Source organism: Bacteroides muris (ex Fokt et al. 2023) (genome assembly GCF_024704895.1).
Taxonomy (GTDB): Bacteria; Bacteroidota; Bacteroidia; order Bacteroidales; family Bacteroidaceae; genus Bacteroides; species Bacteroides muris.
This window is the reverse complement of record NZ_JAMZEE010000016.1, coordinates 1-57671: the sequence shown is the minus strand read 5'-3', so window position 1 is coordinate 57671 and position 57671 is coordinate 1. Positions and strand designations below refer to the sequence as shown.

General features: G+C 45.7%; 51 protein-coding genes and 4 pseudogenes (1 of these 55 running past the window's edge). 17 read left to right on the top strand and 38 right to left on the bottom strand.

From position 1 onward, the window contains the following. Positions 1–186 carry the 5' portion of a Na(+)-translocating NADH-quinone reductase subunit A gene (locus M1B78_RS08630; RefSeq protein ID WP_257940430.1) on the bottom strand. It extends 1164 nt beyond the left edge of the window, so 186 of the gene's 1350 nt are visible here — the first part of the coding sequence; the start codon lies at positions 184–186; its stop codon lies off the left edge, out of view. Between the two features lie 209 nt (positions 187–395). After that, complete coding sequence (locus tag M1B78_RS08625) at positions 396–1796, bottom strand: C1 family peptidase (protein WP_136010517.1); 1401 nt, start codon at positions 1794–1796, stop codon at positions 396–398. A gap of 163 nt (positions 1797–1959) precedes the next feature. On the opposite strand from M1B78_RS08625, the gene M1B78_RS08620 reads away from it, so the two are divergent. Then, positions 1960–3162, top strand: coding sequence for an outer membrane protein assembly factor (locus tag M1B78_RS08620; RefSeq protein ID WP_257940429.1), 1203 nt, complete (start codon positions 1960–1962; stop codon positions 3160–3162). A 447-nt stretch (positions 3163–3609) separates the two neighbouring features. On the opposite strand, the gene M1B78_RS08615 is transcribed toward M1B78_RS08620, so the two are convergent. Then, on the bottom strand, positions 3610–5385 hold the full coding sequence (locus M1B78_RS08615) for a biotin/lipoyl-binding protein (protein ID WP_136010538.1): 1776 nt from the start codon (positions 5383–5385) through the stop codon (positions 3610–3612). 147 nt (positions 5386–5532) lie between these two features. Continuing rightward, a complete protein-coding gene (locus tag M1B78_RS08610) occupies positions 5533–6036 on the bottom strand; it encodes an RNA polymerase sigma factor (protein ID WP_257931926.1) in 504 nt (167 codons plus the stop codon). A 271-nt stretch (positions 6037–6307) separates the two neighbouring features. Between M1B78_RS08610 and M1B78_RS08605 the strand changes: the two genes are divergently transcribed. Then, positions 6308–9211 (top strand): M16 family metallopeptidase, encoded by a 2904-nt coding sequence (locus M1B78_RS08605; protein ID WP_257940428.1) that lies wholly within the window; start codon positions 6308–6310, stop codon positions 9209–9211. 188 nt (positions 9212–9399) lie between these two features. On the opposite strand, the gene M1B78_RS08600 is transcribed toward M1B78_RS08605, so the two are convergent. Then, on the bottom strand, positions 9400–10026 hold the full coding sequence (locus M1B78_RS08600) for a trimeric intracellular cation channel family protein (protein WP_257931924.1): 627 nt from the start codon (positions 10024–10026) through the stop codon (positions 9400–9402). Positions 10027–10214: 188 nt separating this feature from the next. Here M1B78_RS08600 and wecB point away from each other — a divergent pair, with 188 nt between their 5' ends. The 3 genes from wecB to M1B78_RS08585 all read left to right on the top strand — a co-directional run bounded on the left by wecB (position 10215) and on the right by M1B78_RS08585 (position 15477). Continuing rightward, positions 10215–11309 carry a non-hydrolyzing UDP-N-acetylglucosamine 2-epimerase gene (wecB, locus tag M1B78_RS08595; RefSeq protein ID WP_257940427.1) on the top strand — a complete coding sequence of 365 codons (1095 nt, stop codon included), beginning with the start codon at positions 10215–10217 and terminating at the stop codon, positions 11307–11309. Between the two features lie 298 nt (positions 11310–11607). Continuing rightward, complete coding sequence (locus M1B78_RS08590) at positions 11608–14193, top strand: DUF5686 and carboxypeptidase-like regulatory domain-containing protein (protein ID WP_257940426.1); 2586 nt, start codon at positions 11608–11610, stop codon at positions 14191–14193. 15 nt (positions 14194–14208) lie between these two features. Then, a complete protein-coding gene (locus M1B78_RS08585; RefSeq protein ID WP_176469107.1) occupies positions 14209–15477 on the top strand; it encodes a replication-associated recombination protein A in 1269 nt (422 codons plus the stop codon). Here the strand turns inward: M1B78_RS08585 and M1B78_RS08580 are convergent. The 3 genes from M1B78_RS08580 to M1B78_RS08570 form a co-directional block, all read right to left on the bottom strand. Continuing rightward, positions 15474–16100 (bottom strand): hypothetical protein, encoded by a 627-nt coding sequence (locus tag M1B78_RS08580; RefSeq protein WP_257940425.1) that lies wholly within the window; start codon positions 16098–16100, stop codon positions 15474–15476. The two genes, M1B78_RS08585 and M1B78_RS08580, sit on opposite strands and share 4 nt — an antisense overlap. A 309-nt stretch (positions 16101–16409) precedes the next feature. Continuing rightward, on the bottom strand, positions 16410–16628 hold the full coding sequence (locus tag M1B78_RS08575) for a DUF5034 domain-containing protein (RefSeq protein ID WP_136010526.1): 219 nt from the start codon (positions 16626–16628) through the stop codon (positions 16410–16412). Continuing rightward, positions 16625–16822 carry a hypothetical protein gene (locus M1B78_RS08570; protein ID WP_136010527.1) on the bottom strand — a complete coding sequence of 66 codons (198 nt, stop codon included), beginning with the start codon at positions 16820–16822 and terminating at the stop codon, positions 16625–16627. Before M1B78_RS08570 ends, M1B78_RS08575 begins: the two co-directional genes overlap by 4 nt. Before the next feature lie 98 nt (positions 16823–16920). On the opposite strand from M1B78_RS08570, the gene M1B78_RS08565 reads away from it, so the two are divergent. From M1B78_RS08565 to M1B78_RS08555, 3 genes and pseudogenes are all read left to right on the top strand, one after another. After that, the gene (locus M1B78_RS08565) at positions 16921–17886 is read left to right on the top strand and encodes a D-2-hydroxyacid dehydrogenase (protein WP_257940424.1); all 966 of its coding nucleotides are present in this window, start codon (positions 16921–16923) and stop codon (positions 17884–17886) included. Between the two features lie 71 nt (positions 17887–17957). Continuing rightward, entirely contained in the window at positions 17958–18110 is a 153-nt protein-coding gene (locus M1B78_RS08560) for a hypothetical protein (protein WP_257940423.1), read from the top strand. Beyond that, positions 18076–18227, top strand: a pseudogene (locus tag M1B78_RS08555) (endonuclease/exonuclease/phosphatase family protein); the annotation flags it as partial. The gene M1B78_RS08560 and the pseudogene M1B78_RS08555, both read left to right, overlap by 35 nt. On the opposite strand, the gene M1B78_RS08550 reads toward M1B78_RS08555, so the two are convergent. From M1B78_RS08550 to M1B78_RS08430, 25 genes and pseudogenes are all read right to left on the bottom strand, one after another. Next, positions 18222–19121, bottom strand: coding sequence for a PD-(D/E)XK nuclease family transposase (locus M1B78_RS08550; protein ID WP_257940422.1), 900 nt, complete (start codon positions 19119–19121; stop codon positions 18222–18224). The pseudogene M1B78_RS08555 and the gene M1B78_RS08550 overlap by 6 nt on opposite strands. A gap of 182 nt (positions 19122–19303) precedes the next feature. Then, positions 19304–20623 (bottom strand): Na+/H+ antiporter NhaA, encoded by a 1320-nt coding sequence (gene nhaA, locus M1B78_RS08545; RefSeq protein WP_257932458.1) that lies wholly within the window; start codon positions 20621–20623, stop codon positions 19304–19306. Positions 20624–20664: 41 nt separating this feature from the next. Then, complete coding sequence (lepA, locus tag M1B78_RS08540) at positions 20665–22446, bottom strand: translation elongation factor 4 (protein ID WP_257940421.1); 1782 nt, start codon at positions 22444–22446, stop codon at positions 20665–20667. A gap of 124 nt (positions 22447–22570) precedes the next feature. Further along, on the bottom strand, positions 22571–22771 hold the full coding sequence (locus M1B78_RS08535; RefSeq protein ID WP_136010532.1) for a winged helix-turn-helix domain-containing protein: 201 nt from the start codon (positions 22769–22771) through the stop codon (positions 22571–22573). Positions 22772–22920: 149 nt separating this feature from the next. Then, positions 22921–23391 (bottom strand): C-GCAxxG-C-C family protein, encoded by a 471-nt coding sequence (locus tag M1B78_RS08530; protein WP_257940420.1) that lies wholly within the window; start codon positions 23389–23391, stop codon positions 22921–22923. Beyond that, the gene (locus tag M1B78_RS08525) at positions 23388–24152 is read right to left on the bottom strand and encodes an exodeoxyribonuclease III (RefSeq protein ID WP_176469101.1); all 765 of its coding nucleotides are present in this window, start codon (positions 24150–24152) and stop codon (positions 23388–23390) included. The genes M1B78_RS08530 and M1B78_RS08525 overlap by 4 nt, the downstream gene beginning before the upstream one ends. Positions 24153–24193: 41 nt before the next feature. Beyond that, positions 24194–25447, bottom strand: a complete 1254-nt coding sequence (locus M1B78_RS08520; protein WP_257940441.1) for an Nramp family divalent metal transporter — start codon at positions 25445–25447, stop codon at positions 24194–24196. A gap of 126 nt (positions 25448–25573) precedes the next feature. Then, on the bottom strand, positions 25574–25819 hold the full coding sequence (locus M1B78_RS08515) for a TIGR03905 family TSCPD domain-containing protein (protein WP_257932461.1): 246 nt from the start codon (positions 25817–25819) through the stop codon (positions 25574–25576). Beyond that, positions 25819–26556, bottom strand: a complete 738-nt coding sequence (locus M1B78_RS08510) for a YebC/PmpR family DNA-binding transcriptional regulator (protein WP_136010536.1) — start codon at positions 26554–26556, stop codon at positions 25819–25821. The genes M1B78_RS08515 and M1B78_RS08510 overlap by 1 nt, the downstream gene beginning before the upstream one ends. A 45-nt stretch (positions 26557–26601) precedes the next feature. Further along, positions 26602–29064 carry a phenylalanine--tRNA ligase subunit beta gene (pheT, locus tag M1B78_RS08505; RefSeq protein WP_257932462.1) on the bottom strand — a complete coding sequence of 821 codons (2463 nt, stop codon included), beginning with the start codon at positions 29062–29064 and terminating at the stop codon, positions 26602–26604. A gap of 151 nt (positions 29065–29215) precedes the next feature. Beyond that, positions 29216–29311: a smalltalk protein gene (locus M1B78_RS08500; RefSeq protein WP_176469098.1), complete on the bottom strand. Its 96-nt coding sequence runs from the start codon at positions 29309–29311 to the stop codon at positions 29216–29218. A 94-nt stretch (positions 29312–29405) separates the two neighbouring features. Continuing rightward, a pseudogene (locus tag M1B78_RS08495) lies at positions 29406–29588 on the bottom strand (HU family DNA-binding protein); the annotation flags it as partial. Between the two features lie 206 nt (positions 29589–29794). Beyond that, a complete protein-coding gene (locus tag M1B78_RS08490; protein WP_257940419.1) occupies positions 29795–30745 on the bottom strand; it encodes an MraY family glycosyltransferase in 951 nt (316 codons plus the stop codon). A 407-nt stretch (positions 30746–31152) separates the two neighbouring features. Further along, positions 31153–32175, bottom strand: coding sequence for an NAD-dependent epimerase/dehydratase family protein (locus M1B78_RS08485; protein ID WP_257940418.1), 1023 nt, complete (start codon positions 32173–32175; stop codon positions 31153–31155). 76 nt (positions 32176–32251) lie between these two features. Next, on the bottom strand, positions 32252–33490 hold the full coding sequence (locus tag M1B78_RS08480) for a protoporphyrinogen/coproporphyrinogen oxidase (protein WP_257940417.1): 1239 nt from the start codon (positions 33488–33490) through the stop codon (positions 32252–32254). 2 nt (positions 33491–33492) lie between these two features. Beyond that, a complete protein-coding gene (locus tag M1B78_RS08475; RefSeq protein WP_346015110.1) occupies positions 33493–34251 on the bottom strand; it encodes a glycosyltransferase family 2 protein in 759 nt (252 codons plus the stop codon). Positions 34252–34261: 10 nt separating this feature from the next. Further along, positions 34262–35353, bottom strand: coding sequence for an EpsG family protein (locus M1B78_RS08470; RefSeq protein WP_257940416.1), 1092 nt, complete (start codon positions 35351–35353; stop codon positions 34262–34264). A gap of 46 nt (positions 35354–35399) precedes the next feature. Further along, on the bottom strand, positions 35400–36434 hold the full coding sequence (locus M1B78_RS08465) for a hypothetical protein (protein WP_257940415.1): 1035 nt from the start codon (positions 36432–36434) through the stop codon (positions 35400–35402). After that, a complete protein-coding gene (locus M1B78_RS08460) occupies positions 36424–37620 on the bottom strand; it encodes a glycosyltransferase family 4 protein (protein ID WP_257940414.1) in 1197 nt (398 codons plus the stop codon). The genes M1B78_RS08465 and M1B78_RS08460 overlap by 11 nt, the downstream gene beginning before the upstream one ends. Before the next feature lie 2 nt (positions 37621–37622). Then, positions 37623–38846 carry an oligosaccharide flippase family protein gene (locus tag M1B78_RS08455; RefSeq protein WP_257940413.1) on the bottom strand — a complete coding sequence of 408 codons (1224 nt, stop codon included), beginning with the start codon at positions 38844–38846 and terminating at the stop codon, positions 37623–37625. Then, a complete protein-coding gene (locus M1B78_RS08450; protein ID WP_257940412.1) occupies positions 38840–39304 on the bottom strand; it encodes a KdsC family phosphatase in 465 nt (154 codons plus the stop codon). The genes M1B78_RS08455 and M1B78_RS08450 overlap by 7 nt, the downstream gene beginning before the upstream one ends. A 1-nt stretch (position 39305) precedes the next feature. After that, positions 39306–40346 (bottom strand): N-acetylneuraminate synthase family protein, encoded by a 1041-nt coding sequence (locus tag M1B78_RS08445; RefSeq protein ID WP_257940411.1) that lies wholly within the window; start codon positions 40344–40346, stop codon positions 39306–39308. Next, complete coding sequence (locus M1B78_RS08440; RefSeq protein ID WP_257940410.1) at positions 40346–41098, bottom strand: cytidylyltransferase domain-containing protein; 753 nt, start codon at positions 41096–41098, stop codon at positions 40346–40348. Before M1B78_RS08440 ends, M1B78_RS08445 begins: the two co-directional genes overlap by 1 nt. Before the next feature lie 218 nt (positions 41099–41316). Beyond that, positions 41317–41841 (bottom strand): UpxY family transcription antiterminator, encoded by a 525-nt coding sequence (locus tag M1B78_RS08435; protein ID WP_257932198.1) that lies wholly within the window; start codon positions 41839–41841, stop codon positions 41317–41319. Positions 41842–42166: 325 nt separating this feature from the next. Further along, positions 42167–43726, bottom strand: a complete 1560-nt coding sequence (locus tag M1B78_RS08430) for an ATP-binding protein (RefSeq protein WP_257940408.1) — start codon at positions 43724–43726, stop codon at positions 42167–42169. 429 nt (positions 43727–44155) lie between these two features. On the opposite strand from M1B78_RS08430, the gene M1B78_RS08425 reads away from it, so the two are divergent. Next, positions 44156–44479: a hypothetical protein gene (locus tag M1B78_RS08425; RefSeq protein ID WP_016273680.1), complete on the top strand. Its 324-nt coding sequence runs from the start codon at positions 44156–44158 to the stop codon at positions 44477–44479. Positions 44480–44601: 122 nt separating this feature from the next. Beyond that, entirely contained in the window at positions 44602–46734 is a 2133-nt protein-coding gene (locus tag M1B78_RS08420; RefSeq protein ID WP_257940407.1) for a VapE domain-containing protein, read from the top strand. Positions 46735–46863: 129 nt separating this feature from the next. Here M1B78_RS08420 and M1B78_RS08415 read toward each other — a convergent pair whose 3' ends face one another. Continuing rightward, complete coding sequence (locus M1B78_RS08415; protein WP_005829216.1) at positions 46864–47124, bottom strand: DUF4248 domain-containing protein; 261 nt, start codon at positions 47122–47124, stop codon at positions 46864–46866. Between the two features lie 275 nt (positions 47125–47399). On the opposite strand from M1B78_RS08415, the gene M1B78_RS08410 reads away from it, so the two are divergent. After that, complete coding sequence (locus M1B78_RS08410) at positions 47400–47909, top strand: HU family DNA-binding protein (RefSeq protein ID WP_016273677.1); 510 nt, start codon at positions 47400–47402, stop codon at positions 47907–47909. Positions 47910–47963: 54 nt separating this feature from the next. Next, on the top strand, positions 47964–48065 hold the full coding sequence (locus M1B78_RS08405; RefSeq protein WP_005829220.1) for a smalltalk protein: 102 nt from the start codon (positions 47964–47966) through the stop codon (positions 48063–48065). 261 nt (positions 48066–48326) lie between these two features. On the opposite strand, the gene proS is transcribed toward M1B78_RS08405, so the two are convergent. After that, positions 48327–49820, bottom strand: a complete 1494-nt coding sequence (proS, locus tag M1B78_RS08400) for a proline--tRNA ligase (RefSeq protein WP_257940406.1) — start codon at positions 49818–49820, stop codon at positions 48327–48329. A gap of 324 nt (positions 49821–50144) precedes the next feature. Between proS and M1B78_RS08395 the strand changes: the two are divergent. After that, a pseudogene (locus M1B78_RS08395) lies at positions 50145–50357 on the top strand (helix-turn-helix domain-containing protein); the annotation flags it as partial. An 8-nt stretch (positions 50358–50365) separates the two neighbouring features. Next, on the top strand, positions 50366–51259 hold the full coding sequence (locus M1B78_RS08390) for a helix-turn-helix domain-containing protein (RefSeq protein WP_257940405.1): 894 nt from the start codon (positions 50366–50368) through the stop codon (positions 51257–51259). 787 nt (positions 51260–52046) lie between these two features. On the opposite strand, the gene M1B78_RS08385 is transcribed toward M1B78_RS08390, so the two are convergent. The 3 genes and pseudogenes from M1B78_RS08385 to M1B78_RS08375 form a co-directional block, all read right to left on the bottom strand. Further along, the gene (locus tag M1B78_RS08385) at positions 52047–52715 is read right to left on the bottom strand and encodes a bifunctional 4-hydroxy-2-oxoglutarate aldolase/2-dehydro-3-deoxy-phosphogluconate aldolase (protein WP_009038291.1); all 669 of its coding nucleotides are present in this window, start codon (positions 52713–52715) and stop codon (positions 52047–52049) included. Positions 52716–52791: 76 nt separating this feature from the next. Further along, a pseudogene (locus M1B78_RS08380) lies at positions 52792–52940 on the bottom strand (four helix bundle protein); the annotation flags it as partial. Positions 52941–52986: 46 nt separating this feature from the next. Further along, positions 52987–54012 carry a sugar kinase gene (locus M1B78_RS08375; protein ID WP_257932195.1) on the bottom strand — a complete coding sequence of 342 codons (1026 nt, stop codon included), beginning with the start codon at positions 54010–54012 and terminating at the stop codon, positions 52987–52989. A gap of 340 nt (positions 54013–54352) precedes the next feature. On the opposite strand from M1B78_RS08375, the gene M1B78_RS08370 reads away from it, so the two are divergent. From M1B78_RS08370 to M1B78_RS08360, 3 genes are all read left to right on the top strand, one after another. Further along, positions 54353–55408 (top strand): LacI family DNA-binding transcriptional regulator, encoded by a 1056-nt coding sequence (locus M1B78_RS08370; RefSeq protein WP_136010931.1) that lies wholly within the window; start codon positions 54353–54355, stop codon positions 55406–55408. Positions 55409–55531: 123 nt separating this feature from the next. Further along, complete coding sequence (locus tag M1B78_RS08365; protein ID WP_257940404.1) at positions 55532–56839, top strand: Na+/H+ antiporter NhaC family protein; 1308 nt, start codon at positions 55532–55534, stop codon at positions 56837–56839. Between the two features lie 186 nt (positions 56840–57025). Further along, a complete protein-coding gene (locus tag M1B78_RS08360; protein WP_136010929.1) occupies positions 57026–57556 on the top strand; it encodes a 30S ribosomal protein S16 in 531 nt (176 codons plus the stop codon). Positions 57557–57671: the final 115 nt, after the last annotated feature.

Here is a 57671-nt window from a genome sequence, read left to right as displayed (position 1 = left end):
GATAAACAAGGGTCCCCCGGCCATCACATATTCCTGCTCTTTGACCACCACTTTCGGAGTGATGCCTGTATAGTCATCGGGAACCAGCGAATAGAATCCCGGTTCCTTAACAGACACAAGTTCCTGTGCAGCAGCGCCTTTCAGGTTAATGTCAAGGCCTTTACGTAATTTAATTACATTTGCCATGCGTTTATTTAAAATAATGGTTTCATTAATTTGCCGCAAAAGTAGCAAAAAAGAACGTGAATAAAGAGTAAAAAAGAAAGGAATTACGGAGAAATTTCCGTAATCCCTTTCGTTAACGAACACGAGAATTAAGAATTAGGGGGTTAGGGAATTAAATATTAGCCCCCTGCGGAGTTTTAACGCAGCCCATTAGTCCCTAATCCTTATCATCACTTTTCTTCTGCAAACATCGGGTCCCATGCCGGCAGGCGGATAGGTTTTTGTTTGAACAATTCCATCACTTTGGCAGGAACATACTTTGTCTCCACCACCAAGCGGAACATGTATTCGTTGAACCACTCATCGGTCATGATGAGATGTCCCTGATAACCGGAGGCGGCTCCCCAACTGTTCTCTACCATCCATTTCAAGGGTTTCCCGTCCTTGTCCAGGTCAACGGCCATCAGGGTCATGGCGTGGGAAGAGCCGCTGGAGAAGGTCTGGATACGTTGCTTCTTGTCCATCCCGAAGGTGGTGCCCATCAGTGACTCGTAGTCATAGTTTTTCACATCAAGCAGGCCGCGCTCGGAATTCAGGAACTTGCCCACATCGCAAGAGAAGTACATCATGGTGCTGTCCTTCAAGGAAGCGATGGCCATCTCTTTGATGTCCTCTACGGGCAGGTTGACATAAGTCCAGTTCTTACCATCGTAACGATGACGGTCGTAGTCTATTTCATAACACTTGTAATATTCGCGGCTGGGGTCGTTCATCAACATTACGTAGTTGGTCAGCAGTTGCTTGTCTCCATATTTCTCAAGGAAGGACATAGGAGTGTGATGCTCTGTCTCCACGGGATTCCCCTTGGCATCGTGACGGACATAGTCGAACTCCGTGGGAGGTACACCGAGATTCAGCACCAGCATGCGGTAGATGGTTCCGAGCATCGTGGTTTTCTCCTTCTCCAAAGTTGCTGGCTTGGCACCGGCAGCAGCCATATCACGCAGTTGCAGGCCATACTCTTTCAATTTCAGAGAGATTAGATTAGCCATGCGGGAGGTGTTTTCACTGCTGTTTGTTTCGGGCATGGCATCTTTAGGCACAAGGCCGTATTTAGAGACGATATCAGCCACACCGGTGAAGGTGCCTCCGTCGCTTAACGGATGCTGGAAGAGCCATTCTACAGTCTTGTCGGCCAAGGGACTCTTGGCTGTGTCGATAACGCCCTGCAGGAAAAGATTGGACTTCTCCAGCTGGTCCCAAAAGAAGGGATAGATTTCGGAAAACTCGAAAGACTGGAAACCGTATTTGGCAAGGGTCTTGGCACGCATCACGTTGAGCCCGGTGAACAGCCAGCAACGGCCGGACGACTTCTGGTCGGTGATGCCTCTGGACTCTACCTTGACGGAGAAGTGGGTATTCATACCCTGCATGTTCTCCTGGTTGAGTGCCAGTCTGCGGATATCGTTACTGCCTATGGCATTGCGGAGAGCCTTGTCGGCAGCCGTGCCTTGATAACTTTGCTTGATTTGTCCAAGCATTTCGGGGCTGATGCCGCCTTTTCCTTCCTGTGCCTGCACAGAGAGCAGTGCGGCACCCAGAACAATTACAGATAAAAACCGTTTCTTCATTCAGATTATGTGTTTTTAGTTATTGATGTCTTGCTTCGTGGAGCAGCAGACAAAAGTAATGCCTTTTTTTGATAAATTTAGCGACATCTTTAGATTTATTATCTATTACCGTGAAAACTATTCGAGATAAAATAGTTTCCTTTGCACCCACATTTCGTACGACATGAAAAGATATATACCAAGCATTATCGCACTGGTGCTGTTTGCCACCACCTTTTATACCCTGGAACTGACTGCGGCCACCACGAACGACAGCGTTCCTGCACTAAGCCCCAAAGAGCTACGCAAGCAAAAGGTAGCACGCCGGAACCTGCATTACAATATTCTGGGCGGGCCCAGCTACACTCCCGACTTCGGTGCCGTGCTGGGAGGAAGTGCCTTGATGACCTTCCGCATGAATCCCAGCGACACCACGCAGCTACGCTCCGTAGTGCCCATGGCCATCGCCTTCATGTTCAACGGCGGTATCAACCTTTTCTCCAAACCTCAACTCTTCTTCAAGGGCGACCGTTTCCGCATCTTCGGAAAATTCAGCTACAAGAATACGGAAGAAAACTTTTACGGCATCGGCTATAATACCAATAAAGATTACGTACGAAGCGACAGTACCAGCAAATACCGGTACAGCGGTGTGCAAATAAATCCTTGGTTCCTCTTCCGACTGGGCAACAGCAACATCTTTGCCGGACCTCAAATAGACATCAATTACGACCACTTGACAGAGCCCGGCAAATTTCTGGCAGACGAACCTTCGTACAAAGAGGCAGGCGGTACGGCCAACGGCTACAACAACTTCAACTCCGGTCTCGGCTTCCTGCTGACATACGACAGCCGCGACGTCCCCGCCAACGCCTACCACGGCATGTATCTGGATTTCCGAGGCATGATGTACGCCAAATTCATCGGCAGCGACCAGACCTTCTACCGCCTGGAGATAGACTACCGCCAATACAAGTCACTGGGCAAGCGCAGAGTGCTTGCGTGGACGGCACAGACAAAGAACGTGTTCGGCAACGTCCCACTGACGCAATATGCCCTCACCGGAACGCCTTTTGACCTGCGCGGCTACTACATGGGGCAATATCGCGACAAGTCCTCGCACGTGGTCATGGCAGAGTACCGGCAGATGCTCAATACTGACCGAAGCACCTGGCTAAAGCGGATGCTCAATCACATCGGGTTTGTAGCTTGGACTGGCTGCGGCTTCATGGGCCCCACTCCCGGCAAGATAGAAGGCGTACTGCCCAACTATGGTGTAGGACTTCGCATTGAAGTACAGCCACGCATGAACGTACGCCTGGATTTGGGCAAAAACACAGTAAACAACCAAATGCTGTTTTACTTCAATATGACAGAAGCGTTTTGAGTAACGCCTTGCCCCGCCGTATCCACCCGTCTCCCTCCTATGGGAAATGATGATTAAAAGGCTTTTAATTACATCTCACTCACAAGATTATTCAACCTCACCTCTATTAGAATCCTGCTTCCTTATTACATCGGCATGCCTTGAAGCACAAACATTACATCCTGAGACACGAATATTCTGTTTTTCCTTTCTTTTTCTTGCGCATCGGCAAAAGATTATCCATGCTTTTGGCAATCACGTTCCTTTTTCCTCAAAAAAACAGCAAACAAGAAAAAGGCATGAGCAAAATCTTGCCTGAGGCTGGACTATCCTGCCGACAAGCTACGGCATCCTCCGGGTGACCGACGACAGCAACAGACGCAGCCATCGTAAGCTGGAACTCGAAGAAAATATGCCAGACACACCGATATACTATGTACAGAGAATTCCACTTTGTCAGGTTCTCATTTATGCAAAAATATCACTCCGCTGGATATAAGCTATCACATCGCCCTTATTGACCACATCCCCTTGCTTGGCACAGACGTCTACCACACGTCCAGTAAATCCGGTCCATATCTTCTCGTATTCGCCCCACGGCGTAGAGATGTAGCAGAACACCTCATCATGCTGGTACTTGCGTCCGATGAAAGGAGCAGAAGAAGGACCTTCGACGGAAACCTCCCAAAGCACTTGCCCTTTGGAAGGTGCGATTATCGGGTCTGCCTTGGCACGCTTCAACTTTTTGATTTCCTCCTCCGAATATCCGCTCTTGACCATAGCTGCATCCTTAGCACGCTGCAAATCATCTTCAAAACGCTTTTTGGCTACACCGGACTTATAATCTCGATACTGACGGTCGTGCATGGCGAGTTCAAATAGTTCCTCGTCATCGTCACCATATTCCCAACCGCTTTCGTCCATCTCCTTCCGGTATGCATCCAAGGCATCCGGATAGTTCAGCTGCGGGTCTGTATCCACGAACTCAAAGCCCTTGGACTTGGCCAGTTCCACTATCTCGGGCGCCAGAGTACCGGGCAGACGTCCGCTCTTGCCCAGAATCATGTCCCATGTATGGTTGTCTATCATCGTCCAGCGTTCCTCCCCCTTCACCTGCTGCATGAGGTTCATCAGAGCCACATTCTTCACATACTGGCTGAAAGGAGTCACCAAAGGAGGATACCCCAGCTTGGGCCATACATATTCCACTTCATCGAACAGCATGACGAGCAGGTCGTCCAGACTGAGCTCCGGCTCGTTCTTGCCACGCAGTATCATGTTGATGCCGGAATGCACTCCCTTCAAGTCGGCCATCATGGAGCCCATCATGCCGCCCGGCAGACCGCACTTCAGCAATAGCGAGGACATATGCTTGTTGGTGGGGTCCATGAAGTAACCCAAGAAATCGTCGATGAACTCCTGCGTCATGGCACGGGCTTTCATGTAGGCCTTCATGTTTATGTCGGGCACCTGGAAGCCCAAGTCTTTCAGCATGGCCTGCACGGAGATGATGTCCGGATGAACCTTACCCCACGACATGGGCTCCATCGCCACATCAATGATATCGGCACCGTTCTCGCAGACTTCGAGAATGGAAGCCATGGAAAGTCCGGGACCGCTATGCCCGTGATATTGTATCAACACATCGGGGTACTTCTCCTTTATGGTTCTGACAAGCTGCCCCAGCATACCCGGACGTCCGATGCCTGCCATGTCCTTCAAGCAAATCTCGGGTGCTCCGGCTTCAATCAGCTGGTCGGCAATGCCGACATAATATTCCACCGTATGGACGGGAGAATACGTGATACAGAGCGTGGCCTGCGGTATCATGCCCGCTTCCAGGGCATACTTGATGGAAGGAATTATGTTCCGTGTCTCGTTCAGTCCGCAGAAGATGCGAGTAATGTCCACACCTTGGGCATGCTTCACCTTGTACATCAGTCGGCGCACATCTGCCGGAACAGGATACATACGTAGGGCATTCAGCCCGCGGTCGAGCATATGCGTCTGTATGCCTGCCTCCCTGAAAGGCGCGGTAAAAGCCCGTACAGCCTTATTGGGATTTTCACCATACAGAAGGTTTACCTGCTCAAAAGCTCCTCCATTTGTTTCGACGCGTGCAAAACAGCCCATTTCAACAATCAACGGAGCAATGCGTACCAACTGGTCTACCCGAGGTTGATACTTACCGGATGACTGCCACATGTCCCGGTAAACAAGACTGAATTTAATTTCCTTTTTCATCATAGTCAATAATAAGAGATTTTTTTTCTTTGGTTAACTTAACATATACAAATATAAAGGATTATTCTGACATATAGTCGTAGAAAACCCTTAAAAAATCAGCGACAATAATATGTTATATATCATATTGCTACGATCCAATTATTATCAGATGAAATCTTTCAGTTCATGCTGCAACTTCTGGCGCGTAAAGAAGATGCGGCTTTTCACCGTTCCAAGCGGAAGGCCGAGACGTTCGGCAATCTCGCGGTACTTGAAACCGGACACGTGCATGGAGAAAGGAACTTTATAGTCGCGTGGAAGGGCGTTGACGATACGGTACATTTCTTTCAGGTCGTAGGCACCTTCGGTACTGGCAAAACCGGAATCCTGGGGCATGCTGAGGTGATACTGGTTGTCCGTTTGATCTACAAAAATCTGTTCCCGAACTATTTTACGATAATTATTGATAAAGATGTTACGCATAATGGTATACATCCAACCTCTGAAATTGGTACCGGTTTCAAATTTGCCTTCGTTATCCAAAGCCTTGAGAGACGTCTCTTGCAACAAATCATTGGCTTCTTCCCGGTCAGCTGTCAACTTGTATGCAAAGCGGAGCAGTTCTTCTTGCAATGCAAGCAAATCTTTTCTAAAACTGTAAGTATTCATACTTTGCTCAATTTTTAAATAGTTAATAATAGTTTAGTTAATACGTTTGCAAGTATAAGGAAGATTTGAAGCTCCAGAGGACGGAATATGGTTTTTCTTGGGGATAAAAACTATCATTTGACAGTTTTCACCCCCTTTCTGATAGTTTACAGGTGATATTATATACTGAAAACCATCATTTTTCCGAAAATTTCGTAAATGTTACGTGATTTTTTTATAGCTTTGCCTACATATAGGAAAACACTTTTATTACATAAAAACACTTTATTTTATGAAATCATTTCAATTCAAGTCATTTCTTCTGCTGGCTGCCCTCGTCATTTCCCTGCCCTCCTTCGGACAAGGACTGAAGGCCTTCAAGCTGAAGAACGGTCTTTCCATATATATATGGGAAGACGAATCCAAATCGGACGTATTCGGACTGGTAGGCGTACGTGCCGGTTCCATCAATGACCCTGAAGAGTACACGGGACTTGCACACTACCTGGAACACGTCATGTTTAAAGGAACGGACAAGATAGGCGCGCTGAACTGGACGGAAGAAGAACCGATTTACAAGGAAATCATCGCCAAGTACGACCAGATGGCCGAAGAATCCGATCCGGCAAAAAAGGAAAACATCAGCAAGGAAATCAACGAGCTGACCGTCAAAGCCGGAAAATTGGGGCTTCCCAACGAATACTCCAACCTGATGGAAAGCATGGGTGCCAAAGAAGTGAATGCAGGAACCTACTATGACTGGACTTTCTATCACAGCTCCTTCCCTGCCTATCAGATAAACAAATGGCTGGAAATCTCCTCACAACGTTTCCTGCATCCCGTATTCCGTTCCTTCCAGTCAGAGCTGGAAAATGTGTACGAAGAATACAACCGTTCACAAGACGACCAAGGACGTGCGCAGAACCAGTTCGTGATGGAGAAAGCCTTTGAAGGACATCCCTACTCCCGTTCCATCATCGGCCTGCCCGAACATCTGAAAAATCCCCGCCTGAGCAGGCTGATTGACTTCTACGAACAATGGTATGTACCCGAAAACATGGTACTGGTGCTCGTAGGAAATATCAAAGCCCAACAAATCAGCGGACGCATCAATGCCACCTTCGGACGTCTGGCCGCTAAACCCGCACCCGAACGCAAGGCCTACCAGAACCTCGAAATAAAGGGCCGCAAACAGTACTCGGCCAAGATAGGATTCTATCCGCAAGTGACAATGGTATTCAACGGGGTGCCTGCCGGACATCCCGACGAAGATGCTCTGAACATCGCCCTGGCACTGCTGAACAACAACAGCCAGACCGGAACTATGGACAAGCTGGTACTGGACGGTGAGCTGACCAGCGCCGGAGCCTACGCCCGCACTTTCCGTGAACAAGGACGCGCCATCGTAGCAGCCATTCCGCTCTACGACGAAAATCAGCGCCGTTTCGAGTCTACCAAGAGCGCCGAAAAGAAAGCCTTGAAAGCCATCCAGCAAATCGCTACCGGAGAATTCGAGGACTGGAAAATTGATGCCATCAAAGCCGAGAAGTGCCGCCAGTTCGACCTGGAGATGGAATCGAACGAGGACAAGGCTATGATACTGATGAATGCTTTCTACAACGAGCAGGATTTAGGCGACATACTCAATTACAAGGACAAGATTATGGCCATCACCACTGACGACATCAAGCGGGTAGCCAAGAAATATCTGTCGGACAATTACTTGGCCCTATATATCGAAAAAGGAAAACCTGACAAGAACGCCAAGATTGAGAAGCCGGGATACAAACCCGTAGAACCTCCGGTAGGAAAAGAATCGCTCTATGCAACACAATTCAAGAACCTGCCCATCGGACAGATGGAGGAGAAATTCGCAAACTATGGTGAAGTGCAAATCAAGCAGCTGAATGAGCGTTCCAAGATGTACTACACACCCAACAAGGAGAACAACGTATTCCAGCTGATTGTACAATACGGAGTCGGTGAACGCGAATTCCCGAAACTCGGCTATGCCGCCCAGCTGATGAACAACGCAGGCATCATGGGAGCCTACGAACCGCAAGAGCTGAAAGAAGAACTCAGCAAACTGAACGCAACCTGCCACGTGACAGCCGATGACGACAATCTCTACATCATCATGGAGGGTTACGAGGCCACCTTGCCGCAAGTCTGCCAACTACTTTCACGCCAGATTCTGATGCCAAAACTGGACGAAAAGCAACTGGCACGTCTGAAAGGTTCGGCAATGGGTATGCGCCAGCAGCGCAAAGACAACGTCAGCATCCTGAATGAAGCGCTACGCCAATACATGCTCTACGGAGAGAAATCAGACTACATCAAGGAACTGACCGACAAGGAGATTTACGAATTACAGATTTCAGAACTGACGGGAGACATCAACCGTGCCTCCAACTACGAGGCAAAGGTATTCTTCACCGGAACACTCCCCTTCGAGCAAGTATACGACATCCTGAGCAAGAACCTCCCGTTGGTGGCCAACGAACGCCCCTCCAACTCCCCGCAGGCAAAGGAGATGATGCCGGTGACCGAAAACACCGTCTACTTCCTTCCTAACAACGATGCAGAACAAGCCCAAATCCACCTCTACATCCCGATGCAGAAGACTGACAAGAAGGACGACGTGCTGCGTAGCGCATTCAACCAGTACTTCGGCCTTGACTTCACCGGTATCGTTCTGAACGAAATCCGCGAAAAACGCTCCATGGCCTATACAGCCTACGCATTCGTCGGCACGCAAGGCATAGCCGGAAAGGCAAGCTATCTGCGCGGCTACATCGGTACCCAGAACGACAAGGCAAATGATGCACTGGACGTACTGATGGGTCTCGTCAACGACATGCCGAAAAATCCGGAACGTATCGACAACATCAAAAGCTATCTCCGCCAAGCCATGCTGACCAGTCACCCCAGCTTCCGCAACAAAGCCATGGAACTGGTAGGCTTGGGCCACAGAGGCTACACGGACGACCCGGCCAAGGAAAATCTGCCGAAAATAGATGTACTGACCTTTGAAGACATCGTGAAGTTCTACGAAGAGAACATCAAAGGCAAACCATACTGCATTTCCATCATGGGCAATCCAAAGAACATTGACCTGAAGCGGCTGGAAAAATTCGGCAAGGTAGTGAAACTGAATGAACGAAAACTCTTCAACACGAAGGATGCATTGTTCTAACCCTGTCTTATCCCTTTAACAATCCTATCCTCGTTCCCCCTCATCAGGGGAACGTGGAGTATAAAAGATTCCCCGACATTTCGGTTGCAAATGCCGGGGAATCTTATTTTCAATATCTGAAGTTCCTTTGCACAATGCCCGGAGTTTCACCGGAAAATACCTAAGGTTCTCGGACGGCAGACAACAGACTACATTTCCTGCTCCTCTTCATTGCCCGAAAGGATAGGCAGACAAATCCTATACTTCACCGCCAGTATGCGGGTGACGAACACCGTCACACCACCCACAATCTGGCACACGAAAGCCTCCATCCCCAAAAGGTGGCATATCCAGTAGAAAGTCCCTCCCACCACACATGCCATCGCATAAATCTCCTTTCGGAATATCAGTGGAATTTCATTAATGAATACATCACGTATCACACCACCCGCAGCCCCGGTAATGCTGCCCATGATAATGGCTACCCAGAAAGGATAGCCCAGAGCGATGCTCTTGCCCACACCGACCACCGTGAACAGCGCCAGGCCGATACTGTCGAATATGAAGAATGTATTGTTCAGATGGATGAGGTGCTTGCCAAAGAGAATGACCCACAACAAGGCCAGTCCGGTACAAATCAAGTAAATGGGATCCGTCATCCAGCCCGGGGTGACGTCCAGTAGCAGGTCGCGTATCGTACCTCCTCCGATGGCCGTCACAAAACCCACTACATACGCACCGAACCAGTCGAACCGTTTGGCCGAAGCCAGACGTATGCCACTGATGGCAAAAGCAAACGTACCGATAAAATCGAGTATCTGAACAAATGTTGGCATTATCATTTTGAAAATAAAAATTATAAATTAAACAACCACTTCGCATATCCGAAATTAAATCCAAGTATCCAAAATTGAAAAAGAAAGCAGGCATTTTCAACAGACATCCTGAAAATAATAGGCAAAGTAACAAATAATTTCCCTAAGAAAACGTATTTTTGTCGTATCATTTTTCACCAACTACGACAATGAAAATAACAATCGTATCGGGCGCACGCCCCAACTTCATGAAAATAGCCCCCATCTGCCGTGCCATCGACACTGCCAGAGAGGCCGGAAAGAACATCTCCTACCGCATCGTCTACACCGGTCCGCAGGATGACACCAGCCTGGATGCCTCGCTCTTCTCCGACCTCTCCATGAGGAAACCGGATGCCTGCCTCGGCGTCACCGGACACGACCACTCACAGGTGGCAGCTTCCATCATGCTTGCTTTCGAGAAAGAGTTGGACCAACATCCCGCCCAAATAGTACTGGTAGTAGACGACATGACCGCCACCATGAGCTGTTCCATCGTTGCCAAGAAACGTGGGCTGAAGGTGGCACACGTCATAGCCGGCACACGCTCCTTCGACATGAACATGCCCCGCGAGGTGAACCGCACCATCGTGGATGCCATCTCCGACTATCTCTTCACCGCCGGAATGATTGCCAACCGCAACCTCAACCAGGAAGGCATGATACCCGACTATATCCACTACGTGGGCAACATACTGATTGATACCATCCGCTTCAACCGACACCGTCTGGTGCAGCCCTTATGGTTCTCCAGCCTCGGCCTGCGGAAAGGAAACTACCTGCTGCTCACCCTCAACCGCCGCGACCTGCTGGAAAAGAAGACCGTATTGCACTCCCTGCTCCAGACCGTCATTGAAAAGGCCGACAGCATGCCTATCGTTGCCCCGCTGCACCCCTACGTGCAAAAGGCGGTGAAGTCGCTGGAGCTGGATGCCCCCAACCTACACATCCTGCCTCCACAGCGCTACCTGCACTTCGGGTTCCTCATCAACCAAGCGCGAGGCATAATCACCGACTCAGGCAACATCGCTGAAGAAGCCACCTTTCTCGACGTCCCTTGCATCACCCTCAATACCTATGCCGAGCATCCCGAAACCTGGCGTATCGGTACCAATGAGCTGGTCGGCGAGAATTCCTTTGCCCTCTCCGCCTCACTTGACAAGTTGCTGCAAGGCGAATGGAAGCACGCCACCCTCCCCGACCGCTGGGACGGACGGACAGCGGAACGCATCGTACAGACACTACTGAACGGAAACAATTCATAATCCTTCGTGAACTCCATCCCAAGCTTGAGAACATCTGTCCCAAGCCTACGGATGCTTATCCCAAGCTTTGGTTTTTCTATCCCAAAGCTTGGGATAGAACTTTCTCTATGCGTTGTACAACTTTATCCTTTATGCCCAGTAGTTTTTCTGCAAGAATCCTTTACTTTTTTTACCTGTATCCAACAAACAAGCACAAGGCTTTCACGTTCATTTAACCTTATCTCCCGTATCTTTAGTCTATATTTGCTTCTCGGTTAACCTTAATTTGTTAACTTTGCGCCCGAATTATCTGTAACTTATGAAGCAAAGATATACAATTTACGTCCTTTTCCTGCTGTCACTGTCCGTCTCCATCAGCACATCTGCCCAGATTAAGGGGGTTATCACAGACTCTCTCACGAACGAGCCGTTGATGTACATCACCGTACAATATGAAGGGAAAGGTGTAGGCGGCATCTCCAATGCAAACGGTGAATACCAAGTCGAAAACCGTAAAGGCTGGGATGAACTGACATTCTCCGCCATAGGCTACATCACCAAGAAAGTGAAACTGAAGCCTGGCACCCGGACGCTGAACGTCAAGTTGCAACCGGACGACATCTTACTCTCCGAAGTCGTGGTGAAACCCAAGAAGGAAAAATATTCACGCAAGAACAACCCCGCCGTGGAGTTCATGAAGAAGGTCATCGAAAACAAAAAGGCGCTGAAACTGGAAGAGAACGACTACTACCAGTATCAGAAATACGAGAAAATGAAAATGTCGCTCAACGATGTCACCCCCGACAAAATGGAGAAAGGCATCTACAAAAAGTTCTCTTTCTTCAAAGACCAAGTGGAAGTATCGCCCAAGACCAGCAAGATGATTCTGCCCATCTCTATCAAAGAGACGGCCAGCAAGACTATTTTCCGCAAAAACCCCAAGAGCGAAAAGACTATTATCGAAGGTATGAATTCTACCGGCATCGAGGAGTTCTTCAACACCGGAGACATGCTGGGGACCATCCTCACGGACGTATTCTCCGACATCAACATCTACGACGACGACATCCGACTGCTGCAACGCCGCTTCGTCAGCCCCATCGGCCGCGGAGCCATCAGCTTCTACAAATACTATCTGATGGACACGCTCATGGTAGACAAGCAGGAATGCGTGCATCTCACTTTCGTTCCGCAGAACCCGCAGGACTTCGGCTTCACGGGGCACCTCTACGTGGTGAAGGACTCCACCTATGCCGTGAAGAAATGCACCATGAACCTGCCCAAGAAGACGGGTGTCAACTTCGTAGAGAACCTCGACATCGTGCAGCAGTTCGAACAGCTGCCCGACAGCAACTGGGTGCTGACCGACGACGACATGACCGTGGAACTGCACTTCGTGAAAGGCATCCAAGGGCTGGAAGTGCAGCGGACCACCAAGTACAGCGACTATCAATTCGCAGAGATAGAACCCCGCCTCTTCCGTCTGAAAGGGAACGTCATCAAGGAAGCGAACATGCTTGCCAAGAGCGACGAATATTGGGCGAAAGTACGTCAAGTGCCCCTCACCAAGAAGGAGAGCACGATGGATGTATTCATGAACCGTATCGAGCAGATTCCCGGCTTCAAGTACGTCATCTTCGGGGCGAAAGCCTTGATTGAGAACTTTGTGGAGACGGGCAGCAAGAACCATCCCAGCAAGTTCGACTTCGGCCCCATCAATACAATGATAACCAGCAACTACGTCAACGGCACGCGTTTCCGTCTGAGCGGCATGACGACCGGTAACCTCGACCCGCACTGGAGCCTGAGCGGTTACGGCGCCTACGGAACCAAAGACAAGAAATGGTTCTACTCCGGGCAAGTGGCCTACTCCTTCAACAAGCGCGAATACGTATTGTGGGAGTTCCCGAAGCACTACGTCGCTTTCAAGTACACCTACGACGTGATGTCTCCCATGGACAAGTACCTCGCCACGGACAAGGACAACTTGTTTGTCGGCTGGAAATGGACTACTGTAGACCAGATGTCCTACATGCGCGACGCCACGCTGACTTACGAGCTGGAGACCAATACCGGCTTCTCCGTCCAAGCCATGGCGCGCCACCGCAACGACCAGCCAGCGGGACAGCTGCAATACTGGAAGAACAACGGAGAGATATTGGGGCAATGGGATGAAAAAAACACGCTGGTGCACGACATCACCACCACCGAGCTGGGTGTGACCCTGCGTTATGCTCCTGGCGAAACCTTCGTCAACACCAAGCAGCGGCGCGTACCCGTGTCGCTGGATGCGCCGACCTTCACCCTCTCCCACACCGCCGGCTTCAAGGGCGTGCTGGGCGGAGAGTACGACTTCAACCTGACGGAAGCCAGCATCCGCAAGCGCTTCTGGCTCGGCTCGTGGGGCAAGCTGGACGTAACGGCACGTGCCGGTGCGCAATGGAACACCGTTCCCTTTCCCCTGCTGAACCTGCCGATGGCGAACCTTTCATACATCACGCAGAACAACGAGTCCTTCAACCTCATCAACAACATGGAGTTCCTGAACGACCGCTATGCCTCCCTCAACCTAAGCTACGACATGAACGGAAAGCTCTTCAACCGCCTCCCGCTCATCAAGAAGCTGAAGTGGCGAGAGATGTTCCGCATCCGTGGTTTGTGGGGCACGCTGACGGACAAGAACAACCCGTACAAGAGCGACAACCCCGACTTGTTCCTCTTCCCCATGCGCGACGGTGTACCCACCAGCCATGTCATGAGCAAGACTCCCTATGTGGAAGCCAGTGTAGGTATCTACAATATCTTCAAGCTGCTCCATATAGAATATGTACGCCGACTGACCTATACTGACATACCGGGAGTGAAGAAGGGGGGCATACGGTTTATGATATTAATGATATTCTAAAATCTATAACTCAACATGCAACCATTAGCGGAACGGCTTCGGCCAAGAACATTGGATGAATATATTGGCCAGAAACATCTGGTCGGTCAAGATGCGGTGTTGCGCAAGATGATTGACGCGGGACGTATCTCTTCGTTTATCCTGTGGGGACCTCCGGGAGTGGGAAAGACCACTTTGGCACAGATTATCGCCAACAAGCTGGAAACCCCTTTCTATACGCTCAGTGCCGTGACCAGTGGCGTGAAGGACGTGCGCGACGTGATAGTGCGTGCCAAGAGTAACCGTTTCTTCTCACAAGCCAGCCCCATCCTTTTCATTGACGAGATACACCGCTTCAGCAAGTCGCAGCAAGACTCGCTGCTGGGAGCCGTGGAGCAAGGCACCGTGACGCTGATAGGCGCCACTACGGAGAACCCGTCGTTCGAAGTCATCCGTCCGTTGCTGTCGCGCTGCCAGCTCTATACCCTGAAATCGCTGGAAAGGGACGACCTGCTGGAACTGTTGCAACGCGCCATCATCACGGACATCGTGCTAAAGGAACGGAAAATAGAACTGAAAGAAACTACCGCCATGCTCCGCTTCAGCGGAGGGGATGCACGCAAGCTGCTCAACATCCTCGAGCTGGTGGTAGACTCCGAAGCCGCAGACCCCGTCGTCATTACCGACGATATGGTGACCGAACGCCTGCAACAGAATCCTCTTGCCTACGACAAGGACGGGGAGATGCACTACGACATCATCTCCGCTTTCATCAAATCCATCCGTGGCAGCGACCCGGACGGAGCCATCTACTGGCTGGCACGCATGGTCGAAGGCGGTGAAGACCCTGCCTTCATAGCTCGCCGCCTCGTCATCTCCGCCTCTGAAGACATCGGACTGGCCAACCCCAACGCGCTGCTGCTTGCCAACGCCTGCTTCGACACCCTGATGAAAGTGGGATGGCCCGAAGGACGCATCCCGCTGGCAGAAGCTACCATATACCTCGCCACCAGCCCCAAGAGCAATTCGGCCTACATGGCCATCAACAACGCACTGGAAGTAGTACGCGAAACGGGTAACCTCCCCGTCCCACTGCATCTGCGCAACGCGCCCACCAAGCTGATGAAGCAGTTGGGCTACGGCGAGAAGTACAAGTACGCCCACGACTACCCCGGCAACTTCGTCAAACAGCAATTCCTGCCCGACGAACTGAAAGACCGCCGTATCTGGGAACCGCAACTCAATCCTGCCGAGCAAAAGCACAAGGAACGGATGCAGCAACTTTGGGGAAAAGAGAGGTTTTAGAACAGACGGAAACCCAGCCCCAAACTGAAATGAAACGCATCGACGTATTTATCCTCTACGCGTTGCCGCTCCCTCAATTCGAGTGTATAGAGATTATGCAGGGTATACTCCCCGTATGAAGAACCGACAGTCACTATATAAGAAACCCCGGCATAAAGACAGACCCGCTTGGGCAAATGGTAGAGCAACTGTATTCCGGGAGTGATGGAGAAAGCATTACGTTTGTCTTTCTCCATCTCCAGCACAAAGAAATCGACGTCGTTCGTTCCTTCATGCTTGAGGTAAGATGAATAACCGGTCTCAGAAAAACCGGTTATTCCGATGCCGAAGGAAGGCTGTATATCCCAGTTGCCAATGCTGCAACGATAGACGATTCCGGCACTGAAATTACCGTCAATACTTCCGAGCGACACTTCCACCTGATTGTAACCAAGCACCTTACCGTCGTACAGATACTCTTGTCCACTTCCCGGATTCAGTAACAACTGTGCTTGCACTCCCCATGATTTATGCCAGAAATATCTGCCTCCCAATGTCAAAGCGTAATTCAGCTGATGATAATCGTTCAGACACAACCACGAGGATATCCTGCGGGCAGAAGTCATATAGGCCATTCCCACCATAATCCACGCCTACTTATTCACTACAAAGATGCTTCCAGCTGTAGACGACCGTGATTCAAGATATATTGTGCACAGACGTTTGCAGTAGCCATGCAACCCAGCAGAAAGAGAGAGATACGTTTGACAATACCCATAATCCTATTTTTACAATATAAATAGAGTGAATCAGTAGAAATCAAGAGAAGGAGTTTCGGCAGTAAATACTTGCCAGCCATCCAGCACTCCGTTCTCCTCATTCCCATCTTTTCCTACCTCAAGCTCAACGCGAAAACGGTAAGTACCGGCCTTGGGATAAGTCAGCAGAACAAACTAGAAATCATGTAGATAGTCAACGGGAGAATCAATCGGAGCGGGAGAATAAGAACGGTAGAATAAAGGATATATATCGCTTCCGGCAGGATATTCTTCATTGAAATCCGTCAAGGTCACTATACGGATAGCTGTAATCGGACGGTTCAACTGACAATGCCAGATATCGTCGGCAGCTTCTTCCGAAATGGCCTTCACCTCCGGTACCACCTTCATCATGTAGGCCTCCTTGGGGCAGCGGTTATCGGTTCAGGAGCATGTCCGCTATTATCCAGCAACACCAATCGCACGCCAACCACATCCGCCAAAACAGGAGGAAGCACCTCTTCATCTTCTTCACACTTCATGGCAGTCAGTAAGAGCAAAAGGCAAAAAGAAAGTATTCCGAAAAAAGAAAAGATTGTGCTTCTCATACATTTTCAATATTACATTCACACAAATGTAATGGATTTATGTATACTATACTAATTCTTTTCCCTAAATTTGCGCGAACAATTAATATTCAAGAAGAATGGAAAACAAAAAAATAGTCGTATTAGACGGGTATGCCGCCAACCCCGGCGACCTTTGCTGGGACGAATTGCAAGCTTTGGGTGAATGTACCATCTACGACCGTACCGCTCCTGGAGAAGTATTGGAACGCGCTGCCAGTGCAGAAATCCTGCTGACCAATAAAACCGTGCTCACTTCCGAACACATGGCTGCACTGCCCGAATTGAAGTACATCGGTGTGCTTGCCACCGGATATAACATTGTAGACACCGCCGCTGCCAAAGAACATGGCATCATCGTCACCAACATCCCTGCCTATAGCACCGACTCGGTTGCCCAAATGGTCTTTGCCCACATTCTGAACATCGCCCAGCAAGTGCAGCACCACTCCGAAGAAGTGCATCAAGGACGCTGGACGGCAAGCAAAGACTTCTGCTTCTGGGACACTCCACTCATCGAACTGCGTGAAAAAAAACTCGGCATTGTAGGCTTGGGACACACCGGTTTCTCCACTGCCCGCATCGCCATTGGCTTCGGCATGAAGGTGTGCGCCTACACTTCCAAGACCAATTTCCAGCTTCCTCCCGAAATCCGCAAGATGGAACTGAACGAACTGTTCCGTGAATGCGACATCGTTAGCCTGCACTGTCCCCTCACCGATGCCACCCGCGAAATGGTGAATGCAGAACGCCTCCGCCTGATGAAGCCTACGGCTATCCTAATCAACACCGGACGCGGTCTGCTCATCAACGAACAAGACCTTGCCGATGCCTTGAACAACGGAACCATCTACGCCGCCGGAGTGGACGTACTCTCACAAGAGCCTCCTTGTGCCAACAATCCTTTACTCTCTGCCCGTAACTGCTACATCACCCCGCACATAGCTTGGGCAAGCACCGCCGCACGCGAACGCCTCATGCAAGTTATGCTCGAAAATATAAAGGCCTATCAAGACGGTAAGCCTGTGAATGTAGTGAATAAGTAGGCGTGGATTATAATGGAAGCACCCCTATACTTTCATACCTTTTTCCCCTAACAAAACAAACAGCCAACGCTATGGGAACATCTGCCATCAAAAGTCTGTTCTATATCCGTCTGATAGCAGTGATATTCATCCTGATTGCCATCACCATAGCGGTGGCTTTTCAATTCCGCCTACAACATACACAAGTGCACTTACCGCTATGCCAAGCGCATGCTGTATATTGACTCCATCTTTTCTACTCTCCCAGTCTGAAAAGCATCAAATATTATTCTCCAAACCTAGATTTATGCAGTGACCACAATCCGGTGGTTATGGAGGTGGAACTTTTTAAAAGGCTATAAACGGTCTATTTCTTCTAGAGTTAGACCGGACGCCTTGCTAATAGCCTCTGCAGAAAGACCTGCCGCTTTCAGATTGCGAGCCATTATCTTTATACCTTCTGCACGACCCTCTGCACGACCTTCTGCACGACCTTCTGCAAGACCTTCTATTCTTCCTTCCAGTTTGGCAGAATCGAGCACATCGTTTTGAATCATGACTGCATTCAAATGTTCATCATACGCCCTTCGTTCTTGAACGTTCATAGAGTAATATTTCAGCTTCTCGCGAGCCTCTCCAAGTCCGGGAGCAGTAGTATCAGGACGAATAGTTCCGTCTTTCAGGTACTTCATCCATTCATTCAACGGAGTAGTAGCCACTTGATCAAACTCGTTTACGCGGATAAGAATGTATTCTGGGAAAATTTCGGCGGGCATACGGGGAACAATGGCATTACGCTCCTTAACATTTACCTGCAACTGGTCACCGGTATGTACACCTACAAAGTTATTCTGCCCATGATACAAGAAATCGCTTCCTTGTCCTATGTCAAAGTAGAGGATACTGATGGAGTAGATTTTCTTCACCTTATAGTAAGTATCACCCAACGAGATATGTTCGGTGATAGCCTTTGCCACTCCATAAAGGATACGTTCCAAATAATAGAGTTCACGGGTATTCTGTATCTCGATGATGATAATCTCGTCCTTACTGTTGCGTGCCTTGATGTCAACACGGTTGAACTTGTCATCGGCAGTCTGCTGATTTCCTTCACTTTCCAGTATTTCGATAATCGTGATTTTTTCACCCAGAAATACAGTAAGGAAACCTTCAAGCACACCAAAATTGGCCTTCTGCCGCAATAAACGTTTAATGGCCCAGTCGAAGCGGATGTACCTATCTTGCAATTCTTCCATCAGTTAATTATTTTTTAGAAGACAAAGATACGAATGTTTTTCAAGAATAATAGACTATTTCTTCTGTTTCTGTAACAGAGAATACGGTTTCTTGAATCATTTACATATGCCAGCTATTCTTCAAGGGATTTACTGAATATCCCTAGAGAACCGATTCCTCGTTCAGTACCCGAAAGAGAACTTTATTTGTCCTTAACTTTCGGCAATATCGCATTCAATACCATATATCCCGATATACCGGCAACAGTCGTTCCCAGCAATACACCAAACTTCGCTTGGTTGAGCAAATCCGGATATCCTCCTGCAAAAGAAAGATTGGCAATAAATAAGGATACTGTAAAACCAATACCACCCAACAAGGACACTCCGGCCACACTTCTCCAATTCATTCCCGGAGGCATCGAGGACAAACCGCTCTTGACCGCCAGCCAAGTAAACAGAAAAATACCGACAAACTTGCCAAGAAGCAATCCTGCAGCCACGGCTATACTAACAGCTCCAACAACACCACTGCCCCCGTTGAGCACCACACCGGCATTGGCAAAGGCAAAGAGCGGTAGTATCACAAAGTTCACCGTACCATGCAAATTGTCTTCCAAAGATTGTAAGGGACTAATCACATAATCAGAAGCGCGTTCCACTTGTTTTAGAATGGCAATCTGCTCATTAGTCAATATAATATTATCTGATTTTGAAACTGGAAAATCACCGATTATATCGCGGATGCGTTTAATATATTTCCCGGCATCCAAACGGGGACGGGCCGGTATTACAAAGGCCAGTATCACTCCGGAAATAGTGCTGTGAATGCCCGACTGAAGGAACAAATACCAAATAATCACCCCGATAAGCAGGAATAATATTTTCTGTGTCATACCGAATCTCCCCATACAGTAAAGGAAGAAATAAAGGACTGCAGCTACAATAAGGTATCCATAAGCCACCTCGGAACTATAGAATATGGCAATAACCAGAATGCCTCCAATATCATCGACTACTGCAAATGCCGTCAAAAAAATTTTCAGACTCAAAGGCACTCGCTTACCCAGCAGACTGAGTACCCCCAATGAAAAAGCAATATCCGTAGCCATCGGTATAGCCATACCGCGCGTTCCCGGAGTGCCCTGAACGACCAGAAGTGAATAGACAATGACCGGCAGCAACATACCGCCACACGCCGCTACAAAGGGCAAAGAGGCCTTACGAAAGGAAGAAAGTTCACCAACCAGCAGTTCCCGCTTTATCTCTAATCCCACGGCCAGAAAGAAAACAGTCATCAAGCAGTCATTTATAAACTCAACCATTCTCAACGGATGACCGCCATGGGAGAACAAATTAAAGTCTCCGATACGCAAATACAGTTCCTGCAAAAGAAAGCCCTGATATAATGGAGCCATCGGTGAATTAGCAATAACGGCCGCCAAAATAGCCATCAAAAACAGCAAGATGCTCGCCACTATATTCAGTGACGAGAAGTCTTTCACAGTACGTAAAATAATCATAAAGAAGTTTATATTTGATTTAAGATTTCATCCTTCCGACATCAATCCAGCTTCAGCACTGCCAAGAACGCTTTCTGAGGTACCTCTACATTACCAATCTGTTTCATTCGTTTCTTACCTCTTTTCTGTTTTTCAAGCAATTTTCGTTTACGGCTCACATCACCGCCATAACATTTGGCTGTTACATCCTTACGAACAGCTTTAATCGTTTCCCGGGAAATAATCTTGGCACCAATAGCAGCCTGAATGGCGATATCGAACTGCTGTCTCGGAATCAAATCCTTTAACTTCTCGCACATCCGTCGTCCCAATTCGTAGGCATTGTCAAAGTGTATCAAGGTAGAAAGAGCATCCACCGGCTCACCGTTCAGCAAAATATCCAGCTTCACCAGTTTGGAAGGGCGGAAGCCGTGGGGATGATAGTCAAAAGAGGCATATCCCTTGGAGATACTCTTCAATTTATCATAGAAATCGATGACTATTTCGCCAAGAGGCATATCATAATATATTTCCACACGGTTACCGGAAATATATTCCTGCTTCACCAGCTCGCCACGCTTGCCCAAACAAAGAGTCATGATAGGACCGATATAATCAGTAGTGGTAATCACCGAGGCGCGGATATAGGGCTCCTCAATACGGTCTATCATGGTAGGATCCGGCATGCTGCCGGGATTATGCACCTCAGTCATATTTCCCTGCTTGTCATAGACATTGTAGGAAACGTTGGGCACGGTGGTGATAACATTCATGTCAAATTCACGGTCAAGGCGTTCCTGCACAATCTCCATGTGGAGCAATCCGAGAAAACCACACCGGAAACCAAAGCCCAAAGCTAATGAAGACTCAGGCTGGAAAGTCAGCGAAGCATCATTCAGCTGCAACTTCTCCAAAGAAGAGCGCAAATCCTCGAAATCTTCAGCCTCGATAGGGTACACACCGGCAAAAACCATCGGCTTCACTTCCTCAAAACCAGCAATGGCCTCTTCGCAAGGACGGGCAATATGCGTAATCGTATCACCAACTTTCACTTCCTTAGAGGTTTTGATACCCGAGATGATGTAGCCCACATCTCCCGTACGCAACTCCGGACGTGGCATCATTTCCATCTTGAGTACTCCAATCTCATCTGCATCATATTCCTTACCCGTATTGAAGAATTTCACTTTATCCCCTTTACGGATTACGCCATTCACTATCTTGAAATAGGCAATGATACCACGGAAAGAATTAAAGACAGAATCGAAAATCAACGCCTGCAACGGAGCTTCCTCGTCACCCTCCGGATGAGGGATACGCTCAATGACTGCAGCCAGGATTTCTTCCACTCCCATGCCCGTTTTGCCGGAAGCACGGATAATCTCATCACGCTTGCAGCCCAGCAGTTCAACGATTTCGTCCTCCACTTCCTCAGGCATAGCGCTTGCCATGTCACATTTGTTGATGACCGGAATAATCTCCAAATCATGCTCAATGGCCATATACAGATTCGAAATAGTCTGTGCCTGCACTCCCTGCGAAGCATCTACAATAAGCAGTGCCCCTTCACAAGCGGCGATAGAACGTGATACCTCGTACGAGAAGTCCACATGTCCCGGAGTGTCTATCAAGTTCAGAATATACTTTTCGCCTTTATATGTATACTCCATTTGTATGGCATGACTCTTGATGGTGATACCCCTTTCCTTCTCAAGGTCCATGTCATCCAGCATCTGTCCGTTAGTTACTTGTATAGTATTGGTAAATTCCAGCAGACGGTCTGCCAAGGTTGATTTACCGTGGTCAATATGAGCAATAATGCAAAAATTCCGTATATTCTTCATTGTCAATAACTATCTATTAATCGGGTGCACAAAGATAGTGAAAACAGAGCAAATAAAAAAAACGCGTTGATAACATATTCATGTACCAACGCATCTTTTTATAAGATTCCAGTTAATTCCCCGCTTAGTTCAACTTTACGAACAATTCGCCTTCCACTTCAGAAGTAGAGACCTTGTCTTCTCTTAACAACCAGCCCAATCCCAAGAATAAATCTTTGTCAATCAGCTTGGTTGCTTTCTTGATTTGCTTGTGAGTCAAACCATCTGTGCCATTCAGTACAGTCCAGATCTGTCCTGCAACAATACCAGCTTTTTCTTTCAACATTTCTATTTGCTTTTAGTTAAACGTCACCTTCATCTCCAAGCATAGAGATGTCGGTGTTTTTATATGGCTGCAAAGATAGCCATAATTATGTTATACAACACATTATTAGGCACTTTTTTAGTTCAAGAGATTGAAAAAGTTCCATTTTCTTACTTTGAGGACGTTTTTTCCAAGTATTCAGTCCAAATTTGGGCAGCCACCTCAACCATCCTAGCACACGGGCGTTTAGCATAATACTGCTCGGTACGGGCTTCCGGAACGGACGAACCTTCCGGTTTTCTCAATCCTAACAGTTCAGCACATATCAAAGAGCCGTTCCGCTTCTTGAACTCAGCAGCCAGCTCCTGCACCAATGCATAGTTTGCCGCCTTACCTTCACGATCCCTGCCTTCCACAGCTCCTTTTTCCAATCCGGCCAATAGGAACATGCCGCACGCAGCACCGCATGTCTGCCTCATACGACCTATGCCACCACCAAAAGAGGCAGACATCCGGAAAGCCTGCTCTTCGGTAAAACCGTACATATCTGCAAAAGCTCCCACCACCGACTGCGAACAGTTATAGCCGCTCTTGAAAAGCTCCACAGCTTTCTCTATTCTGTCTTTTGTTTCCATAATCATTCTGTAATTTCCAGCAACATCGGGCAATGGTCTGAATGAACAACGTCACCCAATATTCTCGCCTCCTTCAACATCGGACGCACCGGTTCGCTCACCATGCAATAATCAATACGCCACCCTTTGTTCTTGGCACGTGAATTAAAACGATAGCTCCACCACGTATATTCCTGCTTGTCGGGATGAAGCCAACGGAAGGAATCAATGAATCCTGCATTGAGAAAGCGCGTCATCCACTCTCGCTCTTCAGGCAAAAAGCCACTGCTGGTGGCATTCCTGATAGGGTCATGAATGTCTATTGCCTCATGGCAGATATTATAATCACCACAAAGAATGAGTTTAGGACGCGTACGCTTCAGCTCCAATACATATTCCTGGAATTTCTCCAACCAGACCATCTTAAAAGCCTGACGTTCATCACCGCTGGTACCGGAAGGATGATAAACACTCACGACGGACACATCACCGAAGTCGGCACGAATAAAACGCCCTTCGCTATCGTATTCTTCGATACCCATACCATATTCCACATAGTCCGGTTCCTGCTTGCTCAGAATAGCGACTCCACTATACCCCTTCTTCTGTGCAGAATACAGATAATGTTTATACCCCAAAGCATCCAGCGCTTCTGCCGGATACTGTTCCGGTTGCAGTTTCGTTTCCTGCAAACAAAGTACATCGGGCCGCTCTTGTGCCAGCCACTCGGAAAAACCTTTTGTCACGGCAGCCCGTAACCCATTTACATTATATGTAATAATCTTCATACTTATTTGATTTCTTAAAAATGAATTATTCAAGATGTCAACTAGGATACCAGCAGCATGATATTCAACACAGTAACCACCGCAGCAATGGCGTAAAGTACAAACGTGCTCCATTTACTGTTTACATACTGCCCCATCACTTTACGTGAAGAAGTCAGCCCTACTTGCAGAAAGACCGTGAACGGTAACTGGATGCTCAATATCATCTGCGAAATCAGCAACCCCTTGAACGGGTTTCCGATAAAGAAAATCAGCAGCAGTGCAATACCCAGTGACAAAATCACACCCACCTGCGAGTGACTGTCTTTAATATGATAGGATTCTCCAAAAATACCGGCAAAGATAGAACCTGCCGCCATACCGCTGGTTATCGTGGAAGATACACCTGCCATCAGTAATGCCAATGCAAAAACCACGGCAGCACCGCTCCCCAACAACGGTTCCAGCAAAGATTTTGCCTGCTGCAACTCTTCCACCTGAATACCGCTTTTAAAGAAAGTTGCCGCAGCCAGCAGTATCATGGCACTATTAATGGCCCACCCCACAATCATGGAAAACAAAGTGTCGAACAATTCATATTTCAGCACTTTGCGGATGGACGCATCATCTTTCTTGTTATATTCGTGGCTCTGTATCACCTCCGAATGCAAAAACAGATTATGCGGCATCACCACCGCACCGAGCACACTCATGACAATCAACATGCTTCCATGCGGGAACGAGGGTGTCACCCACCCTTGTATAGCCAACGGCCAATCTATCTTCACCAGAAACAGCTCATAGATAAAGGAAAGCCCGATGACCGAAACAAAAGCAATGATAGAACGTTCTATCTTCTTGTAGGAATTAGTGAAAAGCATGACGACTACAAATACGGTAGTCAAAATAGAGCCCCATACAATTGGAATGCCAAACAACATCTGCAAAGCGATGGCACCTCCCAATATCTCTGCCAGCGAAGTCGAGATCGAAGCCAGCACCGCCGTACCCAATATGGGACGCGACACCCAAGAAGGAGTATATTTGGTAGCGGCTTCAGACAAGCACAAGCCGGTTACAATTCCCAAATGCGCCACATTATGTTGCAATACAATCAGCATAATGGTAGATAAAGTCACGACCCACAGCAATGAATAACCAAATTCAGACCCTGCCGCAAAATTAGACGCCCAGTTTCCCGGGTCAATAAAACCTACAGTCACCAGCAGTCCGGGACCTATATATTTAAAAACGTCCAGACCACCCAGATAGCGTTTATGGTCTCTCCGTTTCAAGTCTTTAAAAATATTCCTCATCATGTCTGCCTAATTAAGAACGTAAAAATACTCAAATAATAACAAATACACCCATGTTAGGTTCAAAAAAAGCCCCTGGCATTTTTCAATGTCAGAGGCTCTCGTCCATTCTTTCAAGCAGGAGGCTCAATACCCCATCTCGTGCAATGCCTTGCACAATTGGTCGGGGCAGGAAGTGGAACGTTTCCCGCAGCGAATTCCTTCCAAACGGGCAATCACCGCATCTACCGGCATATCTTTCACCAAACGTGAAAGTCCTTGCAGGTTTCCATTACATCCACCCCAAAAAGTAACCTCTTTCACAATACCATCTTCCACATCCAGCTTGATGTTACTGCTACATGTACCTTGAGTCTTGTATGTATATGTCATTACTCTTCGTTTTCTTCCGGTTTCATATTGGTATAAACCGTCTGCACATCATCAAACTCTTCAAGACGTTCCACCATTTTGTCGATAGTTTCGCGTTGCTCGGAAGTGACATCCTTCATATCATTGGGAATGTAAGTGAACTCACCACCGACATCTTCGAAGCCGCATTCTTCCAAATGCTTCTGAATAGCCGCATAGCTCTTCGGATCACCATAGATAGTGATAGTGCCTTCTTCTTCATCTTCCTCGAAGTCTTCCTCTACATCATAGTCAATCAAGTCAAGGATAAGTTCTTCCATATCAATGCCGTCTTTCTTCTTGAAAGTGAATACACACTTATGGTCAAACAAGAAAGCCAGTGAACCCATTGTTCCCAAGTTACCGCCGAACTTGTTGAATACGGAACGCACATCGGCTACCGTACGGGTAGTGTTATCGGTCAGCGTATCCACAAAAACAGCCACACCGTGAGGACCGTATCCTTCATAGGTCATACCCTTGTAGTCGCTCTGGTCCTTACCCATCGCATTCTTGATAGCACGTTCAATATTATCCTTCGGCATGTTTTCACGCTTACAAGTAGCGATTACCGAACGCAGTGTCGGGTTGTTTTCCGGCTCCGGACCACCGGCCTTCACCGCAATAGCAATTTGTTTACCCAGTCTTGTAAAGGTCTTTGCCATGTGACCCCATCTTTTCAATTTGGCAGCTTTTCTATATTCAAATGCTCTTCCCATTGGAACTGTATTTTAAATTATGAATTATAAATTCTGAATAATGAATCAACGCAGCTTGGCATTCAACCTGTCCTCCAGGTTCTTCACCAGTTTGGACATAATCTTGTCAATCTGCTTGTCGTTCAATGTTGCATTCTCATCTTGCAGCAGGAAGCTCACCGCGTAACTCTTCTTACCGGCTTCCAGATTCTTACCCTCATAAACATCGAAGAGAGAAACCTCCTTCAGCAGCTTTTTCTCCGTCTCGTAGGCAATCTTCTCAATTTCCGCAAACTGCACTTTCTTGTCGAGCAGTAACGCCAAGTCGCGTTTCACGGCAGGGAACTTGGAGATTTCCGTATAGCTCACCTTCACATTGCGAATGGCCTTCAGCAATTCTTTCCAGTTGAAATCGGCGTAGTAAACCTCGTTGTCAATATCGAATGCCTTCAGCAACTTCTTTGTTACAATACCGAAAGTAGCCAACCGCTTCCCCCCCCTTGTCTGTACGGATAAACCGGCAGCATAGATGTCATCAGTCAGATTCCCGACAACCAAATCATGCATGTGCAGCCCCAATCTGGCAAAGACATTCTCAACGTATGCCTTCAGCTCATATACCGAGCTGTTCTCATCCGGATGAGCCCATGAGTTGGTCACCCTCTTGCCAGTCACCCACAAACCAAGATGATAATCTTCGGAATAAGCGGCAAGCACCTTTTCCGGATTCTTCTTCTCCTCGTTGAAGTGATAACAATTACCGAATTCAAAGAATTTCAGGTCTGCATTCTTACGGTTGGCGTTGTGCGAGATGCTTTCCAATCCACCGAAAAGCAGTGTCTGACGCATGGCATTCAAGTCTGCACTCAACGGATTCAGCAACATTACCAGATTCTTTGACGGATAAGACTCCAAGTTGTCATAGTAAGCGGCACGCGTCAACGAGTTGTTCAGAATCTCATTGAAACCACAGCCCACCAGCTGCTCGGCAACCAAGTTCTGCAGTTTGTTGGATTTATCATATTCCCCCTTGGTAGTCAGACAAGACTTCAAGGCAGTCGGAATCTCTACATTATTATATCCGTAGATGCGCAGGATATCCTCTATCACATCGCAATCGCGCTGCACGTCCACACGGTAAGGAGGAACATCCAGTGTAAGTCCTTCGGCTGTCTCGTCTACAATTTTCATTTCCAGACTTGTCACGATGCTCTTGACAGTATCCACCGGAATAACTTTACCAATCAATGAGTTTACTTTCTCATAAGCAAGTTCCACACGGAAATCCTTGGCAGGAGCGGCGCACACATCTTTTATTTCAGAAGAAATGGTACCTCCGGCAAGTTCCTTTACCATCAAAGCAGCCAGCTTCAGGCAGTAAATAGTGGCATTCGGGTCAATACCTCTTTCAAAACGGAAAGAAGCATCTGTGTTCAACGCATGGCGACGGGCTGTCTTGCGCACCCATGTGGGATGGAAGTAGGCGCTTTCAAGGAACACATCCTTGGTGGTTTCCGTAGAACCGGAATCCAGACCGCCGAACACACCGGCAATGCACATCGCCTCTTCCTTGTTGCAAATCATCAAGTCGCGTTCGTTCAATTTGCGTTCCACACCGTCAAGAGTTACAAACGGTGTACCTTCCGGCATTGTCTTTACAATCACCTCGCTGCCTTTAATCTTATCCGCATCGAAGCAGTGCAGCGGCTGGCCGAAAGCATGGACGATATAGTTGGTAATATCCACCACATTATTGATAGGACGCAGGCCGATAATACGCAACTTGTTCTGCAACCATTCGGGGCTTTCTTTTACTGTAACCCCTTTCACCGTAACGCCGGCATATCGGGGACATGCTTCGCTGTTCTCTACAGTTACTTTAATATCCAAGTCGTGATTTTCTACCGCAAAAGCGTCTACCGTAGGTTTCTTCAAAGTAGCCGGCTTACCGTTCTGTATCAAGTAGGCATACAAGTCACGTGCCACCCCATAATGCGAGCAAGCATCGGCGCGGTTGGGAGTAATGTCCACTTCCAGCACGTAATCGCTCTTGATGTTATAATAATCCTTGGCAAGCGTACCTGGGACAGCTGTTTCCGGCAGTACGATGATGCCTGCATGGTCCGTACCGATACCGATTTCATCCTCAGCACAAATCATGCCGACAGATTCCACGCCACGAAGTTTTGATTTCTTGATGGTAAAGCATTCGTCACCGTCATACAGTTTTGTACCCAACGTGGCCACTACCACCTTCTGTCCGGCAGCTACATTCGGAGCGCCGCATACAATCTGCACGGGTTCACCTTGTCCCAGATTCACCGTAGTGACGTGCATATGGTCTGAGTTAGGATGAGCTTCGCATGTCAGCACTTCGCCGATGACCAGTCCTTCCAGTCCGCCTTTAATGGTTTGCACCTCTTCCACACTTCCCGTTTCCAGTCCGATGGACGTCAAGGCAGCAGCGACTTCATCCGGTGTCAAATCGAAATCGACATACTCTTTCAACCAATTATAAGAGATATTCATATCATTATATTTTTATTGTTTCCAAAAGTGACCCGCAAAGGTAATAAGATTTTTTGGTTGGCAGGGAATTATAAATGAAGAAAATAACAAAAAGGCGATGAAGTGCTTTTTCTTCACCGCCTTTCCCCTACTATTCTATATAAATCTACATTTATATATTCATTGCATTGGCGCCTAAAGCTCCCAATACGGCGGAAGCAACAGCTATCACTACCTTCAAAATCTTGTCCCAAACGTTCTTTTTCATAGTCTCAATCTTTCAAAATTAGTAAATACATCTTATCCTAACGGGTTCTCTCCCTGGTCACCGTCGGAACCGCCACCGGAATTGCCACCGTCACCGTCATCAGGTTACGGATTACATTATGTACATCACCCGGAGTCAATGAAGACTTCTCGGCAATCACCTCAGCCAGCTGTTGCGCATCCACAGCCCTTCCCACTTTCTTCAAACTCAGATGCCAAAGTTTGGCACCCTCTTTCGTCGCCAGAGACGACTGTCTTGCATAATAAAATAAAGGCATACTTTCTTTCTCCTTTTTACATTTTTAATTCAACATGGTTTTTAATCTCGTTTTGTTGATCAACAATGCAAAGGTGGGGATATATATGCCTGCAAACAAAGAAAACAGCCTCGCTGGAGCTGTTTTCTGAGATAAGTTTATAAAGCATTGATTTACAAGTCATCAGTTCAAGCAAGCCAACTTAATCAAGAAAAGGAAAGCCTATTTCAAATTGATTGATGTAATCCAAAATACCTCTTCATGAAACAGACATAAATGAGACTTAACAAAAGGATGGTACATAGCAGATACCGGTAGCCTGAATCCAGACACATTATATATCCTACGATGACGATTGCCTGCACTGCCATGTAAATAGAAGAAACCACCACATGAGGAACCTTCAGCTCATTCGCCATAATCTGATACATATGCTTGCGATGCGGCAGGCCGATATTCTCATGAAGCATCAGGCGATGAATGATAGTCAGCACACTATCCACACCGTAAACGGATAAAAGGACTATCCAGCTGAAATCTTCCGTCCGGATGATGAGCCTGCCTATCAGGAAAAGAAGGATGAAGGCAATGCTCACCGACCCCACATCACCCGCAAAGCACTTGGCACGCTTGCGGAAGTTGAAGAAACAGAAGACTAGAACGGAGCAGATAACGGTATAGATGAAATCCGCTTCCACAAAAGCCGCCACCTCCTTATTGACATAGGCCAACGCAGCAAGAACAACCAGAGAATAACCGCCGGTTATGCCGTTAATGCCATCCATAAAGTTGTAGGCATTGATGATGCCCGTACAGACTATCAAGGCTATGACTATCCACCACCACGACAAGGAGAACAGTCCCCACTGATAAAACATCATAGCCATGGCAGAGAAATGAAAAAGCAGCCGTGTCATCTGCCCGGTGGATCTTATATCGTCCACGAAGCTGATGGACGTCACCAGTGTCAAGGCAAGCAGGAACCAGGGATATTCAAAGCCGCTCGTCAGGAAACAGGCCAACGCCCCGAAATAGAAGATAATCCCACCACCGCGCAAAGTCACTTTCGTATGGGAACTCCGTTCATTGGGCTTGTCGATGATATTGCACCTGTCAGCCACCCCAAAATAAAAAAGTTCTGCCAAAAACAGCAGAACCAATATCAGCAGATAATACATAACAGTACTTTCCTATTTAATTCTTAATTACTACCGGTGCGATAAAATCGCATTAGTTTTTAAATCATCAAATAAAGGGAGAACCTTGACATCTTGGTTTGAATTGATTGCCGGGGACTGCTTGGTGATAAGTAAATCAAATTCAAATCAAAAAATCAATATACCCTTGTATTTAACTAAATATTAATTGTTTAATAATAGTGGTTAGATTTTTATCGCACCACTAAGAGCCTGTTCAAATTTTATTCAGCATTCTTTTAAGAGTTCTCTTTGAGGATGTTTTTCTGTTTTAATGAAGAGCATAGCGGGCTATGTGACGAATAGAAACAGAAAAACAGACCGGAAAGAAGCTTGGGAAGAAGCTGAAAAAACTTTTTGAAGAAAATTTAAACAGGCTCTAACAATGCCTAATTGTTAACTTTTATATGTGAGAACGATTTTATCGTTCTCACTATCCCCTCCTCTGCCCTCACCGGCATACGGTCAATTCCCAGCGCGCCCTTTATCTTCGCATTACTCACCACATAATTCTCAGTCAGCTTGCGCAGGCGCTCTTCATTCAAAGGCAAATGAAGCAAAGTCCCGACACGGGCACAGAACTCCATCACTCCCCTATTCATCTTCCAGATATGCGGCTTACGCCCCAAAGCCCGACACATCAAAGCTATCAGCTCATTCGTGGACAAGGCTTCGTCGTCTCCCATGTGGTAGATGCCACTTGCCACCTCCTTGGTCAGCAGCCCTTCCACCACGTAGCAGAGATTGTCTATCGAAGTAAAAGACCTTCGGTTATCAAAAGCCCCCAAAGGCCAGGGAATGCCTTTCCTCACCACATTATAAAGAAGATTCAGATTCCCTTTATTGCCGGGACCATGAATCATGCAGGGACGAAGGATATAAACCCGCTTGTCCGAACCCCTCGGATACTCCTCCTTCGAGAAGGAGGAGTATCCGAGGGGGGAGGTGGTAGGCAAAATAAAACGTTCCTTTATATAATCTTCCGCAGCAATCTTGCTCTCCCCATAAGGCCCTACCGGAGCAGGCACCACATCTTCAGTCAGCATATCACCCACCACACTGTCTGCAGCGGCTTTCACAGAACTGAAGAATACGAACTTCTTCGCAGACGATTCCAGAAAGAAATCAAATATCTTTTGGGTCAATCCCGTATTGATATCAAAATATACCTGCGCGGCAGACCGGTTCTTCGTATCATGGGCTTTGCCAGCCAGATGGATAATGGCATCGAATTTCGGAAGATTCCGCATCGGGAAAGAAAACGGTTCAATATCCTCCCAAGAGAAAGTCTTCATCACCCCTTCCTTTTCAGGAGCAACGATATCCAGACCGTAAAGGGTATGACGTTCCTTCAGGGCAACAACGAGATTGGAACCCACAAAGCCGTGGATTCCGGTGATTAGTATGTTCACAAAAGCATTATTTTTAAAAGTATATTCCTTAAATCCAACATCTTCAAGAATTTTGTACAAAACTGACCATACTATATCAATCAGATAAGCTTTTAGCCAAATTCATAGCTTCAAGTATATTATCTTCAATAGAGCAATAAGTCCAACTACCATATCTTCCTATAGTATATATATCTTTCTTACTCAATTCTTTTTTCATGTTCTCTACATATTCAATGCTATTTTTACTAATATGAACATAAGCAGGCTTCATCAATACAACTTCATAATCCAGTAACTCTTGCGAAGTAATTACCCCCATTTTCCGCAAATCACGTAAAACCTTATCCAAATATAAGCCTTCTTTATCCAGTTCATAATTTTCAGGGAAACCGATTTCAACATACAAAGACATACGGTCAGTATCCATAATATTATCGTAATATCCTAAACGATAAAAGATATATTCTTTTTCAGGAACATAGACCCAACTATTCCAACAATCAACCCCTTTTCTATCAAAACCTAAATTAAAAACTAGCACTTGATTCGAAGAAAATATATTAGTGGGGTATTCTATCCCACACTTTTTTAATAAAGTAGGCAAAGGCATTGTCGAAATCAATCGATTATAATGAATTTCTCTTTTATTTGTTGTTGCTATTTTTTTCCTTGTATCAATCTTCAATATTTCTTCTCCAACAGCAACTTTTTTACAATCTATATTTTGCAGCAATGAATTCACATACTCAATAGCTCCGGTTTTAGGATATGTAAAATGGCTATTGTATGAAGAATCATCCTGAGCCTTAAAATTTAATATAATATCTTCTTTATTAGCTTTTGGGAAAAAACGTCCCATTGCATTAATATCCAACGTATCTAAATCACAAGCATACAATTTCTCATTATAAGGAATTAGGAACTTCTCTGAAATTGATTTTCCTAAATTAGCATATACCATCTCTTTAAAAGAGGACACATCACCATCATAAGAAGTAAAAAGATCATATAAACAATCTATTAATTCCTCCTTTTCTAATTGATGAATATTCTTTTGAAAAGGAAAATCTATATATTTACCTTTATAATAAATTTGCGTGTGCTTCTCTATTCTCAACAATAGATTGGGGTCAATATTTTTGCATACATATTTTTCTATCTCTGGATTTTGAAAATGGAAAAAATGTCCAGAATAATCCCATACAAATCCATTCCTTTTAATTGTCCGACAATATCCACCAACCTCTTGCTCTTTTTCTATCACTAAAAAATCATCCTTTTTAAAGTTAGCATAGCTAATACCTGTTACCCCAGCACCTATAATTAAATCCATAATTATTTATATTTAAAATATCCATTAATGGCCCAATTTATAAAATAATATATACTTCTAATTAGTCCAAGCTTTTCTACCTTGTAATAAACCATAAAATGAGGTTTCATTACTTTCTTTTTATTTCCGGTAGTACTTGCTGCAAAAACTCTATATGATGCTAAAACATCCGGATTACCATAAGCATATCCCCCTTTTTTCAAGATAGAAAGCCAAAAGACAAAATCATCTCGCATACTTCCCATTGCCTCATTAAATAAAACATCACCTGTTTTCTCTCTATCAAACAAAGCGGTTAAACATGAAATTGAACATGACTTCAACAGGTTGTAATAATCTACCTTATCAGGTACAATAAAAGGCTTAAAAATTTCTTTTCCTTCTGTATTTATACGCTTATATGAAGAAAAAACAATTGCCGATTTTTTTTCTTTTATAAACTTTAATTGAGTCTCTAAAAAATTAGGCTCCCAAAAATCATCCGAATCTAAAAAACAGACATAACGCCCTTGAACATGTCGTAATCCATTGTTGCGTGCAGCAGAAGAGCCAGCATTATTTTGTCTTAATAATTTTATCCTTCTATCTTTCTTAGAATATTCCTCTACAATGAAGGAGCTATTATCTTTAGACCCATCGTCAACTATTATCATTTCCCAATTTGAGTATGTTTGTTGCAAAACAGAATTTATCGTTTCCTCAACATACTTCTCTCCATTATACATGGGAGTTACTATTGATACTAATTCTCTATTCAGCATATATATATATTTACATAAAACATTTAATCATTTTATATGGTACATATTGCAATTCTCCCGTTGAACTTTCTACAGACAAAACATTTCTTTCTAATAATAAAAAGCAATATAATACCAATATAGAATAAGCTAATAACTTGTGACTCGCATCCCTGAATAAATATTGAATTATCATCGGAACTATAAAAGCAATACTTACATACAATAAACTTGAAAGTCGTTCTACAAACACCCCATATTTATTTAACAAAAAAGCCATACAAAGTGCTATAAATAGAGAATTTCTCAATAATAAAGCATAAATGTTAGCTCGCATCTTTTTCATTTGAATAGAAAAAAACAGCAATAAAAATAAATAGATAATCATTCCTAAAGTAATCCCTATCGAAGAAGAAGCCTCAAGCGCATAATATTCTTCCGTATAAAACTGAAATTTACTGCCTAATACACTGTTAGCAGAAACGAAAAATTGTAAGAATTGAAAAATCGGAAGATAAAATCCTATCATGTAGGATAATAAGATTATAAAAAACATTCCGATATTACTTATCCGCCAATTCAACAACCAATAAAATGGCAAAAATAGAAAGCCCACAACATGAAACAACCCTCCTATAATTACAAAAAGAAAAAAACGATAATCCTTCAGCGGAACATAGCAAAAACCCAGCCACACCCACATTACCATCATACCGTGTCGAATCGTATTAAATTCAAATCTCAATAAAAAAAATGAATAAAAAATCAGCAATGAAACCATGACATGGCTTGGCGAAATTTTTCTGCAAACAACAAAAAACAACATTGTTGTTATAAACGATGAAAAGAAAAACATTACAACAACGCTTCCTGTAAAAGTCTTAATTATAGAATTAAACCACCAAAAACCTATATCAATTACTGGAAGTGTAGAAAAAAGTTCATCTAAAGTCGGAGTCAAACCAAAAATATAAACGTAAGCTTCATAATCAGTTCCTACCCCATCACGTAATGCAGTAATTAAAGCAAAAAATAGTATCCAAAATGAAAAAACCACAGAAGTACATTCCCGCTTAAATTTCGCAAAAACAATTGATAACAATAGAAAAACAAAAATCAACACATAGAACAACATATTCCTACAAAGTATTTTATTGACATTATACTTTCTATCTAACTAATAGTTTATCTCTCAATCTGTCAGAGCTCAAAAGCAATGAAACACCCCAATATTTATCAACTATTGCATATTGTTCTTCAGATATATTCTCCTGATACTTAGAAAACAAGGAAAATATTTCATTCTTCTCTTTTTCTTCTGTCAATAACTGTTCTTCATTCCTTACTGCATCAAAATGTTTTTGTAATCTCTCATTTATCCCAACATTCTTAATCTTCTGTTGATATATATAATGTGGCTTATTTAAATATATGCAATATCCAACATGAGTCCCTACACTATTTGACATCGTAAAATCTGCCAATTGTATCAAGGCTTTTTGTCTACATAAGAAATATAAATCATATCGATGTCCCGAGGTAACTACTTTATAGCCTTTAGCTTCGTATGTTTGCAATATGTTGAGTTTACATGCATCAACCCAATATAAAGAAACTAGTACTGTATCAAAATCTTTCCGTATTCTTTCAATTTCTTTAATGAAATCATCATGAGAGAACGAAGAATTAACTCCAATAATGGAATGAGAAGGAAAAACAAGCAGAACACGCCCCATCTTACTCTTCAACTCTTTTAACTCGTCATCGTTCAGTAATGATTCTGCATAATGAATAAAAGGACCTATCGGAAGTATTTCTTTTTGTATCTTACTATCTAATAAATGCTTTTTCCGGATATTACTAAATGTTATATTCTGAGATACATTCCATATCTTTTGTTCATCACGCACCAAATTACCAAAAAAGATTCCATGTTCGATATAAGCATCTAGACTCTTATTTGTATCAATTCCTGCATATTTCTTTAAAGCATATGCTATACCATACAAATTATTATCAATTACGAGCTCTGTTGGCACATAAGGCAAGGGTTCAATTAATTTAGTATAATTGAATAATGAAACTTTTTTTCTATCAGCAATTTCTTGGAAAAAGAATTTTTTATTTTTCGTCTTATATAAGAAGTTGATTAATTCTACCCGCATATTAGAACTAATAACCCATTTCATTAATTTATGATTCATGTACCAATAGTTTTTTGTAGCAGTCCAACATTTTTTCAATAGAATAACAATTTTGATATTTTACAAATGCAGCATTTCCCATCTGTTCTAAATCATAATCACCATCAGTAATCCCATTTAATACGTCAATTAGATTCGCCAATGTAGGCTCAAATATTATCCCCTCAACACCAGAAGAAAACATTTCCGGAATAGCCCCTACATTCGTTGCAAAAATTGGTAAATGACATTGCATAGCTTCAATGATAGAAATAGGCATTCCTTCATCCCTACTACATAAAATAAAAAAATCAGCTGTCAACAAATATTCTACAATTTCTGCATGAGATAAAGAACCTAGAAATTGAATGTTATCTACTGCATTATTATTGACAATATCTTGATTTTGAATATTTCCAATACATTTAAATTGTATATGAAAATCGCTTCGCACTTCCTTTACAGATTTGACAGCATTCACCAATAAATCAAATCCCTTTCTATAAGATATAGAGCCTATAGAGACACCTGTCATTTCTTTTCGAGAAGTAACACAAGAAACTTGCTGCAGATTTGAAATCAAATCTGCAGCATTATATATTACGTGTAATCTTTGTTGAGATAAATATGATTTATAAAGAAATAAAAATCTATCTTTCGACATCTGACTCAATAAAACAACATCATCACATTGAGACAACATCCACAAAAAAGATTTATTTATATATTTTTCAACCCAAGTCCCTGTCAATTTAGGAAATTGTCCCAATAACATTTTAGTCGCTTCTCCATCATTATGAAGCACCAACACTATACGGCCACGTTTCCCCTTCTTCTTAAGAAAATAATAGGCTGAAAATATATCGTTAAAGAAATATACAGAATCACTATCTCCACTCTCTATGGGAATTTTCTTTACTACCTTCAAAGCATGACGCAGACAAAAAACATACAGTCCCAATAAAGAAAAAACAAAATATAGAAAAGCATATTGTTGCAATAATAAACGTAGCTTTTTACTCCTAGAAACAGAAACAGGGGTATCTTTTGCTTTATTCAGCACTGACATATTTTGTGCATAAAATTCTGTTTCACAATTTCCACTTTCTTCAAAGTGCGCCCGATGTTTAAAAAGAGTCCTAAAGAAAGTAGCAGCACCATTCGGAGCATTTACTACTCCAAAATATACAAAATTAATTTTCCGCATTTTCAATATAGTTTCTTTTTCAAGAAGAAAAAACAAAGCATTTCAGAGAAATTAGCCAAGACATACAACCATGATAAAGTATATACTGAAATCTTATCCAACACAAACAATACCACAACTCCAAGAAAATAAATTATCAATCCACCAAATACTCCTCTAGAAAATGACTTCCCATGTCCAGATGCTCCAATTTTTAAAGTTCCCCAATAAGTACTTAGAGAAAGAAATAGTAAAGAAAAAGCTAATATATCAATTAGTTGATAATATGGTACAGCCTCCTTTCCACCTAGATAATAATAAATGAATTTGCTCCCTCCAATTAATATTAGACATAAAATCACTCCACTTAATAGAAACAATGAAAAAATCCTACGCTCTCTTTTAACATCAACATGAGTAGCAAAAATAGGATAAAATACTTGCCCTAGAATACCAATCCCTGTTGCCATAAATAAAACAACTTTTTGCGCAATCTCATAATAGGCAGCTAAACTATAACTTATGCAAGATGCTATTAAGACAGACGAGGTTCTATCTTTAATGGTTGCTGCAATATTTACTAAAAAATAAGGAGTTGAAGTAATCATTGCTTTTCTGACAGCTACAACACTCATCAAACGAAAACTATATCCCAATATACTTTTCTTCATCACAATATACCCATAATACCCCCCAATAATACTTGTCATTCCAATAAAAAAAGGTACTAATAGAATATCATTATCAGCATGAACAAATAATACAATCAATAATAGTCCACATAATTTAATCCCAATATTTATCTTTGAAATTTTATCCATTTGTTGGATTCCTTGAAAAAAAAATTGTGGAAATATACTATCTCCAACTACCAACAAAAAATAGCAATATATCAATTTTATATTTTGGGATATAGAAGAAAATAAATGAGACAGTAATAGAACAATAAGAATTGACAAGAAAATCAAATATATTTTTGCAGAAAAAACAGTATTGACAATCTTTGTTATTTTGATATAATCTCTTTTTGCCGTCGCTATAGCGTGAACAGAAGAATAATTAAATCCATAAGTGACCAAGATTGTAAAATAGACAATGATGCTATTAGCATATGTTATATGCCCATATCCTTCTGGCCCCAATTTTCTAATCAAAAAAGGAAGTAATATAAAGTTTGTCCCTATTTGGAAAAATTTGAGAATAAAAAGACTTACAAAATTTTTAGTCGAGGTATTCAATGTCAACATTGGAATATATATTCTACAAAATCACGAAAAGCTCCTTCTCCTCCCCCAAGCTGAGTTACATATTTAACTTTTGAACGTACTAAATTAGGAGCACTGCAAGGAGCTGCACTCCACGTTACCTTTTCCAACAATTCCAAATCTGGAATATCATCTCCAATATAGGCAACATCTTCAATCTCTATATTCAACTTCCCACATAATTCAATAGCAACAGACAGTTTATCTTTTACCCCTTGGAACAAAAAATCAACTTTTAGTTTTTCTGCTCTACGTCGTACAATCTCTGTTTCTTCTCCGGTTATAATACCAACTGGAATATTGTATTTATGTGCTAACAATACTCCAGCGCTATCGTATGTATGAAATTTTTTCCATTCATTTCCTGTTTGGTCATAATACATTCCACCATCTGTCCACACACCATCAATATCAGTCAATATCAATTTGGGATATATCATACTATTTCAAATTATTAGGGTAAATAATCTCATTACGGGGGATATCATTGATAACAGTTTTTCCAATCACCTTATCAACATCACACCATTTATAACCATCACCAGGACTCAACATATGCAAATCATCTACTGTTAGAATCTCACCAGATTTCAAATCACGTTTAGAAGCTATTGATCTTTCCAATTTCTCTTTTGAAGTTGCAACACTTTTATCGATGTATAAATCTTCAGTACCCATCCATCTTTCGGCAACACGAATATCTCGAATCATACGATTTACTCCATCAGGACCTAAAGACCCGGCCTGATCTGTTCCTTTCATTCTTCGGTCAATAGTAATATGCTTTTCTATTATTTCAGCCCCCATCCCCACAGCAACAATAGGAGCAGCAATACCAATCGTATGATCTGAAAATCCAATTCTATATTGACCATAGTTTTTCTTCAAATAAAGAATTGTTTTAAGGTTCAAATTGCTGGGATGTGTCGGATATTGTGACACACAATGAAGAATGGAAATATTAGAATGATAACGAGTAACTACCTGTAAGGCATCATCAAGTTCTTTTTGACCAGCCATACCTGTTGACAAAATAATAGGAATCTTGGTTTCCGACAAACATGCCAGTAATGGCAAATTTGTTAAATCACGACTAGCGACTTTTAAAAAATCTGGGGTAAATAATTTTAATAACGAAAGGCAACCAATAGAACACAAAGTCTCCACAAAATCCAACCCTAAAGATTTTGCATGTTTATATACTTCAAAATGTTCCTCATCCGATAATTCTAAAAATGAACGATGTTCACCATAAGTGCGACCAAAAGAATTGGGAGTATCATAAATTCTATTCATTTGTGAATTAGTTAATTCCTCTGACAAATCACGTTTTGTCATTTTCACAGCATCCATGGGTTTCAACTCCAAGTCAAAAACATCTTCTTTTATAGGACGGGAAACTAACTCTACTATCAATTTTGCAATATCAACAGAACCATTATGATTCTGTCCAATTTCACCAATAATATAAGTTTCTTTCATTATTTTGAGTTTTTAAAAATTTCTTGTTCCATTGTTTGGTAAAATGAAGGATTACTATCCAAAAAATGAATAATCCGTTCAATTGTCGGATATGGGTTTGCATGACACAATTCCTTATAAACTATTTGCGCACTCTTAAAATCCATTTCTGTATCAATGGTTAAACGCACTTTTTCACAATCCTGCAAAATCGAAGAAGTATTTAATAAATGATAATTAAAAAACTCAGGATGCGTATAAATATAATTTGTCACATGTTCATGATACAAAGGAACATCAGTTAAAGATGCTACTTTTTTAAGAGCATCAAGACTCACATATTCCGTCCAAAAACCATAATGGGTCTTAATAGAAGGAATGCCGTTTACATTAAAACTAATGTAATCGTATTGCGGATTAACTGTTGCAAATTCTATTAAACGGTTAATTGAACGGAGTTCGATGAAAGGATTATCTGAACAGACTCTGATGATATGAGATGAACCAAAAAACTCTGCAGCATCTATAAAACGTTGTAAAACATCATTCTCAGATCCTCTAAAACACTTTATATAATTTTTTTCAGCAATCGTTTCCAAAGAATCATTAATGGAATTCTTTGACGTAGCCAGAATGATATCAACATTTTCTACTCGTTTCAATTTATCTATCAATAAATCTAAAATAGATTTTCCCTCATAAAAAGGTAACAGAATTTTTTGAGGCAAACGAGTTGAACCTAGCCTTGCCTGAATAATAAAAGTATATTTCATCTGTAACGAATATATTAGTATCTTGTTTTGACATGTCAAAACAAGATAATTTTCTTTACAATTTACTTCAATAGTTACCGACAATAGATTTCCACAATCCATATGTCCGTTGACTACTACCTTCAAAAAATATTTTAGATATTGTAAAGCGGAAACGACTTACATCTCACAAGTATCTATGATACATTATGATAAAGCGGCAATACTATAGTAAAGCATTAATCTTCTCCTATCTCCTCCACCAGCGACGCATGCACAAACGTCGTCGCCACCGCCATCACCCCCTCGATGTTCACCACCACCCTCCTGTCATGGCGCACACGCACGAACACCCCTTCCACTCCTTCGAAGATGCCGCCGGTGATGCGTACCCGTGTTCCTTGGGAGAGGTTCAGCTCGGTGGGTTCAAGATAGAGCACGGCCTGGTCGTAGGTGCCCGACACGGCGATGAAGCTGCGCATCTGCGAGTCCGGGATGACGATGGGCCGGCGGGTTTCGCGGTCCATGATATAGCGGACGGGGATGTTCATGCCGGGCCTGTTCTTTATCTCGTCCATGCGCTCGCGGGTGGAGCGGACGAAGACCAGGTTGTGTACCGCAGGCACAAGCTTGCGCAGGCGGCGCTCCTTCCGCACGACATACTCATAGCGCATGGGGATATAGCTCTCGATGCCCTCGGCATCCAGAAAATCCTTGAAAAAAAGCTCACGGCTATAGGTGACGCGCACCGCATACCAGTGCATTTCTATATTCTCGTTCACAAAAAAGTATTATCGGGGGACACCGGAGTAGCGAAGTACCTCCCGGTCAGGCAATGTAATGCGGTTATTCTTAACAGGTTGCATGCATTCATTTTATTTCAGGACCCTCCACCATCTCGGAAGGAAGGCGACGAAACAGTTATATCCAAGCCGTCTTGCGACATGCTACAGTAAACGGGCGCCTATGAAAGATAAACACTTACGGCACACTCCGCTTAATGAGCGCAAAGGTAATGCCAAGAAATGAAATTACAAAATTTTCCGACACATAAAATGCCGGAAGCCCTCGCGACGGCATTTATATGAATCAGCCCTCCACCAGATACCTCTCCACGTTCCTTGTCTCCTTGCTGAAGTTCACTCCTACCTTCACTAGCCGTTTCCCGTCCAGGCGGTAAGGAATCAGATATCCTTTTTCCGTTATCTGCCGCAAGGCTTCCTCGGCTGTTCCGTTCAGCTTGAATTCGAAGACATAGACGGTATCTTTCGTCTTCACCACGGCATCGGCACGGCCGCGGGCGCTGCGCACTTCCGTCTCGACGAACTGTCCCAGCAGGGTGAAGACCACATAGAAGATGGCTTGGTAATGACGCTCGGTATTGTCGCTCAGTTCGTAGGGAATGCCGGAAAAGAAGACCCGAAGATGCTCCATGAAGGCATCCACGTCGCCGGCACGGAGCTTGCGCATGAACTGGGCGATGCGGAAGCCTGTCTCGTCGCTCGATACCTGCGTATAATAAGGCAACAGGAAGTTCAGAAAGCCGTAGCGCACCTCGTCGTTGGGGAAGCCCAATGTATAGAGGTTGACTTCCTTGTCATAACCCTTGATGGTGAGGTAGCCGCTCTGGTAAATCATGGGAAGCGGGTTGCCGGCCTCCGCACGGTATTCCGAAAAGGAGGAGGAGGTGACTTCAACGCCGTCTATCAGCAGACGCAGGTCGTAATCGCTCTGTTTCAACAGGTCCACCAGGTAGGTGGGGGTACCGGTCTGGAACCAATAATTACCCATCTCGTTCGCATCGAAGGCATTCAGCACGCTGAAGGGGTTGAACAATCCGGTGCTTGCCGAATGGAAATGATAGCCGTCATACAGGGTACGCATTTTCCCGACCACCATTTCCAGCGAACAGTCCATCCGCAACGCAAGCGCTTCCAGTTCAGGACGAAACACTTGCAACAGTTCCCCCTGGGTGATTCCGCATATTCCGGCATAAGGCTGCTTCATGCTAATGTCGTTCAGCTGGTTCAGGTCGCTAAACACGCTGACCTGGGCAAACCTGGTGACACCGGTCAGGAAGACGAAGCGCAGGTAACGGTCGGCACTCTTCAGTACACCGTAGAAAGCTTTCAGGATGCGGCGGTATTCGTCCGACAGGGATTCGTCAAGAAGTGCTTGAAGCAAAGGCTTGTCATATTCATCGACCAAGACGACCACTTGCTTGCCGCTCTGCATGGCGGCACGGCGGATGCACCCCGAGAAACGGGAAGAGAGCGTGTGTTCCGCCGCGTCCCTGCCCCAACGGTCTTCCCAAAGACTGAGGTTGCGGGAGAGTATCTGCTCCAAGGCCTCCTTGCAGTCGTACTTCTCGGCATTCAGGTCCAGATGGAACACGGGGTATGTTTCCCAATCGCTCTCCAGCCGCTCGATGGCAAGGCCGCGGAACAAGTCCTTACGGCCCTGAAAGTAGGCCTCGAAGGTGGAAAGGAGCAGGCTCTTGCCGAAACGGCGGGGACGGCTCAGGAAATAAGGAGTAGAAGCGGACGCCATCTGATACACCATGGCTGTCTTGTCCACATAAAGGTAATTCTCCTCACGAAGCTTTTCAAAAGTCTGTATGCCTATCGGCAACTTGCGTATCTGTTCCATATTCAAGCTTGTTTTCTTAAAGACAATACGCAAATATACGTTTTTTCTTGCGGATGGTCCCGTTCTTCGGCAGAATAAACTCTCAAAAAGGGCTCAAAAAGCGGAAAAGCATTCCACGGCAGCTCATCATCCATTATGGAGAGGTACGCGCGCAGGCGCGTGATTCTCTTATTTTTTTAAAGGAAGGGTGTGTTACATTATTCCCTGCAGGGTCATGTGCCTCACCCTCCTCCCCCTTTCGACACACACGCACCGGGTGCCGCCGGCACGGTTCCCTGACACGAAGGAGCCGGATGCCCTCCGGAAGAATTTCGGACAGAAAAGACGTCCGCATTGCTTTATTTGTTAATTTTGCGTCCGGTTTGTTATCAAACCATAAATATATACCTTCAAAATAATAAAAAGAATGGGAAAAAAGTTCCAATTGAGGTGAAGCTCTTCCAAGGGAAAGGCTTCCAGGTGATTTACAGTAAAGAGAGTGAGGAATTGCAGCTGGCGATAGACTTTCTGTCGCAGGTGCGCAGGCACCTACGGGTGGAGTACAAAGACAGGAGAGCGTTTCTGACGCCTTTCGTACACTTGCTGGCAGACCCCGGGAAGAAACACGGGATGAAAGGCGTCAGCCGACTGGCAAGGACACTGTATCTGCTGGTGGACTTCATGGATGCCGACGGCGGCACGAACACGCTGAACGCCAGATGCATCGAGTCCGAACTATACAGGCTCTACAACGAGCTGTATCCGGAAGCATGAGCCGGAACCAAGGAATCCAAATTGTAAAAAAACGGCTGTCCACCGCGGACGGCCGTTTTTGCTTCCTAAGGAAATAAACGGCATCTTTGCGCCGCCAATAAGGCAAACTTAATACAAATCGAATGGAAAACATTCCAGTGACCACCTACCGTGGTTTCAGCGCCGTCAGCGGGGAGACAACCTTCACGCAGGACATGGCCGACATAAAAAACGGCAAGCATGCCAGGTTAATCATCAAAATCGCCAGCCTCGTGGCACAGGGAAAGGTGGAGGAAGCCAACCGCGTCAAGAAGCAGCTTCCCTTCAGGACCCTCACGGCCAACTACCGGGAAAGAAGGCTCGCCTCGAGCATCACCCGCTACAATCCCGTCATCACGCTCGACATCGACGACCTGGAAGAAGGACAGTTGGAGCAGACCCGGACCCTCGTCAACGAAGACCCGCACACCCTGGGCAGTTTCCTCTCCCCCAAAAGGCACGGCTACAAGCTGTTCGTCTTCATGCAGACGGAATACACCCGGCGTCTGTACGACCGTCTCCGGCAGGGCGAGGTGACCTACGCCACGCTCGAGGAGATACACCTGAAGCTGTACAGCGCCGCCAAGGAGCACTACGAGGCCCTGCTCGGAGTAGAGGTGGACGGAAGCGGGAAGGACATCTCGCGAGGATACTTCATCTCCTTCGACCCGCATGCCTATGTCAACGCCGCACTGCTGGAACAGATGTCCCCGCTGCCGGCGCGCATCATCCCGCCGGAAAAAAGGGAAAGCGGCAAGAAGAAAACGCCTGACGGAACGGCACGTCCTATCCCTTCCGCTGCCGCCTCCGCCATGCCGCACGACGCAGAGCCTTGGGAGAAACTGATATTCGCCAAAGCCGTGACCGCCGTGAAGCGCACCACCAGGTTCCGGGCGGGAAACCGCGACAACTTCCTCTTCGCCCTGGGCAACAAATGCTACAGCAAGGGACTGGACGAGCAGACAGCCGTCAGGCTGGCCAAGAGAGAGTTCGGGCAGGAGTACCCCGACGTGGAGTCTCCCCTGCACAACGCCTACATCTATACCGACAAGACCAACGAAGCCGCCGCGAAGAAGGAGGAGAAAAAGCCTGTCATCAGCCAAGTGATGGATTTCCTCGGAGAGCACTACGGCATCCGCAGGAACCTCATCCTGGACCGCCTCGAGTTCATGCCCTACGCACCGCCCGAAGAGGCCCGGAAAGGATACCGCCCCATGCGCGGGAAGGACTACAACACCCTGTTCGTAGACCTGCAGATGGCCGGCATCTCCTGCTACCAGAATTTCCTCAGAGCCGTGATAGACTCCAACTACGCCAAGGAGTTCAACCCCTACACCGACTACCTGTACGCGCTTCCCCCCTGGGACGGGACGGACTACATCGCCCAACTTGCCGACACCCTGACGACCGAGAACCGGGAACTGTGGCAGGAGGGATTCAAACGATGGATGGTGGGCATGGTGGCCTGCGCGCTGAGCGACGAGGAGATGAACCAGCTCGTCATCATCCTCTACAGCGAGCAGGGAAAGGGAAAGAGCAGCTGGATACGCCACCTGCTGCCGCCCGAGTGGAAAGAGTACTTCTACAACGGCATGATAGACCCTTCCAACAAGGACGACGCCCGCCTGCTCGCCACGCGCATCATCATCAACATGGAAGAGTTCGAGGGCGTGAGGCCCGGCGAGCTGGCAGCACTGAAGCGAATCATCGCGCAGGACAACGTGACGCAGCGCAAGACCTACGACGTCGAAGCCTTCACCCTGCCCCGCCACTGCTCCTTCATCGGGAGCACCAACAACCGGCAGTGCCTGCAGGACATCGGCGGTAACCGGCGTTTCCTCCCCATCACCGTCACCGGCATAGACTACCGCACCCCGGTGAACCATCCCGGCATCTACGCCCAGGCGCTCGCCTTGCTGAACGGCGGTTTCAGATACTGGTACGAGGGCGAGGAGATAGAACAGCTGAACAAGCACAACGAGCGGCACCGCATGAAAGACCCCGTGGAGGAGAACCTCTTCGTCTTCTTCCGCAAGCCGCTGCCCGAGGACTTGCAGGTAAAATGGCTCCCTGCCAGCGTGATACTGACCAAGCTCAGCATATTCGGAAAGGTGCAGGTGAACCCGCACACCCAGCTGGTACTGGTGCAGGCACTGGAAAAGTACGGATTCGGTACACGGACCAACGAGCAGGAGACGACCGAATATGAGGTAGTGGACATCCAGCTATATCAGTAACCGGCATTCGAGGAGAAGAGAAAAGCCCCGTAACATATATTGTTGTGCATGACAACATATATTGTTACGGGGCTTTACATATATTGGCGTTTTCTTTACAAGGTTTCCCTATTTCCGGCCGACGGCATGTCAGGGTTCTCCCAGATACTTCACCAGCACTTTCACTTCCAGCGGAGTGAAGGTGCGCCGGTATTTGTTGTAGCCCACCTTCTCCAGCTCACCCTTCAGCGCCTTGTTGTGGCGTATCCATGCCGCCAGGGTATAGATGGCATTGCTGATGCAGTAAGTCGGGTTGTAGAGCATGGCAAGCTCCTCCTTCGAATAGGCGTGGATGCGGAACGGACGAAGGTCTTCCTCCTCCTCTTCCCTCTTTTCTTTTTCTGTTTTCATTCTTTATGTTATTGGTTGATTATTACACCATAAAGATACTGAATATCAGCGATATGACCAAGCATATACAGACATAAACGGGCATCGGACGAAGAATTTTTTTTGAACAGAAAGGAAACGGGAAAGAGACGGCGTAACCCGAAGAAAGCCATGAGCAGAAAAAGCCGGAGGAGTACTTTTGCAGCACCCCTCTTCCCCCCTAAAGGAGAAAGAGAAGAGTATTGCAATACGGGACTTTAATTTCTAATTGTTAATTTTTAATTATTTAATTGTTTATGGGAGTACCATTCAAGAAAATTGCGAGGAAAGATCCTCGAAAGGCAGATGCGGTGGCAAAGTTCTACCCGCAGCTGGTGACACTGGGCGACAATGCGACGCTGGACGACATTGCCTACGTGATGAAAGAGAAGAGTTCGCTGACGCTGGGCGACATCCAGAGTGTATTGACCAATTTTGTGGAGGCCATGATTGCAACGCTCTACAACGGGCAGTCGGTGAACATCAAGAACTTCGGCGTATTCAGCCTGTCGGCGCGCACGGCAGGCGTAACGGATGTAAAGGAGTGCACCGCCAAGAACATCAAGGCGGTGAAAATCAATTTCCGGCCTTCCAGCACCGTAAGACCGGACATCGCCGCCACGCGTGCCGGGCAGAAGATTGACTTCTACGACCTGGAAGCATTGGTGAACAAGGGAGACGGTGAAGGAGGAAGCTCCGGCGGCGGTTCCGGCTCGGGAGACGGAGGCGGTTCGGACGGAGACCAGGGCGAAAATCCATTGGGATAAATATGACTGATTTTACTACCGATTCGTATGTTCAACTTTTAAAACGTATATAGCATGAAAAAAAGTATCTGGGATAAAATTCTGAAAGTCGTGATTGCAGTAGCCTCCGCCATCCTGGGGGCGTTGGGAGCCAATGCGATGAACGTGAGCATTTAGGTTGCCGTAAAGAAAGGATGGCAGGATATGCCAGGCAGCTACGCACTCAATAGCGGAAAGCCATATTCGGGCCTCCTTTCTTTTTTTACGCTGCAAAAATGAGGGAAAGTTGTTACGAGGAGATGTGGAGGAGGTTACAGAAGTATGTAGGCCGAATATACAATCACCCCGGATTACGCGGATTAGCACAGATAAAGGTTTCTGATTATCAGAACTCCTAAAATCATCTGTGTCAATCCGCTCAATCCGGGGTGAGTATTATTAATAGGAACGTGCGAAAATCACGCGGCAGGCAGAAGGCTTGCCGGTAACCATACACTTGCCCGGTTCCTTGTCACCCGGAACAAATGAATCGAAAGGAATACAACGGATGGTTGCTTTGGTCTCTTCCTTGATTTTTTCCTCGGTCTCGACAGTCCCGTCCCAATGGGCCAGAATGAAGCCGCCTTCTTCAATCTTTTCCTTGAATTCCTCGTAGCTGTCCACGCTGGTGATGCGGCTGTTGCGGTAATCGAGCGCTTTCTTGTAGACATTTGCCTGAATGTCCTCGAGCAAGTCCTTCACGTACTCTTCGATACCCTCGCAGGAACGCGTCTCCTTCTCCAGTGTATCGCGACGCATGATTTCCATTGTATTGTTCTCCAGGTCGCGGCCACCCATCACCAGACGAACGGGAACACCCTTCACCTCATAGTCGGCAAACTTGAAGCCCGGACGTTTGTTGTCGGCATTGTCGTACTTCACGGAAATGCCCATCGACTTCAGCTTGGCTACGATGCCTGCCACTTTCTCGTCAATCTTGGCCAGCATCTCCGCATTCTTGTAGATAGGCACGATGACTACCTGTATCGGAGCCAGGTGCGGAGGAAGTACCAGACCGTTGTCATCGGAATGCGTCATGATAAGCGCTCCCATCAGACGGGTGGAAACACCCCAGGAGGTAGCCCAAACATACTCCAGCTTGTTCTCCTTATTGACGAACTGTACATCGAACGCCTTGGCGAAGTTCTGTCCCAGGAAGTGGGAAGTACCGCTCTGCAAGGCCTTTCCGTCCTGCATCATCGCTTCGATGGTATAGGTATCGAGCGCACCGGCAAAACGCTCGTTGGCAGACTTCACGCCTTTCACTACGGGCACTGCCATGTATTTTTCGGCAAACTCGGCATATACATTCAGCATTCTCACTGCTTCTTCTTCGGCTTCCTCGCGGGTGGCATGTGCCGTGTGGCCTTCCTGCCAGAGGAATTCGGCGGTACGGAGGAACAGACGGGTACGCATTTCCCAACGCATCACGTTTGCCCACTGATTACACAAGATAGGCAGGTCGCGGTATGAATTGATCCAGTTCTTGTAGGTGTTCCAGATGATGGTTTCGGACGTAGGACGGATAATCAGTTCTTCTTCCAGTTTAGCTTCGGGGTCTACAATGACTCCGCTACCGTCGGGGGCATTTTTCAGACGATGGTGCGTCACAACTGCACACTCCTTTGCAAAGCCTTCCACATGTTCCGCTTCACGGCTGAGGAAAGACTTCGGAATAAGCAAGGGGAAATAGGCATTCACGTGTCCCGTTTCCTTGAACATATCGTCCAACTGACGTTGCATCTTCTCCCAGATAGCGTATCCGTAGGGCTTGATCACCATACAGCCGCGTACTGCCGATTGTTCTGCCAAATCGGCTTTTACCACCAACTCGTTGTACCACTGAGAATAGTTCTCACTACGTTTGGTAAGGTCTTTCAGTTCTACTGCCATTCTATTTCGTTTTTAAAAGTTTCCGTTGATTTCTCTAAACAGTGGGCAAAAGTACAAATTTTAAAGGAATTATTATTTGAAAAACAAATAGTATTTTTAATAGAAGCGGAAATGCGCTCTAATCTATTTAAGAAATGCACCGGGATTTCGGATTGGGCCGGAATTACAGATATTATAACCCCAATTACATAATTTCCGCGGAGAATGTGCGAAATCCGTATCTGAGGTTATATTATCAGTAATTAAGGTTATGGCAAAATCCGTATAATCCGCTAATTTTGTGTGATGAAAGAAAAGAGAAAATGAAAATACAGAGATATGGACAACATGCTAAAGAAAGAGACCGGCAAGACGCCGCAGGAGCACATGCAGGAGAAAGTAATTGAAATAGCAAAAGAGCGTATCGTCGGCACCCGAGATACTGCAAGCCAAATAGCATATTCATCGGGCTTCCGACATCCGCAACATCTGTGCCGTCTGTTCAAGAAACGGGAAGGATGCACACCGAATGAATACCACACAAGGATGATTAGCTGAAAGGACAGATGAAAGAGACGTTGGACATAAAGAGCGTGTGCGAATGCAACCACCGTTTGGGATGCAAAACTCTGCATCCCCAGGCAAGCATCATCAATCTGGAACATCCGGATCTGGAACAGGATGCCGTTAAATTCGAGTTCTATACCGTGCTGCTCACCGAGGAGTGCACCGACGGCTGTTGTTGCGGTCGTAAATATTACGATTATTCCAATGCCACGATGGTATTTCTGAAGCCCGGAGAGGTTTTCCGCATGAGTAAAAATAATACCTTGCCGGATAAAGGTTATCTGCTGATATTCCATCCTGACCTACTCTTTCGGACTACCTTGAAAAAACATATCAAAAACTATACTTTCTTCCATTACGGCAAGGAAGAAGCCTTACATCTGTCTAAACGTGAAACAGAGAAAATCACCTGTTGCCTGTGGAATATAGAGGAAGAACTGCATCATCCTATAGATGCACACAGCAGTACCATTCTTTCACGTCATATCGAACTGCTATTGGATTATTGTACCCGTTATTATGAGCGTCAGTTTATTACGCGAGAGGACAAGAACAAAACAATTTTGGTAAAAATGGAAAAGCTGCTCGACGGTTATATCGATTCCGGTCAGTTGGGCAATGCCGTTTTACCCACACCGGAGTATTGTGCCGCACACCTCCATCTTTCCGTTCCTTACTTCAACGACTTGCTGAAATTCGAGACCGGCAAAACATTAGATGAGTATTTCCAACTGAAACGGCTTGAAGCAGCTAAAAAGATGTTGCTCAAAGCGGGAAATACCCCGGCCGTTGTGGCACAGTTGTTAGGCTATCCAAACGTACAGTATTTCAGCCTGCTATTCAAGAAGATAACAGGAATAGCACCGAATGAGTATAGGTGCTCTCAAAATTAACGCCGGTCAGTACCTGCAAACCGGTTCCGCCCGCTCCGATAATGTTTACCGTCACCGGATGTTGCGGGTTCATCGGACAACTCACGCGGATTCTTTTTAGTCTGCTTACAGAGTCAAATAAATAACTTCACACTGCATCAAGTAAATAACTTCATACTGTATCAAATAAATAACGTCATACTGTATCAAATATACGGAAAAGAAGTAGAGCCTGGGCAAAATATACAAGAAATACGAAGAATATGGAAATACGAAGAATATGGAAATAAAAAAACGAGCAAGCTCTCACGAACTCCCCGCCCCTATAAGAAAAGCCATAAAGGCTTTTCTTTTAAACTACATCAATGTTACCCAAAAATCAATCTTTCTCTTTACCTGAAAAATAAAACTTCAATTACCTGTTCTGAAAACTTCAAAATCCAATCTTTACCTTTACCTAATTTACCTATTTATTCAAAACATTTAGCTTATGAAAAAATCTATTTTCAATCCTTTTACCTAACAACCAATATCCTTTTTGAAAACTGTCTTATTATTTATCAAATCCAAATGCAGTTTCCCAACTGCACTGCAAAGGTAAGTGTTTTATGCGCATGTGCAAAACATCAGGCACACTATCCGGGTGTTTTATAACATTGTTTTAGAGTTTAAGAGTATAGTTTACACTTATAAACATTCCATTGCTCATCGGGGAGTATACTTTCCAGCAAAAAACAAGCCACCGAAGCGCCGAAACGCTTCGATGGCTGTCCCCTTCAAACACCTTTAAACAAAATGAATTTCTTCTCTATTTTCTTGCTTCGGCGATATAGCCTAAAGCTTCTTTACATTTTTCCGTAACGTAAGTCCAGTCTTCGGCAGCGACTTTGTCTTTCGGGAAGAGTTTGGAACCCATTCCTACGCAGAACACACCCGCCTTAATCCAAGAGGTCAGGTTTTCCTGAGTCGGCTCCACCCCACCGGTCACCATCAGCTTAGACCAGGGCATCGGGGCCAACAAACCTTTCACGAGTTTGGCGCCAAGCACATCGCCCGGGAAAATCTTGCAGAGGTCGCAGCCCACCTCTTGCGCGAAGCCCACTTCCGAAACGCTACCACACCCCGGAGTATAGGCAACCAGACGACGGTTACAAATCTTGGCTATTTCCGGATTGAACAGCGGGCCTACAACGAAGCATGCACCCAACTGCAAGTACAGCGCCGCAGTAGCAGGGTCGACGATGGAACCTACACCCATAGCCATCTCGGGGCACTCTTTTGCCGCAAACTTCACCACTTCTGCAAACACCTCGTGAGCAAAGTCACCACGGTTCGTGAACTCGAATGCACGAACACCGCCATCGTAGCAAGCCTTCACTACTTTCTTTGCAACTTCTGCATCCTTATGATAAAAGACAGGCACCATGCCGGTAGAACCAATCTTATTCAATACTGCAATTTTATCAAACTTACTCATCTTTCTATTTACTATCTGACTATTTAAATGTTCTGCTACTTAATCCTTTATACCATTAAACTATTTACCATCCATTCACCATCTTCAATTTATTCAGGAAATCCTTATCTGATTTTCCCAAACAAGCAGCTCGATAATTGGCTGCAGGTCAGTCTACTTGTCTGCCAACCTGACAGCCCTTACCGCAAATGCCTTCAACCTATTCTTCAGTTCTTCTGTCGTCATCAACAAGAGAGTGTCAAACAGTAAAATCGCCTAATAGCAAATGAACTTATCTCTGTACCCGTCCGCTTGCATCACCTCCTGCCAGTGCTTCCACCTCTTCTGCAGACACAAGGTTGAAGTCACCGTTGACAGTGTGCTTCAAGGCAGAAGCAGCCACTGCAAATTCGAGGGCGGCACCCTGGTCGGGCTTTGTCAGCAGGCCGTGGATGATACCACCGGAGAAAGAGTCGCCGCCACCTACGCGGTCGATGATAGGATTGATGTCGTAACGCTTCGACTCGTAGAATTCCTCACCGTTGTAAATCATTGCTTTCCAGCCGTTGTGGGTAGCAGAGAAGGACTCGCGCAATGTAGATATGACATATTTGAATCCGAATTCCTTCGCCATCGCCTTGAAGATTCCCTTGTAGCCTTCGGCGTCGGTCTTGCCGCCTTCCACATCGGCATCGGGCTTGAAGCCAAGGCAGAGTTCGGCATCTTCTTCGTTGCCGATGCAGACATCCACATACTGCATCAAAGGCTTCATGACGGACTGGGCTTTCTCCTTAGTCCAGAGTTTCTTGCGGAAATTGAGGTCTACCGACACGGTGACACCGTGACGTTTGGCGGCCTCGCATGCCAGGCGGGTCAGTTCGGCAGCCTTGTCGGAGATGGCGGGAGTGATACCCGACCAGTGGAACCAGTCTGCCCCTTCCATGATGGCATCGAAATCAAAGTCTGCAGCATCCGCTTCGGCAATGGCAGAGTGCGCACGGTCATAAATCACCTTACTGGGACGCATGGAAGCACCGGTCTCAAGATAGTAGATACCTACACGGTCGCCACCACGCGCAATGAAGTCCGTCTTTACGCCATACTTGCGCAGTGCATTGACAGCCGACTGGCCTATCTCATGCTTCGGCAACTTGGTTACAAAATAAGCATCATGTCCGTAGTTGGCACAACTGACAGCCACGTTTGCCTCACCGCCGCCATATACCACATCAAAAGAGTCGGACTGCACGAAACGGGTGTTTCCCGGAGTAGACAGCCTCAGCATGATTTCACCTAATGTAACTACTTTCTTTCCCATAATCTTTCTATGTTTTATTTTAATATGAAATTAATTTATTTCCTTTCAATCTATCATTTCAAAGTGCAAATAGAACTTAAACACCTGAAAATATGGAGAGTATATCAAAATAATATTCATTATCCATAATCTCCGTGTGCGGACACAAAGATACAACAATTTTTGAAATACAAAAAATTATCATATATTTGTCGTTGAAATATTAAGATTATTATTGTGTGCGAGCACAACATGGTGTACGATGGGACGATTGACAATTGAAATTACATTGCAGAATCGTGGCTAAAGCAACATCAATCGTACATTGTAAATCATAAATCGTTAAATCGTAAATATACAGATGGAAAGAATCAGAATAAAAGATATCGCCAAGATGGCCGATGTATCCGTAGGAACCGTCGACCGTGTGATTCACGGACGCAGCGGCGTGTCCGAATCCAGCAGGAAGCGAGTGGAGGAAATCCTGAAACAACTGGACTATCAGCCCAACATGTATGCCAGCGCGCTGGCTTCGAACAAGAAGTACGCATTTGCCTGCCTGTTGCCGCAGCACCAGAAAGGCGAATACTGGACAGAAGTGGAGGCGGGCATACACAATGCCGTGGAAACTTACTCCGACTTCAACGTTGCCGTACAACTCTCCTACTATGACCCCTACGACTACCATTCATTTGCGGAGGCCTCCGGGCAGATTCTGGCACTGGAACCGGACGGAGTGATGTTTGCCCCCACCGTTCCGCAATATACCAAGCCTTTCACGGATGAGCTGACGCTGCATAATATACCTTATATATATATAGACTCCAATATAAAGGAAGAGCCCGCCCTCTCCTTCTATGGGCAGAACTCGCACCAAAGCGGATATTTTGCCGCCCGCATGCTGATGCTGCTTGCCGGAGAAGACGCGCAGGAAATCGTCATCTTCCGCAAGATAAACGAAGGGATTGTCGGGTCGAACCAGCAGGAACGTCGCGAAATAGGTTTCCGCGAATACATGCAGGAACATCATCCCGCCTGCCGCATCTGGGAACTGGACTTGCATGCCAAACGCGACAGCGAGGACATGCAAATGCTGGACGAATTCTTCCAAGAACATCCGACCGTAAAGAATGGAATCACCTTCAACTCCAAAGCATACATCATCGGGGAATATCTGCTGAAGAAAGAGAAAAAGGACTTCAACCTGATGGGCTATGACCTGCTGCAACGCAACGTAGACTGCCTGAAACAAGGAAGCATCTTCTTCCTCATAGCACAGCAGCCCACCCTGCAAGGATTCGACGGCATCAAGGCTTTGTGCGAACACCTGATTCTGAAGAAGGAAATCACAAGGGAGAACTTCATGCCGATTGACTTGCTGACAAAGGAGAATATCGAGTTTTATTACAACAAATAACAAGGATATAGACAGATAAAGACAACACATAATGGGAACAAAGTATCTGAAAATAAATCCGGCTGATAACGTCGCTGTAGCAGGAGGACCGGATGAATGAATGAAAACAGCGTCAAGGAAATTATGTCAGTAACAACCGATACAATCCCCCAGAACAAAGGCGGCTGGTGGGCGCTCAGCCCGTTGGCCGTATTCCTTTGCCTCTACCTGGTGACTTCGCTCCTGGCGAACGACTTTTATAAAGTCCCCATCACGGTGGCCTTCCTCGCCTCGTCCTGCTATGCCATCGCCATTACGCGCGGGCTGAGTCCGGAACAGCGCATCCATCAGTTTTCCGCAGGTGCCGGCAACAAGAACATCCTGCTGATGGTATGGATATTCATCCTTGCAGGAGCATTCGCCCAAAGCGCCAAGCAGATGGGCGCCATTGATGCAACCGTGAATCTGACACTGCACATATTGCCGGACAACCTGCTGCTGGCGGGCATCTTCATTGCCGCCTGCTTCATCTCCCTTTCGATAGGAACCAGCGTAGGAACTATCGTTGCACTGACCCCCGTAGCCGTGGGGCTGGCGGAGAAGACGGGCATCGACCTGCCCTACATGGTTGCCATCGTGGTGGGAGGCTCGTTCTTCGGCGACAATCTTTCCTTCATATCCGACACCACCATCGCATCGACCAAGACGCAGGACTGCGTGATGAGGGACAAGTTCCGCGTCAACTCCATGATTGTGGTACCGGCAGCACTTATCGTGCTGGGCATCTATATCTTTCAAGGACTGTCCGTCTCCGCCCCGCCGCAAGTACAGGGCATCGAGTGGATAAAAGTAATCCCCTACCTCGTCGTGCTGGGTATGGCCGTAGCAGGCGTCAACGTTATGCTGGTACTGCTGCTGGGCATCCTCTCCACTGGAATTATCGGCATTTATACCGGCACCGCCTTCTTCGACTGGTTCGGGGCCATGGGAACGGGCATCACCGGCATGGGCGAGCTTATCATCATCACCCTGCTGGCCGGAGGCATGCTCGAAACCATCCGCCACAACGGAGGCATCGACTTCATCATCTCCCGGCTGACCAGCCACGTCAGCGGCAAGCGGGGAGCCGAATTCAGCATCGCCGCCCTGGTCAGCATCGCCAATCTGTGCACCGCCAACAACACGATTGCCATCATCACCACCGGCCCCATAGCCAAGGACATCGCCCTCCGCTTCCACCTGGACCGCCGGAAAACGGCCAGCATACTGGACACCTTCTCATGCCTCGTGCAAGGAATCATCCCTTACGGAGCGCAAATGCTGATAGCCTCCGGACTTGCCTGCATTTCACCCATCAGCATCATCGGAAACCTATACTACCCCTTCTGCATGGGAGCATGCGCCACCCTCGCCATCCTGCTGAGATACCCCAGGAAATACTCGGGAAAGTGATGAGTTATTTGTCAACGGGAGGATGAGCTATTTGTTGACAGGAGAATGAATATCAAAAAACACCACTCTCATCAACAAATAACTCATCACTCATCACTCATAACTCAAAATTATTCCCTATCTTTGCAGCCGCTATTACGAGATAGTAGCATAATTCAAATCATTAACTAAAAACATTTTAATTAAATGGCAACAAAAATCAGATTGCAAAGACATGGACGTAAAAGCTATGCTTTCTACTCTATCGTTATTGCAGACGTAAGAGCACCACGTGATGGTAAATTTATTGAGAAGATTGGTACTTACAACCCTAACACCAATCCTGCCACAGTAGATTTGAAGTTCGACCGGGCACTCGACTGGGTGTTGAAGGGCGCACAACCTACCGACACAGTTCGCAACATCCTCTCCCGCGAAGGTGTTTACATGAAGAAGCACCTGCTGGGCGGTGTAGCAAAAGGCGCATTTGGCGAAGCGGAAGCCGATGCTAAGTTCGAAGCTTGGAAGAACAACAAACAAAACGGTTTGGCTGCTCTGAAAGCCAAAGAAGACGAAGCTAAGAAAGCTGAAGCAAAAGCACGTCTGGAGGCTGAAAAGAAAATAAACGAAGAAAAAGCAAAAGCATTGGCTGAAAAGAAAGCTGCTGAAGCTGCCGCAAAAGCTGCCGCTGAAGCACCGACTGAAGAGGCTCCTGCCGAAGAAGCTGCTAACGAATAATAGCAAGCACAGCCTTATCGCTAAAATGGGATTAAAACTAATTGGGTAGGAGGTAAATGTTGTTCATAAAAGGCATTTACCTCCTACTTTCACATTTACCGACCTCCCACACCAC

Bases quoted from the DNA above. Each gene is read 5' to 3' on its own strand.
- M1B78_RS08625 (WP_136010517.1), bottom strand. From the start codon at position 1,796: ATGAAGAAACGGTTTTTATCTGTAATTGTTCTGGGTGCCGCACTGCTC.
- M1B78_RS08620 (WP_257940429.1), top strand. From the start codon at position 1,960: ATGAAAAGATATATACCAAGCATTATCGCACTGGTGCTGTTTGCCACC.
- M1B78_RS08615 (WP_136010538.1), bottom strand. From the start codon at position 5,385: ATGAAAAAGGAAATTAAATTCAGTCTTGTTTACCGGGACATGTGGCAG.
- M1B78_RS08610 (WP_257931926.1), bottom strand. From the start codon at position 6,036: ATGAATACTTACAGTTTTAGAAAAGATTTGCTTGCATTGCAAGAAGAA.
- M1B78_RS08605 (WP_257940428.1), top strand. From the start codon at position 6,308: ATGAAATCATTTCAATTCAAGTCATTTCTTCTGCTGGCTGCCCTCGTC.
- M1B78_RS08600 (WP_257931924.1), bottom strand. From the start codon at position 10,026: ATGCCAACATTTGTTCAGATACTCGATTTTATCGGTACGTTTGCTTTT.
- wecB (WP_257940427.1), top strand. From the start codon at position 10,215: ATGAAAATAACAATCGTATCGGGCGCACGCCCCAACTTCATGAAAATA.
- M1B78_RS08590 (WP_257940426.1), top strand. From the start codon at position 11,608: ATGAAGCAAAGATATACAATTTACGTCCTTTTCCTGCTGTCACTGTCC.
- M1B78_RS08585 (WP_176469107.1), top strand. From the start codon at position 14,209: ATGCAACCATTAGCGGAACGGCTTCGGCCAAGAACATTGGATGAATAT.
- M1B78_RS08580 (WP_257940425.1), bottom strand. From the start codon at position 16,100: ATGGTGGGAATGGCCTATATGACTTCTGCCCGCAGGATATCCTCGTGG.
- M1B78_RS08575 (WP_136010526.1), bottom strand. From the start codon at position 16,628: ATGATGAAGGTGGTACCGGAGGTGAAGGCCATTTCGGAAGAAGCTGCC.
- M1B78_RS08570 (WP_136010527.1), bottom strand. From the start codon at position 16,822: ATGAGAAGCACAATCTTTTCTTTTTTCGGAATACTTTCTTTTTGCCTT.
- M1B78_RS08565 (WP_257940424.1), top strand. From the start codon at position 16,921: ATGGAAAACAAAAAAATAGTCGTATTAGACGGGTATGCCGCCAACCCC.
- M1B78_RS08560 (WP_257940423.1), top strand. From the start codon at position 17,958: ATGGGAACATCTGCCATCAAAAGTCTGTTCTATATCCGTCTGATAGCA.
- M1B78_RS08550 (WP_257940422.1), bottom strand. From the start codon at position 19,121: ATGGAAGAATTGCAAGATAGGTACATCCGCTTCGACTGGGCCATTAAA.
- nhaA (WP_257932458.1), bottom strand. From the start codon at position 20,623: ATGATTATTTTACGTACTGTGAAAGACTTCTCGTCACTGAATATAGTG.
- lepA (WP_257940421.1), bottom strand. From the start codon at position 22,446: ATGAAGAATATACGGAATTTTTGCATTATTGCTCATATTGACCACGGT.
- M1B78_RS08535 (WP_136010532.1), bottom strand. From the start codon at position 22,771: ATGTTGAAAGAAAAAGCTGGTATTGTTGCAGGACAGATCTGGACTGTA.
- M1B78_RS08530 (WP_257940420.1), bottom strand. From the start codon at position 23,391: ATGATTATGGAAACAAAAGACAGAATAGAGAAAGCTGTGGAGCTTTTC.
- M1B78_RS08525 (WP_176469101.1), bottom strand. From the start codon at position 24,152: ATGAAGATTATTACATATAATGTAAATGGGTTACGGGCTGCCGTGACA.
- M1B78_RS08520 (WP_257940441.1), bottom strand. From the start codon at position 25,447: ATGAGGAATATTTTTAAAGACTTGAAACGGAGAGACCATAAACGCTAT.
- M1B78_RS08515 (WP_257932461.1), bottom strand. From the start codon at position 25,819: ATGACATATACATACAAGACTCAAGGTACATGTAGCAGTAACATCAAG.
- M1B78_RS08510 (WP_136010536.1), bottom strand. From the start codon at position 26,556: ATGGGAAGAGCATTTGAATATAGAAAAGCTGCCAAATTGAAAAGATGG.
- pheT (WP_257932462.1), bottom strand. From the start codon at position 29,064: ATGAATATCTCTTATAATTGGTTGAAAGAGTATGTCGATTTCGATTTG.
- M1B78_RS08500 (WP_176469098.1), bottom strand. From the start codon at position 29,311: ATGAAAAAGAACGTTTGGGACAAGATTTTGAAGGTAGTGATAGCTGTT.
- M1B78_RS08490 (WP_257940419.1), bottom strand. From the start codon at position 30,745: ATGTATTATCTGCTGATATTGGTTCTGCTGTTTTTGGCAGAACTTTTT.
- M1B78_RS08480 (WP_257940417.1), bottom strand. From the start codon at position 33,490: ATGGATTTAATTATAGGTGCTGGGGTAACAGGTATTAGCTATGCTAAC.
- M1B78_RS08475 (WP_346015110.1), bottom strand. From the start codon at position 34,251: ATGCTGAATAGAGAATTAGTATCAATAGTAACTCCCATGTATAATGGA.
- M1B78_RS08465 (WP_257940415.1), bottom strand. From the start codon at position 36,434: ATGAATCATAAATTAATGAAATGGGTTATTAGTTCTAATATGCGGGTA.
- M1B78_RS08460 (WP_257940414.1), bottom strand. From the start codon at position 37,620: ATGCGGAAAATTAATTTTGTATATTTTGGAGTAGTAAATGCTCCGAAT.
- M1B78_RS08455 (WP_257940413.1), bottom strand. From the start codon at position 38,846: ATGTTGACATTGAATACCTCGACTAAAAATTTTGTAAGTCTTTTTATT.
- M1B78_RS08450 (WP_257940412.1), bottom strand. From the start codon at position 39,304: ATGATATATCCCAAATTGATATTGACTGATATTGATGGTGTGTGGACA.
- M1B78_RS08445 (WP_257940411.1), bottom strand. From the start codon at position 40,346: ATGAAAGAAACTTATATTATTGGTGAAATTGGACAGAATCATAATGGT.
- M1B78_RS08440 (WP_257940410.1), bottom strand. From the start codon at position 41,098: ATGAAATATACTTTTATTATTCAGGCAAGGCTAGGTTCAACTCGTTTG.
- M1B78_RS08435 (WP_257932198.1), bottom strand. From the start codon at position 41,841: ATGCACTGGTATGCGGTGCGCGTCACCTATAGCCGTGAGCTTTTTTTC.
- M1B78_RS08430 (WP_257940408.1), bottom strand. From the start codon at position 43,726: ATGGAACAGATACGCAAGTTGCCGATAGGCATACAGACTTTTGAAAAG.
- M1B78_RS08420 (WP_257940407.1), top strand. From the start codon at position 44,602: ATGGAAAACATTCCAGTGACCACCTACCGTGGTTTCAGCGCCGTCAGC.
- M1B78_RS08415 (WP_005829216.1), bottom strand. From the start codon at position 47,124: ATGAAAACAGAAAAAGAAAAGAGGGAAGAGGAGGAGGAAGACCTTCGT.
- M1B78_RS08410 (WP_016273677.1), top strand. From the start codon at position 47,400: ATGGGAGTACCATTCAAGAAAATTGCGAGGAAAGATCCTCGAAAGGCA.
- M1B78_RS08405 (WP_005829220.1), top strand. From the start codon at position 47,964: ATGAAAAAAAGTATCTGGGATAAAATTCTGAAAGTCGTGATTGCAGTA.
- proS (WP_257940406.1), bottom strand. From the start codon at position 49,820: ATGGCAGTAGAACTGAAAGACCTTACCAAACGTAGTGAGAACTATTCT.
- M1B78_RS08390 (WP_257940405.1), top strand. From the start codon at position 50,366: ATGAAAGAGACGTTGGACATAAAGAGCGTGTGCGAATGCAACCACCGT.
- M1B78_RS08385 (WP_009038291.1), bottom strand. From the start codon at position 52,715: ATGAGTAAGTTTGATAAAATTGCAGTATTGAATAAGATTGGTTCTACC.
- M1B78_RS08375 (WP_257932195.1), bottom strand. From the start codon at position 54,012: ATGGGAAAGAAAGTAGTTACATTAGGTGAAATCATGCTGAGGCTGTCT.
- M1B78_RS08370 (WP_136010931.1), top strand. From the start codon at position 54,353: ATGGAAAGAATCAGAATAAAAGATATCGCCAAGATGGCCGATGTATCC.
- M1B78_RS08365 (WP_257940404.1), top strand. From the start codon at position 55,532: ATGTCAGTAACAACCGATACAATCCCCCAGAACAAAGGCGGCTGGTGG.
- M1B78_RS08360 (WP_136010929.1), top strand. From the start codon at position 57,026: ATGGCAACAAAAATCAGATTGCAAAGACATGGACGTAAAAGCTATGCT.